Source organism: Streptomyces glaucosporus, assembly GCF_039533345.1.
Taxonomy (GTDB): Bacteria; Actinomycetota; Actinomycetes; order Streptomycetales; family Streptomycetaceae; genus Streptomyces; species Streptomyces glaucosporus.
In genome coordinates this window covers 1-57411 of sequence record NZ_BAAATJ010000007.1, presented here as the reverse complement: position 1 = coordinate 57411, position 57411 = coordinate 1, and the positions used below count along the sequence as shown (strand labels likewise).

Here is a 57411-nt window from a genome sequence, read left to right as displayed (position 1 = left end):
CCGGCAAGATCGCGACGAACCCGCTGAAGAAGGGGTCGCTGCTCCAGACCGACATGGTGACCGACCAGCCCGAACTCCGTGAGGGCGAGCAGGAGATCGCCATCATGATCGACGCGGCCACCGGCGTCGCGGGCAAGATCAGGCCCGGCTCCTCGGTCAACATCTACGCGACCTTCCGGGACAGGAAGGAGAACGAGATCTCCCGTGTGATCGTCAGCAACGCCCGTGTCATCGACGTCGGGGAACTCACCCCCATCACCAAGGAGGGCGACGGCATCGACCGGGAGTCCGAGGCGGTGCCGATCACCTTCGCGCTCAACACGCTCGACGCCCAGCGCGTGGCCTTCGCCGAGTCCTTCGCCGTCAACGTCCGGCTGGCCCTCGTCGCACCCGGGAGCGACGCAGCCATTCCCGAGGAAGAACGCACCTACACCCTCGTCGGAGACAGGTGAGGCAACGGATGGTCACACGAATCCTCCCGGCCGTCGGCGACGCCGACGCGGCCCGGTCCGTCTCCACGCTGCTGAGCCAGCTCCCCGACAGCGAGCCGGCCCAGCCGGTCGGCGACTCCACCGTGCTCCTGGACACCCTCGCGGCGCTCGCCGGCGAGTCGGTGGGCGACCTCCCCGAGGTCGTGCTCGTCCACGAGCGGATCGGGCCGGTCCCCGCGCTGGAGCTGATCCGGGAGGTCGCGCTGCGCTTCCCGGCGGTCGGGGTGATCCTGATCACCGCGGACACCGGCCCCGGACTGTACTCGGCGGCCATGGACTCCGGCGCGCGCGGACTGGTCGGCCTGCCGCTGTCGTACGACGAACTCTCGGCCCGGATATCCGCCGTGTCCACGTGGGCGGCGGGCGTCCGGCGCCACCTGGGCTCCGGCGGCGACGCCCCCACCGGCCCCGGAGGGACCGTGGTGACGTTCACCGGCGCCAAGGGCGGCGTGGGCACCACCCTCGTCGCCGTACAGGTGGCGCTGGCCGCCCGCGCCTCGGGCAGGAGCGTGGCCCTGGTCGACATGGACCTCCAGGCGGGCGACGTGGCCTCGTACCTCGACGTCCAGTTCCGCCGCTCGATCGCCGACCTGGCGGGCATCAGCGACATCTCGCCGCGCGTGCTCCAGGACGCCGTCTTCACCCACCCCACCGGACTGGGACTGCTGCTCGCGCCCGGCGAGGGGGAACGCGGCGAGGAGGTCGACGACCGCACGGCCCGCCAGGTGGTCAGCGCCCTGCGGTCGCGCTACGAGGTTGTGGTGGTCGACTGCGGCACGCAGATGAACGGCGCGAACGCCGCCGTCGTCGAGATGGCCGACACGGCCGTCCTGATCACCACGCCCGACGTGGTGTCCGTCCGCGCGGCCAAACGGATGGTGCGGCTGTGGGACCGGCTGCAGATCCGCAAGGCGGAGGAGGTGGTCGCGGTCGTCAACCGCGCCACCCGCAACACCGAGATCCAGCCGCCGCTGGTCGAGCGGGTCGTGGGCACCAGGGTCGCCCGCAGCGCGATCCCGCCCAACTTCAAGGAACTGCAGGGATCCGTCGACGCCGGCCGCGTGCAGGACCTCGACAGCCGCAGCACCGTCAAACAGGCGATGTGGGGCCTGGCCGGCGAGCTCGGCCTGGTCGACGCCGCCCGGCAGCAGACGGGCAGGGGCGGCAGGGGAGGCCGGTACGGGGACCGGGGATCACTGGTCTTCCGGCGCCGCCGCGGCGACGCCGGCCAGGTCTCGGTCGAGTTCGCCGGCATCCTGCCGCTGATCCTGGTCGTCCTGGTGCTGCTGTGGCAGTGCGCACTGCTCGGCTACACCTACACCCTCGCGGGGAACGCCGCGGACGAGGCGGCCCGCGCGGGCGCGGTCGCCGACTCCGGGGAACGCGGGGCGCGGTGCGAGGAGGCGGCAAAGGAGGACCTCCCGCAGAGCTGGCGGGCCGGGGCCGCCACCGCCTGCCGCACCGAGTCGGGCCTGGTGAAGGCCGAGGTCGACCTGAAGGTCCCCGTGCTCTTCCCCGGCAGCGTCGATTTCCCGTTCACGGTCTCCGGCTCCGCCGGAGCGGCGGAGGAGGAGGACTGAGGGGCCATGCGAACACCCGGGGGAGCGGAAGGCGTCCCGCAGACGGCGGGCACCGCGGGCGGACGTCCGCGGGCACGGGACGGGGGGCAGGTCTTGGTCGAGTTCGCCGGTTTCCTGCCCGTCCTGCTCGTCCTCGCCTTCGCCGTGGTGCAGCTCGGCGTCGCCGCCTACACGGCGCAGCAGGCCGGCACGGCCGCGCGCGCCGCGGCCCGGATGGCCACACAGGACCGGCCCGGCATGTCCTACGAGCGGGCGGGCCGCGAGGCGATGAGCGACTGGCTCGCCGACGGAGCCGCCTTCCGGATCGACCGGGTGGCCGACGAGGTGACCGTCACCGCCCGGGTGACCATCCCGTCGGTGATCCCGGGCATCGACGACTTCGGCGAGGCGGAGAAGAGGACGACCATGCCCCACGACGACTGACCGGCGGCATCACCACCCGTTCCACCTGGAGGAGTCGGACATGAGCCTGAGGGCGCGCATCAACGCTCCCGAGGCGCCCCATGGGCAGCAGGAGGAGAGCCACCTCGTCGCGGTGTACCGCGCCAAGCTCCTGGAGGAGATCGACCTCGCGGAGATGTCCTCGCTGGCCGCGGCCGAACGGCGCATCCGGCTGGAGCGCGTGCTCGGGCACATCATCAGCCGCGAGGGCCCGGTCCTGTCCACGCACGAACGCGCGATGCTCATCCGCCGCGTCGTGGACGAGGCGCTGGGCCTGGGCATCCTCGAACCGCTCCTGGAGGACGCCTCCATCACCGAGATCATGGTGAACGGCCCCGACCAGGTCTTCGTGGAGCGCGCCGGCCGGGTCGAGCTGCTGCCCATCCGCTTCAGCTCGCACGAGCAGCTCATGCAGACCATCGAGCGGATCGTCTCCACGGTCAACCGCCGCGTGGACGAGTCGAACCCGATGGTCGACGCGCGCCTCCCCTCCGGCGAGCGCGTGAACGTCATCATCCCGCCGCTCTCGCTCACCGGCGCCACCCTCACGATCCGCCGCTTCCCCCGCGCCTTCACCCTCCACGAGATGATCGGCCTGGGGTCGCTCGACGAGCAGATGCTCATGCTGCTGTCGGGACTGGTGCGGGCCAAGTTCAACGTGATCGTCTCCGGAGCGACCGGCTCCGGGAAGACCACACTGCTCAACGCCCTGTCCGGGCTGATCCCGGAGGGCGAGCGCATCATCACGATCGAGGACGCCGCCGAGCTCCAGCTCCAGCAGAACCACGTCATCAGCCTGGAGAGCCGCCCCGCCAACGTCGAGGGCAAGGGCCGGATCACCATCCGCGACCTGGTCCGCAACTCCCTGCGCATGCGCCCCGACCGCATCATCGTCGGCGAGGTCCGCGGCGGGGAGACCCTCGACATGCTCCAGGCGATGTCCACGGGCCACGACGGCTCGCTCGCGACCGTGCACGCCAACAACGCCGAGGACGCGCTGATGCGCCTCCAGACGCTGGCCTCCATGTCCGAGGTCAAGGTCCCCTACGAGGCGCTCAGGGACCAGATCAACAGCGCGGTGGACTGCATCGTGCAGCTCTCCCGGTTCGCGGACGGCTCCCGCAGGATCAGCGAGATCGCCATCCTCGACTCGCACGGGCGCGAGGAGTACCGCATCGTGACCGTCTGCCGCTTCGCGGCCCGGCCCATGGGCGCGGACGGCGTCGTGCACGGCGCGTTCGAGTACCACCCGCTTCCGCGCCGGGTCGCCGATCGGCTCCGCATGGCGAACGAGCCGATCCCGCCCGCCTTCGGCGTCGCCGACTCCGAGGAACAACTGGCCGCCCGGGAAGCCAAGTAGGACGCCCGGCCCCTGCGAAGAAGGCACACGACTGACATGGACAATCTCACGCTGCTGACGACAGGCGCCACGCTGCTCGCCTGCGTGCTCGCGGTCATGGGCGTGCATGCCTACGCCTCGGGGAGGGCCCAGCGCCAGGCCCTGGTGGACCGCCTCTCGCAGACCGGCCGGACGCACGCCGCCGGCCGGCGGCGCCGGTTCCGCGGCCTGGACCGGCGGCTGCGCAGGACCGGCATCGGCAGGAGGATCGAGTCCAAGCTGGCCACCACCGGCCTCGACCTGACGCCCGGCGAGTTCTTCGTCTACATGGTCGCCGGTGTGGCGGTCCTGTGGTTCGCCGCCCAGGCGGTCTTCGCCTCGTTCTTCGGCCCCATCGCGGGTCTCCTCGGCATCTGGGCGGCCGTCGGCTTCCTCAACTGGCAGCGCAACAGGAGGATCGAGAAGTTCATCAACCAGCTCCCCGAACTCTCCCGCATCCTCGCCAACGCCACCCAGGCGGGGCTGGCGCTGCGCACCGCCCTGAGCATGGCGGCCGAGGAACTGGAGGCGCCGGCGGGCGAGGAACTGGGCCGGGTCGCCGACCGGCTGGCCGTCGGGCACTCCGTCGACGACGCCCTCGGCGAACTCGCCGACCGGCTGCCCTCCCGCGAGCTGGTCGTCCTCGTCACCACCCTGGTCCTCTCCAACCGCGCGGGCGGTACGCTCGTCGGCTCCCTCCGCAACCTCACCGAGACGCTGGAGGAGCGCAAGGAGACCCGGCGCGAGGTCAAGACCCAGCTCTCCCAGGTCAACATGACCGCCTACGCCGTTCCCGCGATGGGGCTGGGGGCGCTGCTCCTCATGGACCGGGTCATGCCCGGCGCCATCGAGCGCATGACGTCGGCGTTCCTCGGCCAGACCGCGGTCGTCGTCGCCCTGGTGCTGTACGGGGTCGGTGTGTTCGTCATCCGCCGCCTGTCCAAGATCGACGTCTGAGGAAGGTGCGCACACCGCCATGGGACTGCTGCTCGCGTTCGTGATCGGCCTCTGCGTTTACGGCGCCTTCACCGGCGTCCGGCTCTACCGCGCCGAGGCCAAGCTCCCCGGCGACCTCGCCGTGGCCCTGGAGGTCGGCGCCACCCGCACCAGCGCGGTGGGCTCGGCCGTCGACCGGCTCGGCATGCGCTACGCGCCCGCGGTGCTGCGCATGATGGGACCGAAGCGGGTCAACAAGGTCCGCCGCCGGATCGACCTCGCCGGCAACCCCGGGGGACTCACGCTCGACCGCTACGCGGCGCGCCGTGCCGTCTACGGATTCCTCGGGGCGCTCGGAGCCTTCGCGATGATCCTGCGGGGCCAGCCCTTCCTGGCCCTGTTCATGGTCGCCTTCGGCCTGTTCTGGGTCGAGGTCGGCCTCTACGCGGCCATCCGCCAGCGCAGGGACCAGATCGAACGGACCCTCCCCGACTTCCTCGACGTCCTCGCCGTCGTGGTGAGCGCGGGACTGGGCTTCCGCGAGGCACTCGACCGCGTCGCGGACAAGTACGAGGGACCCTGGGCCGACGAACTGCGCATCACCCTGCGCCAGATGGACATGGGCGTCAGCCGCCGCCAGGCGTTCGAGGAACTGCGCAGGCGGAACGACTCCGAGCAGGTCGCCCAGTTCGTCACCGCGCTCCAGCAGGGCGAGGAACTGGGTTCCCCCATCGTCGACACCCTGATCCAGATCGCCAACGACATGCGCCGCACCGACGCGCAGAACGCGCGCCGCCGCGCGGCGAAGGCCGTGCCGAAGGCCACCCTCGCCATCACCTCGATCATGGTCCCGGCCACGATGATCCTTCTCGTGGCGACCTTCGTCTACGGAGCCAACGCCGACTTCAGCTCGATCGGAGGCTGACGTGTGCACGGGAATGTCAGGCCCATGATCCCCCGACCCGGCATCCTCCGAGGCGGTCCGGCCGGAGATCCGCGCACCGGACCGGGAACGGGCGCCGCCCCCGGGGGCGTGCCCGCACTCGCCCTCCAGGTCAACGCCCTGCAGGCACTCGGCCGCCAGGTCTTCGGGTTCCGGATGGCGATGATCGCCATCGCCTCGCCGATCGCTCTCGCCGCCACCGCGCCCGGCACGCCCACCTACCTGGTCGGCGCGGCCGTCCTGGTCACCTTCATGGGCTCCTACGTCCTCTTCCGCGACTGGGAGCGCTTCGGTCCGCTGCTCCTGAGACACCCCACCCTGCTCGCCGTCGACATGCTCTTCGGCGCCCTGCTGCTGGTCACCGCCTCGCCCGAATCGACGCTCGCCTACGTCACCATCTGCACCCCGCTGCTGGCGGGGCTGGCGTACGGCGGCCGCGGCGCGGGCGTCTTCGCGTCCCTCCAGTCCCTGATCGTCGTCGTCGTCCACGTGGCCGACGCCGGACCGGAGACCGCGGCCGGCGACGCCCTGCTGCTCCCCGGCTTCTGCGTCCTGGCGGGGGCGATGGGCATCACCCTCCGCAACCTCATGCTCCGGTTCGGCGCGGCCAGCCAGGCCCTCACCGAGACACGCGCCCGGCTGGCCGTCACCGAGGCGGTCGAGGACGAGCGGGCACGGCTGGCACGCGAGATGCACGACTCCGTCGCCAAGACCCTCCACGGCCTCGCCCTGGCGGCGGACGGCCTGGCCGCGTCCGCCGACCGCCTGGACCCCGAAACCCTCAGACGGCAGGCCGGGCTCGTCGCCCGTTCGGCACGGCGCGCCGCGGTGGAGTCCCGCGAGCTGCTGTCCGACCTCCGCCGCGAGTCGGGCCTGGACGGCGGGGTGGACATCGTCGGCGAACTCTCCGCCCGGACGGCGGACTTCGCACGCCGGTCAGGGGTGAAGGCCGCCTTCCGCCTGCTGGACGGTGTGCCCGTACCGCCGATTCCGCAGGCCGTGGCCAGGCAGGCGCTCACCATCGTCTCCGAGGCGATGGAGAACGCCCGCCGGCACGCCGAGCCCACCCGTGTCGACGTCTCGGCCGGGGTCGTCGACGACGCGCTGCGGATCAGCGTCTACGACGACGGCCGCGGCCTGCCCTCGGGCACCGACCTGGAACAGCTGAGACAGGCGGGGCACTTCGGCCTCGTCGGAATGGTGGAGCGCGCCGCGGGAATCGGCGCGCGCATCCGCATCGGCAGGGGGCGGGCGCCCACCGGCACCGAGGTGCGCCTCGACCTGCCACTGGCCGCCCTGCTGCCGGAGGGCCTGGCGGCCATCGCACAGCAATACCGGTACATCCGCTCCTGACGCACGCTTTCCGCCCCACACCCGAGAGGAGGCCGCACGATGCCGGACGACGTCTCCCGCGCTCCGGGACGGCACCACTCCGCGTCCCAGTACAGCGCGGACCCCCGACAGGGGCACGCACCGGACCGTGTCCCCCCACCTCCGCCGCCGACCGACCCCCTGCCGCCGATGCCCCCGCCGGCGGCGGCCGCACCCCTGCGCGTCGTCGTGGCCGACGACAACCCGGTCGTGCGGGCGGGACTGACCGTCCTGCTCCAGGGGCGCGACGACATCCGGGTGGTCGCCGAGGCGGCCGACGGCCGCGAGGCCTGCGAGGCCACCTGGCGGCACCGGCCCGACGTGGTGCTCCTGGACGTCCGGATGCCGGGCGTCGACGGCATCTCGGCGCTGCCCCACCTGGTCCGTATGGCGCCCGTGCTGATGCTGACCTACAGCCGCGAGAGCGAGGTCGTCCACGAGGCGCTGAGGCTGGGGGCGGGGGGCTACCTGGTCCACGGCGAGTTCACCGCCGACCAGCTGGTCTCGGCGGTCCGCGACACCAGGGAGGGCCGGGCCCATTTCACGTCCACGGCCTCCACCGCGCTCCTGGCCAGCCTGCGCGGCACGGCGGCCGCTCCGGGGCGGCCGCTGCCCGACGGTCTCGGTACGGCGCCCACGGGTGCGGGCCACCTGTCCACGGGGCCGGGGCAACAGAGTGCACTCGCACATGGCGGCCCGGAGCAAAGTGCCCATCTGTGGCCAAGCCGCCGGTATACGAGGGGGGAAGACGTGGTTTCGAATGCGTCATATTCCTCTCCAGATGCTTCGCAGGAGCAATCTCTTGTGGCACAGTCTGATGCTGTCCCGGGCATGTCCAGGGCGGAGCGGTTCGGGCTGAGCGCCAGGGAGGCGGAGGTGATGGAGCTGATCGCGTCCGGCATGGCCAATCCGCAGATCGCCGCCGCCTGCTTCATCAGCGAGAAGACGGTCAAGAACCACATCAACCGGATCTTCGCCAAGCTGCATGCCGCCAGCCGCAGCGAGGCCATCGCGGTCTGGTTGGGCACGGCACGCACCGGTATCGGAAGGGGGAGGACCGGTCATGGCTGACGAGGAGACGGCACCGGGGGCCCGCCGGGGAGCGGAGGGGGCCCAGAGGCGCCTTTGGGCCCGCCGTTGGGCCCTGGGACCCTCCACCCCCACCCCTCCCGCGGCATACGTTCCCGGTGTCGTGAGCGGGACCGGCGGGGACGGAGCCGGAAGCGCGGGCGACCACACGGAGACCTGTGCGCCGGCCGACGGGCGGTCGGCCGAATTCGGAGGGGACCGAGATGAACGACAGGATGCTGCAGGCCTACGCCGCCACCCGGGTCCACGCCGGCCACTGGGCGAAGACCGGCATCGAGAAGTTCCGGAAGCGTTACGCCCACCCGTTCGACCGCGGTCAGACCGCGCTGGAGTACCTGGGCATCATCATGGTGGTCGTCGTGATCATCGGTGCGATCGTCGGTACCGGCATCGGTGGCAAGATCACGCAGAAGATCAACGAGCAGGTCGACAAGATCAAGGCCGGCTGACCGCATTGCGGCACCGCTCGTCGGAGGACCGAGGGCAGGCTTTCCCCATCTACATCGTGGTGGTGGCGAGCCTGCTCTTCCTCGCGTTCGCCTTCTTCGCCGTGGGCCAGGCGGCGGCCACCCGCAACGGCGCCCAGGGCGCCGCGGACGCCGCGGCCCTCGCGGCGGCGCAGGACGCCCGGGACCAGCTCGGCCGTGGTCTGCTCGCCGCCCTCCTCGACCCCGACCAGTGGGAGGACCTGCTCAGCGGCAGCCGGTTCGGCACCGCCGGCGGCTGTGAGGAGGCGGAGCGGTTCGCGGACCGGAACCGGTCGGACGTGGTGAGCTGCGACCGGGCCTCCTTTCCCCACAACGGCTTCACCGTGAAGGTCAGGACGCGCTACACCGTCGGCGCGTCGGTGATCCCCGGTACCGACGAGGAGCACGGGGAGGCGACCGCGACGGCGGTCGTCGAGCCCCGCTGCGAGCTCGGGCCCGAAGAGCCGGGCGAGGAGCCGGAAGTCCCCGAGGAACCCGGTGATCCGGGTGAGGACGAGGACGAGGGCGGGAAAGTGGCGCCCATCGAGCTGACGTGTGACGGCCTGGACCTGACCATCGACCCGTCCGATCCCGACCCGCTGCCCGGGCTGGAAAGGCTCTTCACCGTCCGTCTTGCGGACTGACAGCGAACGACGAGTAAAGGAAGAACTTCCATGAGCATTCGGCGCACCGTGAAGGCCCGCAGGGGGGCGGCCGCAGCACTGATGGCTGTGACGCTCGCCCTTGCCGCGACGGCCTGCGGCGGCGGTGACGAGGACAAGACGAGCTCCGGCTCGTCGTCGCAGCCCAGCCCGGAGAACAAGGAGGGCGGGGACAAGCCGGACACCGGTCCCGACACCAACCAGAAGATCGCCGAGGTCGAGGGCAGGGACGGCATGGTGCTCACCCTCTACAGCGCCAAGCGGGACTCGGGCGGCTTCGTCACCGTCAACGGCCAGGTGAAGAACACCGGAGACAAGGCCTACTACGCGACGACGGAGTGGCGGGGCACCGAAACGGAACTGCAGGGGGGCGGCCAGTCCGTCGGCGGTGCAACGCTGATCGACAAGGCGGACAAGAAGCGGTACTACGTGTTGCGGGACACCGAGGGCCGTTGCCTTTGCACCTCGGGGTTCACCCAGGTGGACGCGGGCAAGGAAATGGCCATCTTCATGCAGTTCCCGGCACCGCCCGAGGACAGCAACGAGGTCGACTTCCAGTTGCCGTCCTTTCCGTCCGTGACGATTCAGATCACCCAGTGAGCGAGTGGCGATGAACGACAACCGAACGCGTATCGTGCCCTCGCGCCTCGCCGTCACCACACTCGCCGTCGCCGTACTCGTCGGCGGTGCCCACACCCTGTCGGTCACCAGTGCCCGTGCCGAAGACGGGCCGAGTCGGCCCCCCGGCACCGAAACCACGCCGGAGCCGCCCGAGATCGACGGCAACGACCCCGACCTGAAGATGGTCGACGGGGCCACCCTCGCCGAGCCCAAGGTCCTCGACATCAAGTTCGTCGTCGAGGACCAGGGAGGCGAGGAACGCCGCGAGGACACCAACTCGCAGGTGAAGTTCGCCCTCCAGGCCGAGGTGCTCTTCGGCAAGGACAGCGCCAAGCTCAACGCCGAGGCGAACGGCCGCATCAAGGCCATCGCCGAGGAGATCGGAAAGCAGGGCGCCACGGAGGTGAACGTCTTCGGCTTCACCGACAACCTCGGCTCGTACGAGCACGGCCAGGTCCTGTCCAAGCGGCGCGCCGAGGCCGTCCACAGGCAGTTGCTGAAGGACCTCGACGCCGGTATCACCTTCAACATCCGCGGTTACAGCGAGGACTACCCGATCGCGGACAACTCCACGGAGGAGGGCCGCAGGAAGAACCGCCGGGTGGAGGTCTCCTTCCCCCGGGGAGAGGAGTAGGCCGCCGGCGGCCTGCGGGACTCTCCGGCGGGCCGGCCGGCGGGAAGCGCCGGCCGGCCCGCCGTCCGACGACACCACACCACGGGCGCGGCAGACGCCCATGCGCACAGGAGCACCGCCACCATGAAGACTCGTGCAACCCGCCTCCTCCCCGCGGCCGCCGCCGTTCTGGCGCTGGGCTTCGCCTCGGCCTGCGGCGGCTCCGGACCGGCGGACGGGGAAGGGGCGAGGGAAGCGGAGAAGGGCGGGACCTCCTCGGCGCCCGCGGACCGGTCCGCCGCCCCCTCCCCGGTCCGTACGGAACCGGCCGCGCCCGCGAACCTCCTGTCCCGGGCGGAACTGGAGAAGGCGGCGCTGAAGACGGCGGACGTCTCCGGGTACACCGTCAAGACGCCGTCGGAGGAGGAGCTGTCGGGGGCGGGGCAGGAGAAGGCCGAGCGGGCCGAGTGCCGGCCGATCGCCTCGGTGATCGGGGGCGCACCGCGGCCCGAGCCGGCCGAGATGATCCACCGGCAGTTCATCAGCACCTCCGACGACGAGGAGGACGGCGGGCTGATCCTCTTCGAGATGCTCGCCGCGTACGAGCAGGAGGACGCGAACAGCCTGATGGAGGGGCTGCGCAAGGCGGTCAAGGCGTGTGCGGGCGGCTTCACCACCAAGACCGGCGATGGCACCGGCAAGTACTCCGCCGTCAGGGAGCTCGCCGCTCCCACCGGCGCCGACGACGCCCTGGCCTACCAGGTGGTCGGCGACATGGAGGGCGACGAGGTGCCGCTGCTGTTCAAGGTGGTCCGCTCGGGCTCCACCGTGGCGTTCTTCTACTCGATGAACCTGACGGACTTCGCCGCGCCCGAGATTCCGCAGTCGGTGGTCGCGGCCCAGATCGAGAAGCTGGAGCGGTAGGGAACCGGAGGCGGGGAGCCGGCCGGCGCGGCCCGGGGGCGGCGGGGGAGTTGGGTCCGGAAGTGGGCCCACGGGCCCATGCGGTCCGGGCGGCCGCTCCATAGCCTCGCCGGCATGTCCGGACTCATACCCGCGGTGGGCCGCATCCGCCGGCACGACGGCCGTGTGCCGATGCCGAGCGCCGTCGTCGCGGCCAGACTCGTGCTCTTCGCGCTCCTCGGCCTGTCGGCCGCCGACGCGCTGGACGGCGCGCCCGGCCGCTGGGCGGCGGTGTGCGCCCTGGCCCCGGGGGTGATCGGGGCGCTGCTGGCCGGGGGGATGCGGGTGGCCGGTCGCCGGGCGTGGGCGAGCGCGTACCCCGTCCAGGGCTGGGTGCTGGTCCAGGCGTTGCAGAACACGCGGGACGGCGTGTGGTGGGGGTCCGTCCACCTCGTCCTGCCGCTGCTGGCGGTGGTGCTGCTCTCGGCGCCGAGCGCCAGGGCGTGGTTCGCCCTGGCCCGGGAGCGCAGGGCCCCGCGGGAGCCGGTCTCCCCGGTCCGCGTGCTCGGGCTGCGGCATCCGGAGGCCGGGCAGACGGCGGCGGAGTACGTCGGGCTGGTCGCGGTGGTGGTCGTGATCGTCGGCGCCCTGGTGGCGACGGGGATCGGCACCGAGATCACCGGGAAGATCAACGAGCAGATCTGCAGGGTGACCGGCGGCGGGGACTGCGGCGGGGAGGAGACGGTCGCCGACGGCCCCACCGGCCCCGACGGCCCCGGTGACGACCCGGGCGGCGGACCCGGCCCCGACGGCACCGGCGGTGGCGACGACTACCCCGGTGACGATCCCGACGCGGACCAGGCCGCCGCGGACGAGCCCTACCCGGAGGGCGAGCAGACCGAGTCCCCGGAGGAGAGGGAGTACCAGGACGCCCTGAAGGAGGTCCAGGACCTCGAGAAGGCGCTCCAGGGTGACAAGGACAAGGCGAGGGAGGCGGCGGAGGAGCTGGCCAAGATCCTCGCCGAGGAGCTGGGCATCACCGACGCGCTGGACTGCATCACCGAGGGCGACGGGGCGGCGTGCACGGAGACGCTGATCAACGTGCTGACGTCGCTGATCGGCGGTGCGGTGGGGAAGCTGGCGGCGAAGTACGGGGCGCCGTGGAAGTGGAAGAGGGCCGTCGAGCTCGTCAAGAAGATCAAGAAGCACGGCGGCGACCTCTACGACGGCCTCACGGGCATGGTCGACAAGTCGGGGAAGCTCCGGAAGGCCCGGGAGCGGCTCGGGAAGGCCGAGGACGCCTGCGAGCACAGCTTCCTGCCGGGCACCCCCGTCCTGCTGGCGGACGGCCGGCGGACCGCGATCGAGGACGTGCGGGCGGGCGACCTGGTCACGGTCACCGACCCGTACCGCGGGCTGACCACGGCCCGGCCCGTCGCCGGCACCATCACCACCGAGAACGACAAGCACTTCACCCGGCTGACGGTGCTGGTGGACGGCCGCCCGGTGACGGTGACGGCCACCGACACCCACCCGTTCTGGCTGGCGGACGAGGCGCGTTGGGCCGACGCCGGCGACATCCGTCCGGGCGACGAGCTCCGGACCCCCGAGGGCGCCTCCCTGCGGGTGACGGACGTCGACCGCTACGAGCGGCGGCAGCGCACCCACGACCTGTCCGTCGAGGGCATCCACACCTACTACGTGGAGGTGGGCGGTTCCGCGGTCCTCGTCCACAACTGCCCGGCCAAGAAGCCCGAGGCCAAGAAGCCCGACGACTTCAAGAAGTGGCCGAAGCCCTCCTGGTACAAGGACCTGAAGAACCCCAGGCTCGGCTCCAAGGACAAGGGCGACGGCAAGTGGGGCTCCAGGAAGCGCCCCGCGAACTCCGCGGCCGCGGAGCGGTGGATCCGGTACCAGGAGCAGGTCTCCAAGGTGAAGCGGGGCAAGGAGTACCTCGTCAGGAACCCCAAGGGCGGCCGGGACATCGAGTTCGACGGCTGGGACTCCGATCGCCGGACGTACCTGGAGGCCAAGTTCGGTTACGGGAAGCACGTGACGGACGGCGAGCTGTCCCAGGACGTCGCGGACCGGTGGGTCAAGCAGGCGACCGCCCAGGTCGACGCCGCCGGCGGGAAGCCCGTGGAGTGGCACTTCTCCAACAAGAACGTGGCCGACGCCGCGAGGGAGGCGTTCGAGGACGCGGGCGTTAACGTGAAGGTCGTCCACACGCCCGTGCAGAAATAGGACCGGGAATCATGATCAATCTCACGGTACGGGGCTTCTGGGGGCCGCGGGAGGAGACTCCGCGCGAGCTGGCCGACCGCTGGCTCGACTTCCTCGGACGGCTGCGGGAGCTCGACGGGGAGGTCTTCTCGGACTGGCGGGAGGTCGCGGAGGCCGGCGCCGAGGCCCCGCCGGTCGCGCTCGACCCGGAGGGGTTCGCGGAGTACATCGTCCGCCACGACCCGGATCCCGGCGCCTACCCGGTCGGCTACCGGACCGGCCTGTGGACGCGGCGGGCCGGAGGACCGAAGGTCGAGATCGGGGCCACGGCGGGCGGAGTCGCCGGCGGCGTCCCGCAGAGCGTGGTGCTGAAGATGCGCTCCAAGGAGGCGGACGCGGACGACCCGCTGGTCGGCCGGCTGCCGCACGCGCTGACCGCCCTCGCCGGGGCCTGGGACGTCGACTGGGGCGACTTCGCCGACCGTGCCCTGATGTCCGCCGTCAGGGAGGCGTTCGACCTGGACAACTCCAGCCCCCGGTGCGGCCGGGCCGTCCACCTCTCCGCCGGCCGCGCGGCGCTCGTCCCCGACGACCTGCCGGGCAGACGGCTGCCGGTGGCGCACGGCGGCGTGGTCATCGACCTCTCCGGCCCGGAGGGCGAGGCCCCCGGGACGGAACTGGTGCTCGCGGTGAACGAGGCCCTGCGGAAGACCGGGGCGCTGGCCCCCCTGCCCACTCCCATGGACCGGGCGAAGCTCTGAGAAGCCCCCGGGCCCCGGGCCCCCGGGCCCCGGCGGCGGACTCCCGGGCCGGGCGCACAGGGGCGCGGGCGGCGCTCACGCCTCCAGCGTGATCCGCGCACCCGGCCGCAGCCCCCAGCGCGCCATGGCGCCCGCCTCGGCCTCCAGCACGTGGCGGGCGCGCGGCCGCGGGAGGCCGAGACGTCCGGGCCTCATCGTCCGCACGGCCAGGACGGTCAGCCGGCGGTCGAGGTAGGCGACGTCGATCGGGAACCGCATCCGGAAGGTGTGCACACCGCTCGCAGGGGTCAGCAGGATCGCCCCGTCGATGCCGTCGCGCCCCAGCAGGCCGCGGGTGCGGGCCCGGTAGGACGCGGCGATCTCCACCGGGACACCCGCCGGGGCGCCCGCGACGCGGAGCGTTCCCCTGCCGTCCTGCCAGCGACCCATGCCCGGCCCCCCGTGTCGCGCCGTCCGTCGGTGTGGTTGCGCAGCGCCGTTCTACCAGACGGACCGGAAGGAGCGGGCGCGGAACGGGAGATGGGCCCCGCCGTGGGCCCTGGGGCCCATGCCCGGCCCGGCCGTCCGCCCTACGCTCGCGGCGTGCTCCTCACGCTGACCGCACTCGCCGCCGTCTACGGTGCCGCCGCCGGGCTGCTCCTGCCGCGCGCCGCCTACCGGCTCGCCGTCGAGCCGGGAGCGCGGTGGCGCGCGCACTGCCCCGCCGGACACGTCCTGCCGGGATGGCTGGGACCCGCCCGGTGCGGCGCGTGCGGAAGCGGCCGGGACGGGCGGTACGGGCCGGGCGCCGCGCCGGCGGCCACGGCCACGGCGGTGGCGTGCGCGCTCGTGGCGGCGGCCGTCGGAGTGCGGCCGGAGCTGGCGGTGTGGCTGCTGCTGGTGCCCTGCGCGGTGCTGCTGGCGGTCGTGGACCGCCGGGTCCACCGGCTGCCGGACGTGGTGACGCTCCCGCTCGCCGCGGGCAGCGCCGCCCTGCTCGGGGTCGCCGCGCTGCTGCCCGGGGCGGGCGGCAGCTGGGTGCGGGCCCTGCTGGGCGGGGCGGCGCTGGGCGGGGCGTACCTGGTGCTGTTCCTGATCAATCCGCGCGGCATGGGCTTCGGGGACGTCAAGCTGGCGATCCCGGTGGGGGTAGCCCTTGGGTGGTACGGCTGGGACGTGCTCCTGGGCGGGGCGTTCGCGGGCTTCCTGTTCGGCGCGGTCTACGGGATGTCGCTGGTCGTGGCGCGGCGGGCGAGCCGCAAGGCGGCCATGCCGTTCGGTCCGTTCATGGTGGCGGGCGCCCTCGTGGGGCTGCTGCTGGGGGGACTGACCGTGTGAACCGGCCTGTCGGTGCGCGGGGCACACCGCGGCAGGGGCTATGGTGGAATCCCCCCCCTCGGGCCGGTCCGTATCCCCCCCACGGACCGGCCCGCTTCCTTTCCGGCGCCCGGACCCGCCCCGCGCCCGCCCGGCTCAGCCCTCGCTGCTGAGGGCCCAGATGTTCACCCCGGGCGCCGAGACCGCGTAGGAGTCGATCTCCGCCAGCTCCTCGTCGGTCAGCTCCGGGCCGTCGAGCGCGGCCACGTTCGCCTCCAGCTGGGCGACGCTGCTGGCGCCGATCAGCGCCGACGTCATCCGCGGGTCCCGCAGCACCCAGGTCAGCGCGAGCTGGGCCAGGGACTGGCCGCGGCGTTCGGCGACGGCGTTCAGTCCGCGCAGCCTCCCGACCAGTTCGTCGGTGAGCAGGCCCGGGTCCAGGGAGGAGCCCCGGGCGGCGCGGGATCCCTCCGGGATGCCGCTCAGGTACTTGTCGGTGAGCAGGCCCTGGGCGAGGGGGGCGAAGCAGATGCAGCCCATGCCCTCCTCCTCCAGCGTGTCCAGGAGCCCGTCCTCCTCCGTCCAGCGGTTGATCATGGAGTAGGACGGCTGGTGGATCAGCGGCCGGACGCCCATGTCGCGCAGGATGCGCGCGGCCTCGCGGGTGCGCCGCGCGCTGTAGGAGGAGACGCCGGCGTAGAGGGCCTTGCCCTGGTGGACGGCGGACGCCAGCGCGCCCATCGTCTCCTCCAGCGGGGTCTCGGGGTCGAAGCGGTGCGAGTAGAAGACGTCGACGTACTCCAGTCCCATCCGCCGCAGCGAGGCGTCCAGGGACGACAGCAGGTACTTCCGCGACCCCCACTCGCCGTAGGGGCCGGGGCGCATGAGGTAGCCCGCCTTGGTGGAGACGACGATCTCGTCGCGGTAGGGACGGAAGTCCTCCGCGAGGATCCGGCCGAAGTTGGCCTCGGCCGCCCCGGGCGGCGGGCCGTAGTTGTTGGCCAGGTCGAAGTGGGTGATCCCCAGGTCGAAGGCGCGGCGCAGGATCGCCCGCTGGGTCTCCAGGGGCCGGTCGTCGCCGAAGTTGTGCCACAGGCCCAGGGAGATCTCCGGGAGCCTCAGGCCGCTGCGGCCGGTGCGCCGGTACCGCATGGCGCCGTAGCGGGAGGCGGCGGCGGGGCGGGGGTGTGAGGGGTTCATGGCGTTCATGGGGTGCGTGCGCTCCTGCCTACTACCGTTCTGTGACGTTCCCGGTTCGTGCGGCCGTACGAAAGCGCAGTAAGGTGCTAAACGCTCGGGACCGGCATGGAGGGGCTGAACGAACCGATGCTGCAATCTTCCCGGGGACGGACCCGGTGGTACCCCCGGTGGCTGCGCCGGCTGGTCTACAGGCTCTACGCCCACCGGGTCGAGGGCCGGCTGGACCATGAGCAGGTGCCCAAGCACATCGGCGTCATCCTCGACGGCAACCGCCGCTGGGCGCGCGCCGCGGGCGGCACGACGGAGCAGGGCCACCAGGCGGGCGCGGAGAAGATCCGGGAGCTGCTGGGCTGGTGCGCCGAGACGGACGTCGAGGTGGTCACGCTGTGGCTGCTGTCCACGGACAACCTCAGCCGGCCCGCCGAGGAGCTCGGCCCGCTGCTGGGCATCATCGAGGACGCGGTGCGGGACCTGGCCGCCGACGGCCGCTGGCGGGTGCACCACGTCGGCACCCTGGACCTGCTGCCCGACCGCACCCAGCGGGTCCTGAAGGAGGCCGAGGAGTCCACCCGGGACAACACGGGGATACTCGTCAACGTCGCCGTCGGCTACGGCGGCCGGCAGGAGATCGTCGACGCCGTGCGTTCCCTGCTCGCCGAGCGGGCCGCGCGGGGCACGACGCTGGAGGAGCTGGCGGAGACCCTCGACCTGGAGGACATCGCCGAGCACCTGTACACGCGCGGCCAGCCCGACCCTGACCTGGTGATCCGCACCAGCGGCGAGCAGCGCCTGTCGGGCTTCATGCTCTGGCAGAGCGCGCACTCGGAGTACTACTTCTGCGACGTGTTCTGGCCCGCCTTCCGGAAGGTGGACTTCCTGCGCGCGCTGCGGGACTACGCGGCGCGCCACCGCCGCTACGGAACCTGAGGCGCTCCGGACCCCCTCCCGCGCTCTTCCGCGCCCCCGGTTCCCTCCCGGTCGCCGTCTGTTCATCCGACCTACGGCATATGCCATTGCATGGTGGCGGTGCGGGAAGGGAATACCCCCAGCAGGCCGGCTCCCGGTCCAGGGAGGCGGCCCCGGGAGGCCCTTTGCACACCACGGACGACCGTGCGCAGCCGCACGGAGTACGCGGAGGGCCGGTGCCCGGCCCGTGCACGGGGCCGGAGCCCGGCCGCATCCCCCGCGACGCCGTCGCACCCCGATCTCTTCCGAGGGGGTAGGTCCATCCGTGGTGACCAGCACCAAGCGCCGAGACCACGACCGGCGCACCTACGTCATCGACACCAGCGTCCTGCTCGCCGACCCGGCGGCCATGACCCGCTTCGACGAGCACGAGGTCGTGCTTCCGGTGGTCGTGGTCACGGAGTTGGAGGCCAAGCGCCACCACCCGGAACTGGGCTACTTCGCCCGCCAGGCCCTGAGGCGGCTGGACGAGTACCGCGTCCTGCACGGACGGCTGGACGCGCCGATCCCGATCGGAGACCTGGGCGGCACGCTCAGGGTCGAGCTGAACCACTCCGACCCGGCCGTCCTGCCCTCCACCATGCGCGGGGACCACGGCAGGCCGATCGACAACGACTCGCGCATCCTGGCGGTGGCCAGGAACCTCCAGGCCGAGGGGTACGACGTCACGGTCGTCTCCAAGGACCTGCCGCTGCGCATCAAGGCGTCGTCCGTGGGGCTCCTGGCCGAGGAGTACCGGGCCGAGCTGGCCGTCACCGAGTCCGGCTGGACGGGCATGGCCGAACTGACGCTCGCCGCCGAGGACGTGGACGAGCTGTACGCGGCGGAGAGCGTGTACGTGCCCGAGGCCGCGGAACTGCCCGTGCACACCGGACTCGTCCTGCACTCCGAGAGAGGCAGAGCCCTCGGGAGAGTGACGCCCGAGGGCCGGATCGGACTGGTGCGCGGGGACCGCGAGGCGTTCGGCGTCCACGGACGCAGCGCCGAACAGCGCATCGCGCTGGACCTGCTGCTCGACCCGGAGGTCGGCATCGTCTCGATGGGCGGCCGGGCCGGGACGGGCAAGTCGGCGCTGGCGCTCTGCGCCGGCCTGGAGGCGGTGCTGGAGAGGCGGCAGCACAGCAAGGTGATGGTGTTCCGGCCGCTGTACGCGGTCGGCGGCCAGGACCTGGGCTACCTGCCGGGCACCGCCGACGAGAAGATGAACCCCTGGGCGCAGGCCGTCTTCGACACCCTCTCGGCGGTGACGACGCGTGAGGTCGTCGAGGAGATCGTGGCCCGCGGCATGCTGGAGGTCCTGCCGCTCACCCACATCCGCGGCCGCTCGCTCCACGACGCGTTCGTGATCGTCGACGAGGCCCAGTCGCTGGAGCGGAACGTCCTGCTGACGGTGCTGTCGCGCATCGGGCAGAACTCCCGGGTCGTCCTCACCCACGACGTGGCCCAGCGCGACAACCTGCGCGTCGGGCGGTACGACGGGGTGGCCGCCGTGGTCGAACGGCTCAAGGGGCACCCGCTCTTCGCGCACATCACCCTCACCCGGTCCGAGCGGTCGCCGATCGCGGCACTGGTGACCGAGATGCTGGAGGACGGGCCGGCCTAGAGCGCGCCCGGGCCGTATTCGCCCCGGTTCGGGGCTGATTGGGAAGGGCCCCGCGCGGCGGAACGCAGAAGCGTAGCCGTGCGGGGCCCTTCCGCGCGCGGTTTTCCGGGGAATCGGAGGGCCGGAGGAGGTGTGAGGTTTCCCACGTGTCACGGAATTGCATCTGTCGTTTCTTTTCCGGCAGGGTGTGGGTCCTGTCAGGCCCCGCGTACGGCACAGCCGCGCCACCCGGTGCGGACCCACAAGTCAACAGCAGCGAGCCGTACGCCGCCCGAAGCACCACGCGGGATCCCTCCCCCCGGAGGGACCCGGCCGGGCCAGCGCCTCCCGTGACCAGCACGTGGGGAGGCCCGTGTCAGGGGCACGAGCGCGCCCGCGAGGTCACCTGAGCGGGCAGTGTGGAAGGAAACCGTGTGACTCGGATCTCGGTCCGGGGATTCGCCGTGGCGTCTGCCACCGCGGTCACCACCGTCGGCGCCGTCGTCGGTGTGGCCTCGGGCAACGAGCAGGGCACGACCGAGCCGGTCGAGGCCACTGCCGCGGACGCGACGCTCCTCGCAGACATACCCGCCGGCCAGCAGGCCCAGGTACAGACCGCTTCCCTCACACAGCAGGCGGACAACGCCGCAGTCGCCGCGGACGCGGCGGCGAAGAAGGCCGCGGCGGAAGCCGCGCGCATCCAGGCCGCCAAGGACGCGCAGGACAAGAGGGAGGCGGCGGAGAAGGCCGCCAAGGATGCCGCGAAGAAGCGCCAGCAGGCGCAGCAGGCCGCCAGCCGCTCGGCCGAGCGCACCGACATCGCGGTGCAGAGCTCGTACACGGTCGCCCAGATCAAGGCGATGGCCCAGCAGATCGTGGGCGCGGGCCAGTTCCAGTGCTTCTCCAACATCGTCGAGCGCGAGAGCGGCTGGAACTACCGGGCGCAGAACCCGTCCTCGGGCGCTTACGGCCTCGTCCAGGCGCTTCCGGGGTCGAAGATGGCCTCCGCCGGGGCCGACTGGCGGACCAACCCCGCCACCCAGATCAAGTGGGGCCTGAACTACATGAACGACCGCTACGGCAGCCCGTGCGGCGCCTGGCAGTTCTGGCAGGCCAACCACTGGTACTGAGTCCGGGCCCACCCGCTCCGGAACGAAACCCCCCGTCCGGCGGACGGGGGGTTTGGCATGCCGGGAAAGAAGCAACCCTTTACCCGGGCGGAGTCGTCCCACGACAGGGCGGACGGTGCGGCATATGCGCCGATCGGTCCGGGCCGGACGCCATACTGGGACCGGCCGAGCGGAAACGGGGGGCGGAGGAAGCGGCATGTCGAGACTTCAGAGGCTGAGGGTGAGCGTGTCGCGCCTCGCCGAGCAGGTCACCGAACGCCGGGAGCGGGCCGGGAGAGGGGCGGAGGACGCCGCACCGCCGTCCCCGCCCGCCGCGCCGGTCGTGGTGAGCCCGCCGGACGGACCGCCCCCGCCCGCGTCCATGGTGCCGTGGGGGGTCAGGGTGGCCGCCGAGGTGGGGTGGCGGCTGCTGATCCTGGCGGGGGTCATATACGTACTGGTCAAGGTGATCAGCGCCTTCAGCCTGCTCGTCCTGGCCTTCGCCATCGGCCTGCTGATCACCGCGCTGCTCCAGCCGACGGTCGCCCGCCTGCGCAGGCTGGGGATAGGGCGCGGACTGGCCACGATGATCACCTTCGTCACCGGCGTGGCGGCGATCGGGCTGGTCGGCTGGTTCGTGGTCTGGCAGGTGATGGAGAACCTCGACGACCTCACCAAGCAGGTCCAGGGCGGCATCGAGGAGCTGAAGACCTGGCTGCTCAACAGCCCCTTCCACGTCACCGAGGAGCAGATCAACAACGTCGCCGACAGCCTGAACGACTGGATCGGCAGCAACAGCCAGGAGATCACCAGCGCCGGCTGGCAGGGCGTGACCGTCGTGGTGGAGTTCTTCTCCGGCGCGCTCCTGGCGCTGTTCGTGTCGATCTTCCTGCTCTACGACGGCCGGCGCGTGTGGAACTGGACGCTCAACTTCGTGCCGCAGGTGGCGCGCGGCGGTGTCGCGGGCGCCGGTCCGATGGCCTGGGCGACGCTCACCAGCTATGTGCGCGGCACGGTGATCGTGGCCTTCATCGACGCGTTCTTCATCGGCATCGGCATCTACTTCCTCGACGTGCCGATGGCGGTGCCGCTGGCCGTCTTCATCTTCCTGTTCTCCTTCATCCCGATCGTCGGCGCCTTCGCCTCCGGGACGCTGGCCGTCCTCGTGGCGTTCGTCGCCCAGGGCATGGTCACCGCGCTGCTCGTGCTCGCGGTGGTGCTGGCCGTGCAGCAGCTGGAGGGCCATGTGCTCCAGCCGCTCATCCTCGGCAGGCTGGTGAGCGTCCACCCCCTGGGCGTGGTGCTGGCGGTGACCGGCGGAAGTCTCATCGCGGGCATCCCCGGCGCGGTCACGGCGGTCCCGGTGGTGGCGGTGCTCAACACCGTGGTCACCTACCTGCGGAAGTACGCGGCGGAGAACGCGCTGCACGGCGGCGCCGTCCCGCACGGCGCCACCGCGGAGGCGGCCGCGGGGCCGTCCGGGACGGGCGCCCCGAAGGCCGGACCGGACGGCCCCGCGCGGGGCGCCGCGGACGGCCCGGGGCAGTAGGGCGCTCCGCGGCCGCCCGCCGGACGACGGCACGCCAGACCCCGCCATCGGCGGGGTCCCCGCCGTTTCGGGGCGTCCCGTCCCCGCAGGAGGGACCACACCGGTTCCGCGCCGGTTCCTCTCCGGTGGGGGGCTTCCGCGGCCGTCCTCCGTCACGTTAAAGTGATATCACTTTGCTAGACTCTCGACAGAACGGGGGACTGTCATGTCCGTTGAGACCAAGTCCGTCGCCGGGGACCTGCCCGAGATGCCGGCGCCCCGGGTGCGCGAGGTGCCCGCGCACTCCGTCCCGGGCGGACTCGCCCTGCTGCTCGGCCTGCTGGGGACGCTGGCCGGGATCGGCGGCACCGTCGCCGGGGCGGGGCTCGCCTCCGGGGGAGCGGGCGCCGGCGGAGCGGCGCTGATAGTCCTCGGAGTGCTGCTGGTGATCGGCTCGGTCTTCGCGATGGCCGGGCTCAACATGGTCGCGCCCGGCGAGGCCCGGGTCGTCCAGCTCTTCGGGCGCTACACCGGCACCGTGCGCAAGGACGGCCTGCGCTGGGTCAACCCGCTGACCACCCGCAAGAAGATCTCCACGCGGGTGCGCAACCACGAGACGGCCGTGCTCAAGGTCAACGACGCCTACGGCAACCCGGTGGAACTGGCGGCCGTCGTCGTCTGGCAGGTGGAGGACACCGCCCAGGCCGTCTTCGAGGTGGACGACTTCGTGGAGTTCGTCTCCACGCAGACCGAGGCCGCCGTGCGGCACATCGCCATCGAGTACCCCTACGACGCCCACGACGAGGACGGCCTGTCGCTGCGGGGCAACGCCGAGGAGATCACCGAGAAGCTCGCCGCCGAGCTGACCGCCCGGGTGCGGGCGGCGGGCGTGCGGATCATCGAGTCGCGCTTCACGCACCTGGCCTACGCCCCCGAGATCGCCGCCGCGATGCTCCAGCGCCAGCAGGCGGGCGCGGTGGTCGCCGCGCGCCGGGCGATCGTGGAGGGCGCCTGCGGCATGGTCGAGGACGCCGTCGCCCGGATCGCCGCGCAGGACTTCGTCGAGCTGGACGAGGAGCGCAAGGCCGCCATGGTCAGCAATCTGCTGGTGGTGCTCTGCGGCGACCGCTCCCCGCAGCCGGTTCTCAACGCGGGGTCGCTGTACCAGTGACCGAGCAGCCCCAGCGGCCCCCCGGGGAGGAGGGCCCCGAACGGGAACGGCGGCAGCGGCGCCCGCGCGAGCGCAAGCAGGTGCTGCTGCGGCTGGACCCCGCCGTCCACGACGCCCTCGCCAGGTGGGCCGCGGACGAACTGCGCAGCACCAACGCCCAGATCGACTACCTGCTGCGCAGGGCGCTGACCGAGGCCGGACGCATGCCGGGGGACGCCCGTCCCCACCCCCGCCGGGGCCGCCCGCCGCGCACGGGGGACTGACCCCGGCGGGCCCGGCCGGCCCGGCGGAACGGCGGCGCGGCAGGGAGCGGACGAGCGGGGCGGATGCGCGCACCACGTGTATACATCGCGTGTATACACGTGGTGTACAGTCGTCGGCATGTCCATCGGCCACACCCTGCTGGGACTCCTGGAGACCGGCCCCCGCCACGGCTACGACCTCAAGCGCGCCTTCGACGAGCGCTTCGGCCACGACCGCCCGCTGCACTACGGGCAGGTCTACTCGACGATGTCCAGACTGCTGAAGAACGGCCTGGTGGAGGTCGAGGGGATCGAACCCGGGGAGGGGCCCGAGCGCAAGCGCTACGCCATCACCGACGCCGGGATCACCGACGTCGCCTCCTGGCTCGGCCGCCCTGAGAAGCCCGAGCCGTACCTGCAGTCCACCCTCTACACCAAGGTCGTCCTCGCCCTGCTGACCGGGCGCGACGCGGCGGAACTGCTGGACGTCCAGCGCTCCGAACACCTGCGGCTGATGCGCGAACTGACCCGGCGCAAGCAGAGCGGCGACCTCGCCGACCAGCTCATCTGCGACCACGCCCTGTTCCACCTCGAAGCCGACCTGCGCTGGCTGGAACTGACCGCCGCGCGCCTCGACCAACTCGCCCGGGAGGTACGCGGATGACCACCGCCGAACCGTTCCTGCACGCCGCCGGCCTGCGCAAGTCCTACGGACCCACCCCCGCCCTGGACGACGCGTCCTTCTCCGTCCACCCCGGCGAGGTCGTCGCCGTGATGGGCCCCTCCGGCTCCGGCAAGTCCACCCTGCTGCACTGCCTGGCCGGAATCGTCCGCCCCGACTCCGGCACGGTCCGCTACCGCGGCCGCGAACTGTCGGCGATGCCGGACGCCGAGCGCAGCGCCCTGCGGCGCTCGGAGTTCGGCTTCGTCTTCCAGTTCGGCCAGCTCGTCCCCGAGCTGACCTGCGCCGAGAACGTCGCCCTGCCGCTGCGCCTGACCGGTGTGTCCCGCAAGGAGGCCGAGGCCAGGGCCGCGGAGTGGCTGGAGCGGCTGGAGGTCGAGGACGTGCGGCACCACCGGCCCGGCCAGGTCTCCGGCGGCCAGGGCCAGCGCGTCGCCGTCGCCCGCGCCCTGGTGACCACGCCGCGCGTGGTCTTCGCCGACGAGCCCACCGGCGCGCTGGACTCCCTCAACGGCGAGCGGGTCATGCAGCTCCTCACCGACGCCGCCCGCGACACCCGGGCCGCCGTGGTGCTGGTGACCCACGAGGCCCGGGTCGCCGCCTACTCCGACCGCGAGATCGTCGTCCGCGACGGCAGGGTGCGGGACATGGCGGGCGCGGCATGAGCGCACTGGACTCCAGGGCGCCCCAGGCGCCCCCCGCCCCGCCGCCCGCACCGGCCCGGCAGCCCGCCGGTGCGGTCCGCTGGGCCGCCGACCTGCTGATGGGAGCCCGCTTCGCGCTCACCGGGGGCCGGGAGGGCTGGATCCGCACCGCGCTCACGGCGGTCGGCGTCGGCCTCGGCGTGGCGGTGCTGATGGTGGCCGCCTCCGTGCCCGCCATGCTCGACGCCCGCGATGCCCGCGGCGCGGCCCGGGCGGTCTCCGTCTTCGGCCCGGAGGCCGAGCGCTCCGAGCGCAGCGTGCTCGTCCTGGAGGACGGCACCGAGTTCCGCGACAAGGGCATCCACGGCCGGATCGTCCAGCGGGAGGGCAGCAGGCCGCCGGTGCCGCCGGGCCTGGACGAGTTCCCCGCCCCCGGCGAGATGGCGGTCTCGCCGGCGCTGCGCGAGCTGCTCTCGTCGCCCGAGGGCGAGCTGCTGAAGAAGCGGCTGCCCCACCGCATCGTCGGCACCATCGGCGAGGAGGGCCTGGTGGGGCCGCGGGAACTCTCCTACGTCCTGGGCTCCGACGAGCTCGACGGGACCGGCTTGGCCCACCGCACCGACCGCTTCGGCACCGACCACGAACCCGAATCGCTGGACGCCGTCCTGCTGCTGCTGGTGGTCGTCGTGTGCGTGGTGCTGCTGCTCCCGGTCGCGGTGTTCGTCGCCACCGCCGTCCGCTTCGGCGGCGAGCGCCGCGACCGCAGGCTCGCCGCGCTGCGGCTGGTCGGCGCCGACAGCCGGATGGTCCGGCGCATCGCCGCCGGCGAGTCGCTGGTGGGGGCCCTCCTCGGACTGGCCGTGGGCGCCGCGCTGTTCTGGCCCATCAGGCTCCTCATCGGCGAGGCCGAACTGTTCGGCATCAGCGTCTTCCCGTCGGACGTCCGGCCCAGCGCCCCGATCCTCGCGCTGATCCTGCTGGCCGTGCCCGCCTGCGCCGTGGCCGTCACCCTGTTCGCGCTGCGCGGGGTGGCCATCGAACCGCTCGGCGTCGTGCGCCAGGCCGGAGCGCGCGGGCGCAGGCTGTGGTGGCGGATGGCGCTGCCCGCGGCCGGACTGCTGCTGCTGGCCCCCTCGTTCGGGGGGATCAGCTCCGACGAGGAGACGATCGACACCTACCGCATCACCGCCGGCATCGTGCTGCTGCTGGCCGGTGTCACGGTCGTGCTGCCCTGGGTGGTGGAGAAGGCCGTGGGACGGCTGCGCGGCGGCCCCCTGTCCCTCCAGCTCGCCATCCGCCGCCTCCAGCTCGACAGCGGCCCGGCCGCCCGCGCGGTCGGCGGCATCACCGTCGCGGTCGCCGGGGCGATAGCCATCCAGATGTTCTTCAGCGGAGTGAGCGGCGCCTACACCAAGGACACCGGCCAGGACCCCCGGCGCGCCCAGATCCAGATCGGCAGCGCCGTCGAGGACGGCGGGGGGACCCGCGAGCTGGTCGAGCGGCTGGAGGCCGCCCGAGGCGTCCGGGAGGTGCTGGGGACGACCACCGGCCACTACCTGACGGTGGGGGCGGACCCCAACGGCGACGTCCCCTACACCCGGGTCAGCGTGGCCGACTGCGCCACGCTGAGGGAACTGGCGCGGATCACCGCGTGCGCGGAGGGCGACGTCTTCATCGTGCGCTCGGAGGACTCCGGGGACGGCGAGGACGGGCTCGGCGAGCGCCCCGGCGCGCGGCTCGACCTCAACCCCCCGAGGTACGACGAGGACGAGGGCGCCTACGAGCAGGCGGGCGACCGCGTGCCGTGGACCGTCCCCGGCGACGCCCGCGAGGTGGAGGCGCGCACCAGCCCCCAGGGCGAGATGATCTACGGCATCCTCGCCACCCCGCAGGCGATCGACGCCTCCGCGATGCGGGAGGCCCGTGCCGAGATCATGGTGAGGATCGACCGGGAGGTGCCGGACGCGGTGGAGCACGTCCGCAACGCCGCCGAGACCGGCCGCCCCGCCACCGATGTGATGGTGCTGGCGGCCACCCGGGAGGTCGAGGAGTTCGCCGCGATCCGGAAGGCCCTCCACATCGGGGCGGCCGGGGTGCTGCTGCTGATCGGCGCCGGCATGGTCGTCTCGACGCTGGAGCAGTTGCGCGAGCGCAGGAGGCTGCTGTCGGTGCTGGTCGCCTTCGGCACCCGGCGCTCCACGCTGGGCTGGTCGGTGCTGTGGCAGACCGCGCTGCCGGTGGTGCTCGGCCTGGCGCTGGCGGTCGCCGGCGGCATCGGGCTGGGCGCCGCCCTGCTGGCGACGGTCTCCACGCCGGTCGCGGTCGACTGGGCGGGCATCGCCGCCGTGACGGGCCTGGGCGCCGCGGTGATCCTGCTGGTGACCGCTCTCAGCCTTCCGCCCCTGTGGCGGATGATGCGCCCGGACGGGCTGCGCACGGAGTGACCGGCCCGCGCCGCGGCCGGCCGGGAGCCGCCGTCCACACGGCCCGCACCGGGGGCGGGCCGTGCGGACGGCCCGCCCCTTCCGGCGGGCGTCAGCGTCCGCGCAGGTCGCGCAGGCGCTTGCCGCGCCGGGGCCTGGCCTCGACGCCGCCGAAGACCGCCGCGCCGCGCACCACGACCACCGGCGCCTCCGGGTCGTCGGACTCCTGCGGCCGCACGTCGTAGCGGCCCATGACGCCGGTGCCGCCGCCGCGCAGGGTCACGTTCTCCGGGACCCTGATCTCTATCCCGCCGAAGAGCGCCGTGGCGCTGACGACGACCTCCCGCTGGTCGAACAGCGCCTCGGTCAGGTCGAGTTCGACGCCGCCGAAGAGGGCGAAGGCCCTGACCCCGGGGCCGATGCGCCGGCGCCCCCTGCGCGAGGCGCCGCCGAAGACCGCGAACAGGCGCTCGCCGCGCTCCCCGTGCGGGGGCCGGGGGGAGGCGGGAAGCGGCGGCGCGAAGGTCCGGGGTCCGGAGGCGTCCTGACGTCCCGCCGGCAGGTCGCGCACCAGCGGCGCCAGTTCGCCGACGGTCCTGGCCCGGTAGACCGAGTCGATCCGCTCGGCGTGCTCCTCGGTGTCCAGCCGCCCCTCCGCGAGCGCCTCGCGCAGGATCTCCGCGACCCCGTCGCGGTCGGCGTCCGACGCGCGTACGTCCGCCTCGGCCACGGTCCGTTCGGGCCGGTGCCCGGGCTGCTTCCCCGGGGAGCTCTTCTCGTCCACGGAGCCAGACTATCGAACGCGATACATCGCGACCAGGGGACGCGGGGGGCGAGCCGGGGGCGGACTGAGCCGGACCTCACACGCCCGGCCCCCGGTACGGGGTCTTACCCTGTGAGGCGCCGTCGTCGAGAGGAAGAGACCGTCCATGCCTGCCGATCCCCGCCCGCACCACCCGGCGTTCTCCTACACGGACCTGCTCCCCCTGGGCGAGGACACCACGTCCTACCGCCTGGTCACCGCCGAAGGCGTCAGCACCTTCGAGGCGGGCGGACGCACCTTCCTGAAGGTCGAGCCGGAGGCGCTGCGCCTGCTCGCGGCCGAGGCGATGCGCGACATCTCGCACTTCCTGCGCCCGGCGCACCTGGCCCAGCTCCGCCGCATCCTGGACGATCCCGAGGCGTCCCCCAACGACCGCTTCGTCGCCCTGGACCTGCTGAAGAACGCCAACATCGCCGCCGCCGGCGTCCTCCCGATGTGCCAGGACACCGGCACCGCGATCGTGATGGGCAAGCGCGGCCAGAACGTGCTCACCGAGGGCGGCGACGAGGAGGCCCTCTCCCGCGGCGTCTACGACGCGTACACCCAGCTCAACCTGCGCTACTCCCAGATGGCCCCGCTGACCATGTGGGAGGAGAGGAACACTGGCAACAACCTCCCGGCGCAGATCGAGCTGTACGCCACCGACGGCGACGCCTACAAGTTCCTGTTCATGGCCAAGGGCGGCGGCAGCGCCAACAAGTCCTTCCTCTACCAGGAGACCAAGGCCGTCCTGAACGAGGCGTCCATGATGCGCTTCCTGGAGGAGAAGATCCGCTCCCTGGGCACGGCCGCCTGCCCCCCGTACCACCTGGCGATCGTGGTCGGCGGCACCTCGGCGGAGTACGCGCTCAAGACCGCCAAGTACGCCTCCGCGCACTACCTGGACTCCCTGCCCGTCTCCGGCTCCCCGTCCGGCCACGGCTTCCGCGACCTGGAGCTGGAGGAGAAGGTCTTCGAGCTGACCCAGAAGCTCGGCATCGGCGCCCAGTTCGGCGGCAAGTACTTCTGCCACGACGTGCGCGTCGTCCGGCTGCCCCGCCACGGCGCGTCCTGCCCGGTGGCCATCGCCGTCTCCTGCTCCGCCGACCGCCAGGCGCTGGCGAAGATCACCGCCGAGGGCGTCTTCCTGGAGCAGCTCGAGAGGGACCCGGCACGCTTCCTGCCCGACACCACCGACGCCGACCTCGACTCGGACGTCGTGCGGATCGACCTCAACCGCCCGATGGACGAGATCCGCGCCGAGCTGTCCAAGTACCCGGTCAAGACCCGGCTGTCGCTGAGCGGCCCGCTGGTCGTCGCCCGCGACATCGCCCACGCCAAGATCAAGGAGCGGCTGGACGCCGGCGAGGAGATGCCGCGGTACCTGCGCGACCACGCCGTGTACTACGCGGGCCCGGCCAAGACCCCGGAAGGGTACGCCTCCGGCTCCTTCGGCCCGACGACCGCCGGCCGGATGGACGCCTACGTCGAGCAGTTCCAGGCGGCGGGCGGCTCCTTCGTGATGCTGGCCAAGGGCAACCGCAGTCGGCAGGTCACCGAGGCGTGCGCCAGGCACGGCGGCTTCTACCTCGGCTCCATCGGCGGACCGGCCGCCCGCCTCGCCCAGGACTGCATCAAGAAGGTCGAGGTCCTGGAGTACGAGGAGCTGGGCATGGAAGCGGTGTGGAAGATCGAGGTGGAGGACTTCCCGGCGTTCATCGTCGTCGACGACAAGGGCAACGACTTCTTCACCGACCCCGGCCCGGCGAAGCCCTTCGTCACCTCCATTCCGGTCCGTTCCGGGAACTGACGTCCCGGAGAAGTAGATTTGTCCCATGACCGGGACGAACGAGGAACACAGCAGGGCGAGCGGCGAGTACCGGACCGAGCGCGACTCCATGGGCGAGGTGCGGGTCCCCGCGCACGCCAGGTGGCGGGCGCAGACCCAGCGCGCCGTGGAGAACTTCCCGATCTCGGGCCTGCGCCTGGAGCGCGCGCACATCCAGGCGCTGGCCCGGATCAAGGAGGCGGCGGCCAGGGTCAACGCCGACCTCGGCGTCCTGGAACCGGAGATGGCCCGGGCCATCTCCGGGGCCGCCGCCGAGGTCGCCGAGGGACGCTGGGACGACCACTTCCCCGTGGACGTCTTCCAGACCGGCTCCGGCACCTCCTCCAACATGAACATGAACGAGGTCGTCGCCACCCTCGCGAGCGAGCGGCTGGGCGCGCCGGTGCACCCCAACGACCACGTCAACGCCAGCCAGTCCTCCAACGACGTCTTCCCCTCCTCCATCCACATCGCGGCGACCGCGGCCGTCACCGGGGACCTGATCCCCGCGCTGGAGCACCTGGCCGGGGCGCTGGAGCGGAAGGCGGAGGAGTTCGCCGGCGTGGTCAAGTCGGGCCGCACCCACCTGATGGACGCCACGCCCGTCACGCTCGGCCAGGAGTTCGGCGGCTACGCGGCGCAGATGCGGTACGGGGTGGAGCGGCTGCGCGCCTGCCTGCCGCGGCTGGCCGAGCTGCCGCTGGGCGGCACCGCGGTGGGCACCGGCATCAACACCCCGCCCGGCTTCTCGGCGGCCGTGATCGCCGAGGTCGCCCGCGCCACCGGGCTGCCGCTGACCGAGGCCCGCGACCACTTCGAGGCCCAGGGCGCCCGCGACGCCCTGGTGGAGACCTCCGGCCAGCTCCGCACGGTCGCCGTCGGCCTGACCAAGATCTGCAACGACCTGCGCTGGATGTCGTCGGGCCCGCGCACCGGCCTGGCCGAGATCCGGCTGCCCGACCTCCAGCCCGGCTCCTCGATCATGCCGGGCAAGGTCAACCCGGTGATCCCCGAGGCGGTCCTGATGGTCGCCGCCCAGGTGACGGGGAACGACACGGCGGTCGCGGTGGCCGGGGCGTCGGGCAACTTCGAGCTGAACGTGATGCTCCCGGTGATCGCGAAGAACCTCCTGGAGTCCATCCGGCTGCTGGCCAACGCCTCCCGCCTGCTGGCCGACCGCACGGTCGACGGCATCGAGGCGGACGTCGAGCGCGCCCGCGAGTACGCGGAGTCCTCGCCGTCCGTGGTGACCCCGCTGAACAGGTACATCGGGTACGAGGAGGCCGCGAAGGTCGCCAAGAGGTCCCTGGCGGAACGGAAGACGATCCGCGAGGTGGTCCTGGAGTCCGGTTACGTCGAGCGCGGCCTGATCACGCCGGAGCAGCTGGACGAGGCCCTGGACGTGCTGCGCATGACCCGCCCCTGACCCCGCGGCGGCTCCCGCCGCCCGCCCGCGGCGGCGGGAGCCGCCGCGCGGACCGCGGACCGTCCCCGCCCCCCGAATAGGATCCGCTCATGACAGCGCAGACGGAGGACAACACGGGGACGGCGGGCGGCCCGCGCTGGAGCGCGGGGGAGCACATCCTGTGGCGGTACCGGGCCAACGGCGGCGACCACGTCCACATCTGCCGGCCCGTGACCGTCGTCCGCGACACCCCGGAGCTGCTCGCCGTGTGGATGGCGCCCGGGACCACGTGCGTCAGACCCGAACTGGCGGACGGCACGCCCCTGCACCGCGAACCGCTCGCCACCCGCTACACCAAGCCGCGCAGGACCGTGCGCTCGCGGTGGTTCGGCACCGGCGTGCTCAAGCTCGCGCGGGCCGGCGAGCCCTGGTCGGTGTGGCTGTTCTGGGACCGCGGCTGGCGCTTCAGGAACTGGTACGTGAACCTGGAGGAGCCGCTGCGCCGCTGGGCGGGCGGGGTGGACTCCGAGGACCACTTCCTGGACATCGCCGTCTACCCCGACCGCACCTGGGAGTGGAAGGACGAGGACGAGTTCGCCCAGGCCCGGCGCGCCGGCCTGATGGACGAGGACCAGGCCGAGCGGGTACGGGCGGCGGGACGGCGGGCCGTGGAGACGATCCGCGCCTGGGCCAGCCCGTTCCGCGACGGCTGGGAGCACTGGCGCCCCGACCCCGCCTGGGCGGTCCCCGCGCTGCCGGAGGACTGGGACCGGGAGCCGGCCCGGGCCGAATGAGGGACTGGTGGGGGTGGCCCGCTTCTCGCATGATGGCCACGGAAGACGCCGCGACCCCTTGCTGCGTCCCCGCACCGCGACCGTAGGATCGACCCGGACTTCCGGGAAGCCCCACACTGTACGAACTCCCCGTCCCGGGAAGGGAATTGACGCACGTCCGCGAGAGGAGCCCCAGACGTGAGCAGCACGGACGGCCATCAGGCGTACGCGGACTACGACCGGACGGCGATCGACCGCACCGGCCAGGCCGAGGCGTTCGACGTCATCGGCGACCGCTACGACGAGGTGTTCCCGCACAAGGAGGGGCAGACGGCGGCCGGCGCCTGGCTGGCCGGGCAGCTGCCCGCCGGATCGCGCGTGCTCGACGTCGGCTGCGGCACCGGAGTGCCCACGGCCCGTCAGCTCACGGAGGCCGGGCACCGGGTCGTCGGCATCGACTTCTCCGCCGCCATGGTCAAGAGCAGCCGGGAGAACGTCCCCGGCGCCGAGTTCCACCAGATGGACATCGCGGACCTGGAGAGCAGCGGCCTGGGGCCCTTCGACGGCGCCGCGGCCTTCTTCTCGCTGCTGATGCTGCCGAGGGCGGAGATCCCCGTCGCGCTGCGCATGCTGCACGGGCAGCTCGTCCCCGGCGCGCCGCTGGCCCTGGGCATGGTCGAGGCGGACGTGGACGACTTCGGCATCCCGTTCCTGGGCAACACGATCCGGGTATCGGGGTATCTGCGGGACGAACTGCGCCAGGTGGTGCGGGACGCGGGCTTCGAGATCGCCGGGGAGGAGTCGTTCGCCTACGCGCCGGCCAGCACGGACGTGTCCCCCGAGATACAGATCTTCCTGAACTGCCGACGACGCCCCTAGTCCCCAAGCGCTGGGCACGCCCGATGCGCGGCCCCGGACGGATGGAATCCTACGCGTGACGGAGTACCCCACCCCCCAGCAGCCCGCTGCCCGGCCGATGGGCGGCGGCGCCCGCACGGCCATGCCCGTGGCGGGCCGCGCGGACGCCGCGGCCGCAGCGCTTCCCGACCCCCGCGGCGGCCGGCGCGCCCCAGGACGTCCCCCGCGGCGTCCCCTCCCAGCCGCCGGATGCGTCGGCGCAGGCCTCCGTGACGGAGACGGGTCATGCCCGGCCCGCGGGCGGCGAGGAGTCCGCCGGACGGCGCCGCCCCGGCGCGCTGGACGGGACCGGCGGGGACGCCGCGCCCGGCGCGGCCGAGCACCCCAGCGGGGACGAGCGGGCCGAGCGGGAGCGGCGCGGGGGAGACCGGCTGCGCTTCGTGGGGGCCGCCACCCGGCGGATCGCCCGCGGGGTGGACCTGGACGAGACCGTGCTCGGCCTGTGCCGGGCCAGCGTGCCCGCGTTCAGCGACGCGATTCTGGTGTACCTGCGCGATCCGCTGCCGGTGGGGGACGAGCGGCCCGCCGGCCCCTTCGTCCTGCGGCTGCGCCGCACCGACCGGCTGCCGGACCACGCGCTGGAGACGCCCGCCGACCAGGACCTCTCCGACACCGGCGAGTTCCCGCTGCCCCTGCTGGTCGGCCCGCCGGAGGGCACGGCGGGCGGGGCGCCGGAACTGATCGAGGTGCGCGGCGGCGGCCCGCTGGCCGAGGTGCTGCGCGGGGTGCGTCCGGTGTTCGGCGACTCCTCCACCGCCCGGGAGGCGCTGCCCGAGCTGCTCGGCCCCGGACGGGACGTCCCGGTCGGGCGCCGGGCGATCCTCGCCCCGCTGCGCGGGCGCCGCCGGGTCATCGGCGCGGCCGTCTTCCTGCGCCGCCCCGACCGGGCCGCCTTCGAGTCCGACGACCTGCTGGTGGCCGCGCAGCTCGCCACGCACACCGCGCTGGGCGTGGACAAGGCGGTGCTCTACGGCCGCGAGGCGTACATCGCCGACGAGTTGCAGCGCACCATGCTCCCCGACGAGCTGCCCCAGCCCACCGGCGTGACGCTGGCCAGCCGCTACCTCCCGGCCGCCGAGACCGCCCGGGTCGGCGGCGACTGGTACGACGCGATACCGCTGCCCGGGGGCCGGGTGGCGCTGGTGGTGGGGGACGTCATGGGGCACTCCATGACCTCCGCCGCGATCATGGGCCAGCTCCGCACCACCGCGCAGACCCTGGCCGGGCTGGACCTGCCGCCCCAGGAGGTGCTCCACCACCTCGACGAGCAGGCCCAGCGGCTCGGCAGCGACCGCATGGCCACCTGCCTGTACGCCGTCTACGACCCCGTCGCGCACCGGATCGTGGTGGCCAACGCCGGGCACCCGCCGCCGGTGATGCTCTACCGCGACGGCCGGGCGGAGGTGCTGCGCATCCCGGCGGGCGCGCCCATCGGGGTGGGCGGCGTGGACTTCGAGGCGGTGGAGCTGGACGCCCCGTCGGGCGCGACGCTGCTGCTCTACACCGACGGCCTGGTGGAGTCCCGGCACCGCGACGTGTGGACCGGGATCGAGCACCTGCGCGAGAAGCTGGCGGAGACGGCCGGGCTGACCCGCCCCGACACCGCGCCGCCGCTGGAGCCGCTCTGCGACGAGGTGCTGGACATCCTGGGACCGGGCGACCGGGACGACGACATCGCGCTGCTGGCGGCCCGGTTCGACGGGATACCGCCCAGCGACGTCGCCTACTGGTACCTCGACCCGCGCGCCCAGACCGCGCGGCAGGCCCGCCGGCTGGCGCGGCGCGCGCTGGAGCGCTGGAACCTGGAGGAGCTGACGGACTCCGTCGAACTGCTGGTCAGCGAGGTGGTGACCAACGCCGTCCGGTACGCCGAGCGCCCCATCACGCTGCGGCTGCTCCGCACCGACGTGCTGCGCTGCGAGGTGGGGGACGACGTCCCGCAGCTTCCCAGGCTGCGGCAGGCGAGGGCCACGGACGAGGGCGGCCGGGGCCTGTACCTGGTCAACCGGCTCGCCCGGCGCTGGGGCGCGACGCGGCTGAGCACCGGCAAGGTGGTGTGGTTCGAGATCCCGTTCCCGTGAGCGGGCGCGCCCGCGGCCTCGGGGCGGCGGGCGACACGCGGGACGGCCCCGGACCGGTGACGGGTCCGGGGCCGTTCGGCCGTGTGCGCGGCGGTGCGCCGGGCCGGCGGGGGTCAGGACAGGGCCGGGGCCGGGTCGGCCAGGGCCGCCTCGGCGTCCAGGACCGTGCCGACCGCCTGGACGACGGACGCGATCTTGAAGGCCTCCTGGATCGTCTCGCGGTCCACACCGGCCTTGCGCAGCACCTGCTCGTGGGAGTCGAGGCACTGCCCGCAGCCGTTGATCGCGGAGACGGCCAGCGACCACAGCTCGAAGTCGGTCTTCTCCACGCCGGGGTTGCCGATGACGTTCATCCGCAGGCCCGCGCGCAGGTTGCCGTACTCCGGGTCCGACAGCAGGTGCCGGGTCCGGTAGAAGACGTTGTTCATCGCCATGACGGCGGCGGCGGCCTTGGCCGCGGTGTACGCCTCGGGGGAGAGGTTGGCCTTCGCCTCGGGCTCCAGCGCGGTCAGCACCTTCGGCGAGCGGGAGGCGATCGCGCAGGCCAGCACCGTGCCCCACAGCTGCTGCGCGGGCAGGTCGGAGTTGCCTATCACCGAGCCGAGGTTGAGCTTGAGGTCCTTGGCGTAGTCGGGCAGGGCCGACTTCAGGTCGTCGAGAGCCATGGCGCCTTCCTCACTCGCCCGCGAGCAGCTTGACCGGGTCGAGGGTCTCCTCGCCCTTCTTCCAGTTGCAGGGGCACAGCTCGTCGGTCTGCAGGGCGTCCAGCACCCGCAGGACCTCCTTGGGGTTACGGCCGACGGAGCCGGCGGTCACCATGGTGAACTGGATCTCGTTGTTCTGGTCCACGATGAAGACCGCGCGCTGGGCGTAGCCGTCCTCGCCCTCGACGCCGCAGGCCCGCATCAGCTCGTGCTTGGGGTCGGCCAGCATCGGGAAGGGCAGGTCGCGCAGGTCGGGGTGGTCCTTGCGCCAGGCGTGGTGGACGTACTCGGAGTCACCGGAGACGCCCAGGATCTGGGCGTCGCGGTCGGCGAACTCCTCGTTCAGCTTGCCGAACGCGGCGATCTCGGTCGGGCAGACGAAGGTGAAGTCCTTCGGCCAGAAGAAGACGACCTTCCACTTGCCCTCGTAGGTCTTGTGGTTGATCTGCTCGAACGCCTTGTCGGCCTCGATGTCCACGCAGGCGGTCAGGTCGAACTCGGGGAACTTGTCTCCGACAGTGAGCACACGCTCTCCTTGTTGCGCGGAAATGCCCCAGGCCGGGGTTTTCCTGAGGGTTGGACATGATCCACACTGCCATAGACGACATTGATCACAGAAATAACTAGACTCGTCCGCATTGATCGAGGGAGGTTATCGTTGGCTCCGCCGACCCGACGTCCTCGCCGGGGACGCCCGCCCACCCTGTCCCAGCTGAGGGCGTTCACGGCGGTGGCCGAACACCTGCACTTCCGGGAGGCCGCCGCGGAGATCGGCATGAGCCAGCCCGCCCTGTCGGGCGCCGTCGCGGCGCTGGAGGAGTCGCTGGGCGTGCAACTGGTCGAGCGTACGACGCGCAGGGTGCTCCTCTCGCCGGCGGGGGAACGGCTGGCGGCCCGCGCCCGCACGGTCCTGGACGCGGTCGGCGAGCTGCTGGAGGAGGCGGAGGCGGTACGGGGGCCGTTCACGGGACCGCTGCGGCTCGGGGTGATCCCCACCTGCGCGCCGTACCTGCTGCCCACGGTGCTGCGGCTCGTTCACGAACGCTATCCCGACCTGGACCTCCAGGTGTACGAGGAGCAGACGGCCTCGCTGCTGGAGGGCCTCCTGAACGGGCGGCTCGACCTGCTGCTGCTCGCCGTGCCGCTGGGCACGCCCGAGTCCGCGGCGGCCGCCGGCGTGGCGGAGGTGCCGCTGTTCGACGAGGACTTCGTCCTGGTGACACCCCGGGACCATGAGCTGGCGGGCCGGGACGGCCTGCCGCGCGAGGCCCTGCGCGACCTGGAGCTGCTCCTCCTGGACGAGGGGCACTGTCTGCGCCAGCAGGCCCTGGAGGTGTGCCGGGAGGCCGGCCGCTCCGAGGGCGTCCCGGCCGGCACGAGCGCGGCCGGGCTCTCCACCCTGGTCCAGCTCGTCGCCGGCGGGCTCGGGGTGACGCTGCTGCCGCGCACCTCGCTGCGGGTGGAGACGGCGCGGAACGAGATGCTGGCGACCGCCCGGTTCGCCGACCCGGCGCCCTCGCGGCGGATCGGTCTGGCGATGCGGGCGGGTGCGGTCCGGCGGCACGAGTTCGAGGTGCTCGCCAAGGATTTGCGGGAGGCAATGCGTCCGCTTCCGGTGCGGATCGTGGAGTGACGGTGCGGCGGCCCGGCGCCGCACCGTCCGCAGCGCCGCGCGCATGCTGCGCACACGCCGCCACGCGTCCCGTGCGCACCGGGAGTTGAACCACCGCGCCAGGCTTCCCGGCGATACGCCACCGTATGCATAAGCGCGCACACAGTGGGTAGGCCGCATGCATCGTCTCTCGTACGGCCGCAGTGCGAACCGCCGTGCGCAGCAAGGCGGACCAGGGTGACTCAATCGACAGATCGAACAGCCGTAGCCGTCGTCAGGAGTAGACCGTGCTGCCAACGCCGCATCAGTCTCCGCAGGCCGCCGTCGTCCCCGTCCAGCGCGCCTCCTCGCGGGAGCACGCAGGACCGTGGCACTCCGAGGCGGTCTGCCGCAGGGACGAGGCCGGGTTGTTCTTCGCCCCCTCCAAGGAGCCCACCGCCGCCCGGCTCTCCCGCGAGCAGGCGGCCAAACGGGTCTGTGCGCGCTGCCCGGTGCTCGTCGAGTGCCGCGAGCACGCCCTCCTCCAGCCCGAACCGTACGGCGTGTGGGGCGGGTTGACCGCCGCCGAGCGCAGAGTGGTGCTCGCCCGCCGGCGCCGCCGCGACGCCGATCTGGGGCAGTCCGCGCAGGTGTCCCGCATCGCCTGAGCACCGCCCGGACACCCCCGGCACCCGGACGCCCCGGCACCCGGACACCCCCGGGCGTGCTCCGGGCGCCCCTGAGCACCGCCCCGGCGCGGCCCGGCCGGCCGGTGCCTCCGTGCGGCGGCGGGCCGTCCGCCCGCCGCCGGGGCGGCCGGACCGGGCTCAGCGGGCCCGGTCGAAGTCGACGGCGCTGTAGGCGCGCAGCTTCGACAGCTTGTGGGTGGAGTCGATGAGGCGGATCGTGCCGGACTTCGACCGCATCACCAGCGACTGGGTGGTGGCCGTCTCCGCGCGGTAGCGCACCCCGCGCAGCAGCTCGCCGTCCGTGACACCGGTGGCGACGAAGAACACGTTGTCGCCGCCGACCAGGTCGTCGGTGGTCAGGACCCGGTCCAGGTCGTGGCCCGCGTCGACGGCCTTCTGCCGCTCCTCGTCGTCCTTCGGCCACAGCCTGCCCTGGATGACGCCGCCCAGGCACTTGATCGCGCAGGCGGCGATGACCCCCTCCGGCGTACCGCCGATGCCCAGCAGCAGGTCGACGCCGGTGCCCTCGCGCGCGGCCATGATCGCACCCGCGACGTCGCCGTCCGAGATGAACTTGATCCGGGCGCCCGACTCCCGGACCTCCTTCACGATGTCCGCGTGGCGGGGCCGGTCGAGGATCACCACGGTGACGTCCTCGGGGCTGCCGCCCTTGGCCTTGGCCACCCGGCGGATGTTGACCGAGGGCGGGGCCGTGATGTCGACGAACTCCGCCGCCTCCGGCCCGGTGACCAGCTTGTCCATGTAGAACACGGCGCTCGGGTCGAACATCGAGCCGCGCTCGGCCACCGCCAGCACCGACACCGCGTTGCCCATGCCCTTGGCCGTCAGCGTCGTGCCGTCCACCGGGTCCACGGCCACGTCGCACTCCGGGCCGGTCCCGTCGCCCACCCGCTCGCCGTTGAAGAGCATCGGGGCCTCGTCCTTCTCCCCCTCGCCGATGACGACGACGCCGTTCATCGAGACGGTGGAGACCAGGGTGCGCATGGCCTTGACGGCGGCGCCGTCCGCGCCGTTCTTGTCGCCACGCCCGACCCAGCGGCCCGATGCCATGGCACCCGCCTCGGTGACGCGGACGAGCTCCAGGGCGAGGTTGCGGTCGGGGGCTTCGGGACTGACTTCGAGCTGGGAGGGGAGGTGGTTGTGATCGGTCATCGTGACGCACCTTTCTGCACGTCTGTACGGCCTCCGAACGCGACGGCCGAAGCTTGAGGGTGCTTCGACCCTATCCGGGAGAACGGCAGAGTGAGCAGAGCGCCCCACGGATGAGCGCTTTGGCGGTCGGCCGGGGGTGGTGGTCCAGGCGGAACCGGGCATGGGGGACGATGGGTGCGTGGCAAGCAAGCGCGGCACGCAGACAGCGCGGGACATGGTGCTGTCGATGCTGGTGATCCTCCTCGGCGCCGGCCTCGTCTACCTGTTCATCCCGCACGACGACTCGCTGGACCCGGTCCGTCCGATCACCTACGACACCGAACTGGCCACGGCCCGCAGAGCGGCGCCGTACCCGCTGGCCGCCCCGGTCGGCCTGCCCGAGACCTGGCGCGCCACCTCGGTGAGGTACGACGGGCAGAGCGACCACGGGGCCGTCTGGCACCTGGGCTTCATGGACCCGGACAACGAGTACGCGGCCGTCGAGCAGGGCGACGGGAAGCCCGACGCCTTCATCGCCGAGGTCACCCACGGCGCGGAGCCGACCGGCGAGAACCGGACGGTGGACGGCGAGGAGTGGGAGCGCTACGAGGGCCCCAAGTACGACGCCCTGGTGCACCGTGAGGACGGGGTGACCACGGTCGTCACGGGCACGGCGCCGTTCGACAGCCTCGCACGGCTGGCCGCCGCGCTCGAGGCCGGGGAGAACTGAGCGGCCGCGAGCCGGAAGCCGGGCCGCGCGGAGGCGCCGGACGGTGGTGACGGCGTCCCCCGCCCCGGGCACGCCGACCGGGGCGGCGCCGCCCGGGGCCGGGGCCGTGGAGGGCGCCTCCTTGAGCGGACGGTCCGGCTCCGCGCCGTCCACCGCGGACAGGGCGTCCAGGGGCCCGAACGCGGGACCGGCCGGGCGGAGCCGTCACACCCCGTTCTCGCCCTCCTCGCCCTCCTGGCCGTCCACACCGCCGGGGCCGTCGTCCTCCGCGAACCCCCCGTCCTCCCCGTCCCCCTCGCCGCCGGCCTCCTCCGCCAGCGCCGCGTCCAGCCGGGCGCGGGCGCCGTCCAGCCAGCGGCGGCAGACCGCGGCCAGCTCCTCGCCGCGCTCCCACAGGGCGAGCGACTCCTCCAGGGTGGAACCGCCCGCCTCCAGACGCCGGACCACGGCGATCAGCTCGTCGCGCGCCTGCTCGTAACCCATCTCCCCGGCCGGCGGCGGGGTGCTCGCATCCGTCATGGGCCCAGCCTAGGGCCGGGGTCGGACAGCCCCGCGGCTCACCCGGCCCCGCCCGGCCGCCGGGCCGTCACCGTCAGCTCGCCCTCGGCGAGGCGGGCCCGCAGCTCCTCGCCGTCCGCCACCTCCCCGGGGGCCCGCACCGCCGTCCCGTCGGCCCGCTGGAGCACCGCGTAGCCGCGCCGGAGCGTCGCCGCGGGCGACAGCGCGACGACCCGGGCGAGGGTGTGCTCCAGCTCCGTCCCGGCCCGGTCCAGCAGGTGCCCGAACGTCCTGCGGCTCCGGTCGAGCAGCGCCCCGACCTGCTCCTCGCGCTCCTCCACCATCGTGTACGGGCGGGCCATCACCGGACGGCTCATGGTGTCCGCCAGGCCGCGCTCCTGGCGCTCCAGCATCGCCTCGACCGCCCGCAGCGCCCGCTCGCGCAGCTGCCGCACCCGCTCCAGCTCCTCGGCCACGTCCGGCACCACGTCCTTGGCGGCGTGCGTCGGCGTCCGGGAGCGCAGGTCGGCCACCAGGTCCAGCAGCGGGGTGTCCGGCTCGTGCCCGATGGCCGAGACGACGGGCGTGACGCACGCGGCCACGGCCCGCACGAGCTGCTCGTCGGAGAAGGGCAGCAGGTCTTCGACGCTGCCGCCGCCCCGGGCCACGATGATCACGTCCACGTCCGGGTCGGCGTCCAGCTCCCTGACCGCGGCGATCACCTGCGGCACCGCGTGCACCCCCTGCACGGCCACGTTGCGCACCGCGAAGCGGACGGCGGGCCAGCGCTGCCGGGCCGTCTCCAGCACGTCCCGCTCGGCCGCCGAGGCACGGCCGGTGACCAGTCCGACCAGCCGCGGCAGGAAGGGCAGCGGCTTCTTCCGCTCGGCCGCGAACAGGCCCTCGGCGGCCAGGGACCTCTTCAGCCGCTCCAGCCGCGCCAGCAGCTCGCCGACCCCCACCGGCCGGATGTCCGCCACCCGCAGGGAGAGCTGGCCGCGCGGCGCGTACCACTCCGGCTTGCCGTGCACCACCACCCGGGCGCCCTCGGAGACCACGTCCGCGACCCGGTCGAAGACGGCGCGGTAGCAGGTCACGGTCAGGGAGACGTCCTGGGAGGGGTCGCGCAGGGTCATGAACACCACCCCCGCGCCGGGGCGCCGGGAGAGCTGGGTGATCTGCCCCTCGACCCAGACGGCGCCGAGCCGGTCGATCCATCCGCCGATCAGCCGCGACACCTCGCCGACGGGAACCGGCGCCTCGGGCGACGTGTTGAGAGCCATGCGAGGAGGCTAGCCGCCCGCGCCGACAGCGGCCCCAGGCCGGCGCCGACTCCCCGGTCCGCCCCGGCCCGCCCCGGGTCCGGTCTCCTCGCCGACGGGGCCCGCCGGCCCGGCCCGTACGATGGGCCCATGACTGCTACGACCGCACGCCGGGTCCTCCTCGCCGCACCCCGCGGCTACTGCGCGGGGGTCGACCGCGCCGTGATCGCCGTCGAGAAGGCCCTGGAGCAGTACGGCGCGCCGATCTACGTCCGCCACGAGATCGTCCACAACAAGTACGTCGTACAGACGCTGGAGAAGAAGGGCGCGATCTTCGTCGACGAGACGGACGAGGTCCCCGAGGGGTCCATCGTCATGTTCTCGGCCCACGGCGTGGCGCCGATCGTGCACGAGGAGGCCGAGCGGCGGAAGCTGGCGACCATCGACGCGACCTGCCCGCTGGTCACCAAGGTCCACAAGGAGGCGGTCCGGTTCGCCAAGGAGGACTACGACATCCTCCTGATCGGCCACGAGGGCCACGAGGAGGTCATCGGCACCTCCGGCGAAGCCCCCGACCACATCACCCTCGTCGACGGCCCGGACGACGTGGACAACGTCACCGTGCGCGACGAGTCCAAGGTGGTCTGGCTCTCCCAGACCACCCTCTCCGTCGACGAGACCATGGAGACCGTCGACAGGCTCAAGCAGCGGTTCCCCCAGCTCGTCTCCCCGCCCAGCGACGACATCTGCTACGCCACGCAGAACCGGCAGAACGCGGTCAAGCTGATGGGGGCCGAGGCCGATCTGGTCATCGTGGTCGGCTCGCAGAACTCCTCGAACTCCAAGCGGCTCGTCGAGGTCGCCCTCGGCGCCGGGGCCAAGGACGCCCACCTGGTGGACTTCGCCTCCGAGATCGACGAGAGCTGGCTGGAGGGCGTCGCCACCGTCGGCGTCACCTCCGGCGCCTCCGTGCCCGAGGTGCTGGTGGACGAGGTCCTGGAGTGGCTGGCGCGGCGGGGCTTCGAGAACGTGGAGATCGTCAAGGCGGCCGAGGAGTCCATCACCTTCTCCCTGCCCAAGGAGCTGCGCCGGGACCTGCGGGCCGAGGCCGCGCGGAAGGCCGCCGGCTAACCCGGCCGGCCCCCGCCGACGGCGGGCCCGCCGGACCTCCCCGGCCCGCGGCGGCCGGCGCCCGCCCGGGCGAGGACGACCAGTACGGCGGCCAGGGTGCCGCCGTACACCCACCCGGCGTTGACGGCCAGCGCGGTCACCAGCTCCACGAGCCACCCGGCCGAACCGTCCGAGTCGCCGCTGAGGAACAGCAGCCCGGCCATGAAGGCGATCGGCGCCGCGATCGGCGCCGCGGCCAGGTCCGCCGGCCTCACCCACAGCGCGCACACGGCGCTGACCAGGACGAAGCAGATCCCGTACGCGGTGGTGTGCCCGTCCAGCAGCAGCACGTCCAGTCCGCCGGCCGCCGCCGTCGCCCCGGTGGCCAGCAGTCCGCAGCCCAGCCCGGTGAGGCGTGCGCCGGGCGGCCACGTGCGCCGGGCGGCGGCGGGACCGGGTGCGGCGGGGACCGGACGGGACCGGCGGGGGACGGCCCGCGCGGGACCGGTTCCGCGTGCGCCCGCCCGGGCGCCGGGGGAGGGGGGCTTCGCCGTCCGTCCCCGGCGAAGGGGGAACCGGCGGTCACGGGGGATGCGCGCGCTGTCTTGTTCCACCGGACCAACGTAGGACGGCCACCGGCCCGGAGGCGGGCACGGACACGCCCCGGACCGCCCTTCGGGTGCCCGTAGACTGGGGGATCGGCCCCGCCCGGGCCGGTTCACCCAAGATCCTCTCGCTACGGGAAGTCGCCACGTGTCGCTCACGATCGGAATCGTCGGCCTGCCCAACGTCGGCAAGTCGACCCTGTTCAACGCCCTGACCAAGAACGACGTCCTGGCGGCCAACTACCCGTTCGCCACCATCGAGCCGAACATCGGCGTCGTCGGCGTCCCCGACACCCGGCTGACCAGGCTCGCCGAGATCTTCGGCTCGGAGCGGGTCGTCCCGGCGACCGTGGACTTCGTGGACATCGCGGGCATCGTGCGCGGCGCGAGCGAGGGCGAGGGGCTGGGCAACAAGTTCCTGGCGAACATCCGCGAGTCCGACGCGATCTGCCAGGTCATCCGCGCCTTCAAGGACGAGAACGTCGTCCACGTCGACGGCAAGGTCTCGCCCAAGGACGACATCGAGACGATCAACACCGAGCTGATCCTCGCCGACCTCCAGACGATCGAGAAGGTCCTGCCCCGGCTCCAGAAGGAGGCCCGGGTCAAGAAGGACGTCCAGCCCAAGGTGAAGGCCGTCGAGGAGGCCAAGGCCATCCTGGACGAGGGCCGCACCCTGTTCTCCGCGGGCATCGCCCAGGGCACCGAGCAGGCCGCGCTCCTCCACGACCTCCACCTGCTCACCACCAAGCCCTTCCTCTACGTCTTCAACGTGGACGAGGAGGAGCTGACCGACGAGGCGTTCAAGGACGAGCAGCGCGCGCTGGTCGCCCCCGCCGAGGCGATCTTCCTCAACGCCAAGCTGGAGTCCGAGCTGGCCGAGCTGGACGAGGCCGACGCCCTCGAACTCCTCCGGTCGGTCGGCCAGGAGGAGCCCGGTCTGGCCACCCTCGCCCGCGTCGGCTTCGACACGCTGGGCCTGCAGACCTACCTCACGGCCGGGCCGAAGGAGGCCCGCGCCTGGACGATCAAGAAGGGCGCCACGGCCCCCGAGGCGGCCGGCGTGATCCACACCGACTTCCAGAGGGGCTTCATCAAGGCCGAGGTCGTCTCCTTCGACGACCTGGTCGAAGCGGGCTCGGTCGCCGAGGCCCGCGCCCGCGGCAAGGCCCGCATGGAGGGCAAGGACTACGTGATGCAGGACGGCGACGTGGTGGAGTTCCGCTTCAACGTCTGACGCCGCACCGAAGCGTCCCGCACCGTCCGGCGCCTCCGGCGGCGGACGCGGACCACGGCTTCCGGGAGGGGCCGGGCCCTCGGGCCCGGCCCCTCGCCGTTCCCGCCGGCTGCCGTTTCCGCGCAGGGTGGTTCCGCGGTTGTTTCTGGGGGCGAAACCTGCTCTGAGCAGCACTTCATCACATCGGGTGAAACCGTGGCCGATTGTTGCGGGTCCAAACACTCTGTTGCCAAGCTGTTGCTCACCGTCAAGCCGTTGGAGGACACGTGCCTTTCGGTGAGCAGCCCGCATACCTGCGTGTGGCCGGGGATCTCCGTCGGAAGATCGCCGACGGCACGCTTCCGCCGCGCACCCGGCTGCCGTCGCAGGCGCGCATCCGCGCCGAGTACGGGGTCTCGGACACCGTCGCGCTGGAGGCCCGCAAGGTGCTGATGGCCGAGGGGCTGGTCGAGGGGCGTTCGGGGTCGGGCACCTACGTGCGCGAGCGGCCCGTGCCGCGGAGGGTGATCCGCACCGGCTACCGGCCGTCCGGCGGTTCCGGTCCGTTCCGGCAGGAGCAGGCGGACGAGTCGGTGAACGGCACCTGGGAGGCCCGCAGCGAGCAGGAGGACGCGAGTCCTGCGATCGCGGAGCGGCTGGGGATCAAGGCCGGTGAGCGGGTGATGCGCACCCGCTACCTGTTCCGGGTCGACGGGGAGCCGTCGATGCTCTCCACCTCGTGGGAGCCGCTGGCCATCACCGGGCGCACCCCGGTGATGCTGCCGGAGGAGGGGCCGCTCGGCGGTCGCGGGGTGGTCGAGAGGATGGCGGGCGTCGACCTGGTCGTGGACAACGTCGTGGAGGAGGTCGGGGCCCGCCCCGGGCTGGCGGAGGAGATGATCGAGCTCGGCGGGGTGCCGGGGCACACCGTGCTGGTGATCGAGCGGACGTACCGGGCGGGCAGGCGTCCGGTGGAGACGGCGGACGTGGTCGTCCCGGCGGACCGGTATCGCATGGTGTACCACCTCCCGGTGCGCTGAAAGGCTCCGTGCGCCCCCTCCCGTACTCGTACACATGGCCGAAATCATGCCGCATTGTGCCAAGGCGAATGCGGTGAGTGAGGCCCGGGCGTAGGCTCAGGCATATGCGGATCGGTGGACCGTCAGGGGACGGCGCACGGCACGGAACGCGGGGCAGGGGGAGCCGGGAATGACCGAGAACGGGATCGCGCTCCCCTGGATGGTGATCAGGCAGGACGCGAACGGCAACCGTTACTGCGTCGGCCGGTACGCCACCCGCGCCGAGGCGCACAGCATGGCCGAGCGGCTGGGGGGAGCCGTGCCGGGGGGCGCCTCCGGCGCGGAGAGGGTGAACGGGGGAGCGGACGAGCGGCGCTATCTCGTCGAGCGCCTGCGGCTCGGAAGCGGTGATCAAGCCTGACCCCAGGCACAATCGGGTATATGGGCATTTAGTCCTCATTGTCCGGACGTGGTGATCCGGTGATGACCCGAGCGTGGACGGGGACGGCGTGAGCGACACCCCCAAGTCATTCCAGGGCGCGGTCGAACGAGTGGCCACCTCGCTGCTCGACACCCTCCGCGTCGGTGTCGTCATGTTCGACACCGGCGGATACGTGCTGCTGTGGAGCCCGATGGTCGAGGAGATCCTCGGCTGGCCCGCCGAGCACATGACCGGGCGCCACTACGCCGGCTACCTCGTCCACGACGCCCCGTCCGGCACCGCCCCCGTGGAGGAGGGCGACATCTACACCGCCCTCCGGGAGGAGAGGTACTGGCGCGGCATCCTCCGCGTGCGCCACCTCGACGGCCGCACCGTGGAGGTCGAGGCCAGGGCCTCGCTGCTCACCCCGTCGAACGGCAAACCGTTCATTCTGGCCAACATCGTCGAGACCTCCCGGCTGCGCGCCGTCGAGCACGACCTCGCCGCCCTCGACGCCCTCTTCGTCTCCTCCCCGCTGGGCATCGCCGTCTTCGACCCCGAGCAGCGGTACGTCCGGGTCAACGAGTCGCTGGCCCGGCTCGTCGGGAAGCCGGTCGCCGACATCCTCGGCAGGACCCTCCACGAGGTCCTGCCGAGCCGCATGGCCGACGACCTCGCCCAGATCCAGAAACTGGTGCTGGACACCGGCCGGCCCGTGGTGGACACGGTCCTCCTGGGGCCCGACGGGCACAGCTGGCGCTCGGTGTCGTACGGCAGACTCACCGGCCGGGACGGACGCGTCCTGGGCATCAGCTCCACGATCATGGACGTCACCGAGCGGCGGGACGCGCTGGAGAAGATCGAGCGCGCCCGCCAGCGGCTGAAGCTCCTCGACGACATCGGCGTGACCCTCGGCGACCTGCTCGACGTCCGCAGGATCTCCGAGGAGCTCGCCCGCACCCTGGTGCCGCGCTTCGCCGACTACTCCAGCGTGATGCTGCACGGAGGCGTCGCGCACGGCGGGGAGCTGCCCCGCCCCGGACACCCGCCCCGGACCCCGCTGCTCCAGCTCGGCGCCGAGGCCAGGGACCGCGGCCCGGCCGTCGAGCACCTGCTGCGGGCCGGCCAGGCCGTCGCCTTCGACGCGGGGTCGGTCTTCGGGGAGGTGCTCACCTCCGCCGCGTCCCATCTGATGGTGTCCCGGGACGAACTGCTCTCCGCCGCCCGCGCCGGCGACTCCGGGGCCCGGGTCGCGGCGGACCTGGACATCCACTCCCTGATGGCCGTCCCCCTCCGGGCCCGCGGCACCGTCCTCGGACTGCTGGTGCTCGGCCGGGCCGGGGGCCGCGCCCCCTTCGACCGCGACGACCTCGCGCTCGCCGCGGAACTGGCCGGGCGCGCCGGGATCAGCCTGGACAACGCCCGCCTCTACACCCGCGAGCGCGAGAGCGCCCTGATGCTCCAGCGCAGCCTGCTGCCCCAGCGGGTCCCCTCCCCGCCCGGCGTGCGGGTGGCCTACCGGTACGTCCCCGGTGGCAGCGCCACCGAGGCCGAGGCCGAGGCCGGCGGGGACTGGTTCGACGTGATCCCCCTGGCGGGCGGCCGGGTCGCGTTCGTCGTCGGCGACGTGATGGGCCACGGACTGCGCGCCGCGGCCACCATGGGCCGGCTGCGCACGGCGGTGCGGACCCTGGCCGGGCTGGACCTGCCGCCCGGCGAGCTGCTGCGCCGGGTCAACGACCTCGCCGACGACCTCGCCCCGGGGCCGGACGAGCCCCTGATGGCCACCTGCGTCTACACCGTCTACGACCCCTCGACCCGCCACTGCACCCTCTCCACGGCCGGGCACGTGCCGCCGCTGCTGCTCACCGGCTCGCCCGCCGGCGTCTGGGACGCCGCCCCCGTGCAGGGGCCCGTCGGTCCCCCGCTCGGCGTGGACGACGTGCCGTTCGAGTCCGTGACCCTGACCGTGGACGAGGGGGCGGTCCTCGTCCTCTACACCGACGGGCTGATCGAGCACCGGGGCGAGGACATCACCGAGGGACTGGACCGCCTGGTGTCCCTGCTCGGCGGCCTTCCGGCCCGAACCTGCCTGGAGGACGTCTGCGACCGCGTCCTCGCCGGCCTGGACCCGGGCGACGAGTCCGGCACCCCCGGCGTCCCCGGCACCGTCGACGACGTGGCCCTGCTCCTCGCCCGGCTCGGCGGCCTGCCGGAGGGCAGCATCGCCTCCTGGGTCTTCCCCGCCGAGACCACCGCCGCCCGCCGGGCCCGGGACGCCGTCCGCAAGAACCTGCACGACTGGGGCCTGGGCGCGCTCGCCGACGACACGGTGCTGCTCGTCAGCGAGCTGGTCACCAACTCCCTGCGCCACGCCCACGGCCCCATCGGCGTGCGGATGGTGCGCGGCTCCTCCCTCCTGGTGGAGGTCTCCGACCCGCTGCCCGCACCGCCCCGCGAGCGCAGCGCCGGCGTGGACGACGAGGGCGGGCGGGGCATCCAGCTCGTGGCCCGCGGCGCGCGGCGCTGGGGAACGCGGCACGGGCCGATCGGCAAGACCGTCTGGTTCGAACTCCCGATCCCCTGAGGGCGTTTCGCAGGGGCTTCGGGAGCATTGGGCTCGCTCCCACCGCCAATGACCGGAATCATGGCTTCACCTGCGCCTTGACGCTGTGTCGAGAACACCGGAAAAATGCGGCACGCCACGTGTCCCCGCCTCCGGCAGCGGTTCTGCCGCCGGGCCCGGTCCGCACGGCCGCGCCACCGCGGCCTGTGGTTCGAGCCGACGCCGTCTGGTTAGGAGAGAGGGGAACGGGACTGACTCGGAACCCCGCCGAAAGGTGGCGGGGGCCGTGCGGTGAACGGGGCCGGTGCGCCGGGGCGGTTCGAGCCCGGGGTACCGGACCGGGACAGGGAGGGGCGGCGTTGAACGACATTCCAGCCGAGGCGGGAAAGCCGGACGACGTACGCCGGGCCCTGGCCCTGCTGAACGCCGCGGGCGCCCGGATAGGCAACTCCCTCGACCTGGACACCACCGCCCGCGAACTGCTCGACGTCGCCGTGCCGCAGTTCTGCGACCTGGCCTCCGTGGACCTGTTCCCCGAGGTGTTCTCCGGGGAGGACCCCCGGGCGGGGGAGGGCCTGGACGGCACCCGCCCGCTGCGGCGCGTGGCCTTCGCCAGCGCGGTCTCCGACGGGCCCATCACACTCGGGCACCACACCACCGGCGACCCCGACCCCGAGCCCGTCGAGCTGGGCAGCATCCACCGCTATCCCGCCGGCTCCCCCTACGCCGACGCCCTGCGCACCGCCCGCGTCCAGCGCGCCACGGGCACCCTGGTGCAGTCCACCCTCGCCGTGCCGATGGTCGCGCGCGGCCGGGTACTGGGACTGGTCCAGTTCTCCCGCACCAAGGGCAGCGAGCCCTTCGCCGAGCGCGACGCCGCCCTCGGCGCGGAACTGGCCGCCCGCGCCGCCGTGTGCATCGACAACGCGCGGCTGTACCGCAGGGAGCACGAACGCGCGCTCATACTCCAGCGCAGTCTGCTGCCGCCGGACGACCCGGAGGCCGCCGGACTCGACATCGCCTGCCGCTACCTGCCGGGCAGTACGGCGACCGAGGTGGGCGGCGACTGGTTCGACGTCATTGAACTGCCCGGCCACCGCACCGCCCTGGTGGTGGGCGACGTGATGGGCCGCGGACTGCGCGCGGCGGTGGCCATGGGCGAACTGCGCACGGCGGTGCGGACGCTGGCCATGCTGGACCTGGAGCCCGCCGAGGTGCTGGGCGCCCTCGACGAGATCGCCCGGGGCCTGGGCGCCCCCCGCGGAGGACGCGGCGAGCGGTCCGGCAGGGCCGCCGACCTCTCCTCGGGCCCCCGGTCCACCGACCTCTCCGAGGTCTACCTGGCCACCTGCATCTACGCCGTCTACGACCCCGTCACCCGCCGCTGCACCTTCGCCAACGCCGGGCACCTGCCGCCCGCGCTCGTCGACCCCGGCGGGGAACGGCCCGCGATGCTGCTGGACGTCCCCAGGGGCGTACCGCTGGGCGTGGGCGGCGAGCCCTTCGAGGAGAAGCAGGTCGAACTGCCGGACGGCGCCCTGCTCGCCCTCTACACCGACGGCCTCGTGGAGTCCCGCCACCAGCCGCTGGACGAGGGGCTCCAGGCCCTGCGCACCACTCTGGCGGGCCCCGAGCGCCCCCTCGAGGACGTCTGCGACGAGGTGCTGGGCGCCCTGGAGACCCACCACGGCGAGGACGACATAGCCCTGCTGCTGGCGCGGATCCACGGCCTTCCCGGGGGATCGGTGGGGGACTGGAGACTCCCCGCCGAGCCCCGCTCGGTCGCCCGCGCCCGCGAACTGGCGTGCCGCCAGCTCGCCGACTGGAAGCTGGACGACCTCGCCGACACCGCGGAACTGCTCGTCAGCGAACTGGTCACCAACGCCCTGCGCCACGGCGAGGGGGACATACGGCTGCGGCTGCTGCTGGACCGCACCCTGGTCTGCGAGGTGTGGGACGCCGGCCTGGTCCAGCCGCGCCGCCGCCGGGCCCGGGACACCGACGAGGGCGGGCGCGGCCTGCAGCTCGTCGACCTGCTCTCCGCGGGCTGGGGCAGCCGCCGCACCCCCCGCGGCAAGATCGTCTGGTTCGAGCTCGACCTTCCCGGGGGCGGGGACACCAAGCCCCCGGACATGGCGGAGGCTCTGCTGAGCCTGTTCTGATGTTCTGAGTCCGTTCCGATCCGCCCGCTCCGGGCCGCCCGGCCCGCCCCCCCGGACGGCCCGCGGGAGCCCGGAACGGCCCGGAGGGGTGCCGCATGTCACACCTTCCCGACGGGGGTGCCGAGGCGGAGGCCCCGCGGCGGAGAAGCCCCGGCCACGGGGGCGCCGCGGGCGCCCGCGGGACGGAACGGCCGCCGCCGGCGGGGCTTCGGGCCCCCGCCCACCGGCCCCGGGCCCGTACCATGGGACAGAGAGAAGTGCCGTGGCGATGATCAGCCCGGCGAGCGCGCGGCCGCACCGGCCGCGTCGCCATCCACAGATGCGGGAGAAGCCCCCCCAGTATGCCCACGCGCCACGACATCCGTAACGTCGCCATCGTCGCCCACGTAGACCACGGCAAGACCACCCTGGTCGACGCCATGCTCAAGCAGGCGGGCGCCTTCGCCGCCCACCAGCTCGGTCAGGTGGACGACCGCGTGATGGACTCCAACGACCTGGAACGCGAGAAGGGCATCACCATTCTCGCCAAGAACACCGCGGTCAAGTACCACCCCAAGGACGGGGGCGATCCCGTCACCATCAACATCATCGACACCCCCGGCCACGCCGACTTCGGCGGCGAGGTCGAGCGCGGTCTGTCCATGGTGGACGCGGTGGTCCTGCTGGTGGACGCCTCCGAGGGGCCGCTGCCGCAGACCCGCTTCGTGCTGCGCAAGGCGCTCCAGGCCCGGCTGCCGGTCATCCTGTGCATCAACAAGACCGACCGCCCCGACGCCCGGATCGACGAGGTCGTCGACGAGACCTACGACCTCTTCCTGGACCTGGACGCGGACGAGGAGCAGATCGAGTTCCCGATCGTCTACGCCTGCGCCCGTGACGGCGTCGCCTCGCTGACCAAGCCCGAGGACGGCACCGTCCCGGCCGACAGCGACAGCATGGAGCCGTTCTTCGCCACCCTGCTGGAGCACGTCCCGGCCCCGTCGTACGACGAGGACGCCCCGCTCCAGGCGCACGTCACCAACCTCGACGCCGACAACTTCCTGGGCCGCATCGCCCTGCTCCGCGTCGTCCAGGGTGAGCTGCGCAAGGGCCAGACGGTGGCGTGGATGAAGCGTGACGGCTCGGTCCAGAACGTCCGCATCACCGAGCTGCTGATGACCGAGGCGCTCGTCCGCAAGCCCGCCGAGAAGGCGGGCCCCGGCGACATCTGCGCGGTCGCCGGCATCCCGGACATCATGATCGGCGAGACGCTGGCCGACCCGGAGAACCCGGTCGCGCTGCCGCTGATCACCGTCGACGAGCCGGCGATCTCCATGACCATCGGCACCAACACCTCGCCGCTGGTCGGCCGCGGCGGCAGCGGCAAGGGCGCGGACGCCAAGGCGGCCGTCAAGGACCGCAAGGTCACCGCCCGGCAGGTCAAGGACCGCCTCGACCGCGAGCTGATCGGCAACGTCTCGCTGCGGGTCCTGGACACCGACCGCCCCGACGCCTGGGAGGTGCAGGGCCGCGGCGAGCTGGCGCTGGCCATCCTGGTGGAGACGATGCGCCGGGAGGGCTACGAGCTGACCGTCGGCAAGCCGCAGGTGGTCACCAGGGAGATCGACGGCAAGGTCCACGAGCCGGTCGAGCGCATGACCATCGACGTGCCGGAGGAGCACATGGGCGCGGTCACGCAGCTCATGGGCACCCGCAAGGGCCGGATGGAGAGCATGACCAACCACGGCTCCGGCTGGGTCCGCATGGAGTTCGTGGTGCCCTCCCGCGGTCTGATCGGCTTCCGCACGGAGTTCCTGACCAACACCCGGGGCACGGGCATCGCCCACTCGATCCACGAGGGCTTCGAGCCGTGGGCCGGCGAGCTGAAGACCCGCAACAACGGCTCGCTCGTGGCGGACCGCGCCGGGGCGGTCACCGCCTTCGCGATGACCAACCTCCAGGAGCGCGGCGTGCTGTTCGTGGAGCCGGGCACCGAGGTGTACGAGGGCATGATCGTCGGGGAGAACTCGCGCTCCGACGACATGGACGTGAACATCACCAAGGAGAAGAAGCTCACCAACATGCGGTCCTCGACGGCCGACGTGGCGGAGTCCATCGTGCCGCCGCGGAAGCTGTCGCTGGAGCAGTGCCTGGAGTTCTGCCGCGACGACGAGTGCGTCGAGGTGACCCCCGAGGCCGTGCGCATCCGCAAGGTCGTCCTGGACCAGAGGGAGCGCGCCCGCGCCGCCTCCCGGGCCAAGCACGCCTGATCCCGGAGCCGAACCACCCCCCGGGTGTCCGAATACCGGACATCCGGGGGGTGGTCTTGCTCACAACCGGGAACGGGACGGGCGCGCCCTCCGTTTCCCGTCCCGACGGTGTACGGACGGGACGGTGTCAAACACTTTCCGGCGGAAGAACGTCCTGTATCCGGACGTGAATCACCGAAAGAAGTGTTAACAGTCCGTTTCGCGACCGTCTGTATGGGATTATTTTGTCCGCATTTCGGGCCATCGGTTGAACGTTATGTGACCAAACCGAGACCCGTCACGTGTGGTCTACGCGCCTCACGTACCCAATAGTTGGGTCCATTGAGCTCGGGTCGGCGAGTCGTGCGCGGGGAGCGCCGGTTCGTGACGCGGAGTCACTGCCGACGGTGGAACGCCGGCGGACGCAGGGGCTCCCTCCCGTATTGACAGTGGACTCTGAGGAGGCAAACCCATGCGCGGTGCCATGAGCGCCAAGTGGGTCGCGGGTGCGATAGTCGTGGCGCTGGCCGCGACCGCCTGTGGCGGCGGCAACGGCGGCGACGACAACTCGGCCAAGGACAAGGGCGCCCTGGCGGGCTACGTGTCCATCGACGTCGGCGAGCCGCAGAAGCCGCTGATCCCGGCCGACACCAACGAGACCAACGGCTCGTACGTCATCCGGTCCCTGTTCACCCAGCTCCTGGACTTCGATGCCAAGGGCGAGATCGTCTACACCAACGCCGAGTCGGTCACGACCGAGGACTCGAAGACCTGGACGGTCAAGCTCAAGAGCGGCTGGAAGTTCCACAACGGCGAGGACGTGACCGCCCAGTCGTACGTCGACGCCTGGAACTGGTACGCGAACATCAAGAACAACCAGCAGAACTCCTTCTGGTTCTCGGACATCAAGGGCTACGAGGACGTCCACCCGGAGAAGGGTGAGCCGAAGTCCGACAAGATGTCCGGCCTGAAGGTCGTGGACGACACCACCTTCACCATCGAGCTGAAGGACCGCGTCCCCTACTTCAACTACAAGCTCGGGTACTCCACCTTCGCCCCGCTGCCGAAGGTCTTCTACGACGACCCGAAGGCGTTCGGCCAGAAGCCGGTCGGCAACGGCCCGTACAAGTTCGAGAAGTGGACCCACAAGAAGCTGATCCAGGTCAAGGCCTGGGACGACTACAAGGGTCCGAACAAGGCCCAGAACAAGGGCATCCAGTTCAAGAACTACTCGACCCTCGAGGCCGCCTACCAGGACGTCGTCTCCGGCAACCTGGACATCATCCGCCAGGTCGGCCCGACGGACCTGCCCAAGTACAAGCAGGACCTGGGCGACGGCGCCATCGAGCAGCCGTACGCGGCCATCCAGACGCTGGTGCCGGCGTTCTACTCCAAGACCTTCAAGGACATCGACCCGAAGGTCCTCCAGGGCCTGTCCATGGCGATCGACCGCGAGACGATCACCAAGACCGTCCTGAACAACACCCGCACCCCGGCCGACAGCTTCACCCCGCCGCAGGTCAAGGGCTACCAGAAGCTGGACACGGACGTCTTCACCTACAACCCGGAGAAGGCGAAGAAGCTCATCAAGGACGGCGGCGGCGTCCCGGGCAACAAGATCTGGATCCAGTACAACACCGACGGCGGCCACAAGGAGTGGGTGACCGCGGTCTGCGAGTCGATCCGCAACGCCACGGGCGTGGACTGCGTGGGCGACGCCAAGCCGGACTTCGCCACGGACCTGGAGGCCCGTGACAAGGACGAGGTCAAGGCGATGTACCGCGGTGGCTGGGTCGCCGACTACCCGGTCAACGTCAACTTCCTCAAGGAGCTGTACCACACCAACGCCGAGTCCAACAACGGCCGTTTCTCCAACAAGGAGATCGACGGGCTGATGGCGAAGGGTGACAACGCGAAGTCCCTGGAGGAGTCCGTCAAGATCTACCAGGAGGTCGAGCGGAAGCTCCTGGAGGAGATGCCGGCCATCCCGCTGTGGTACTACCGCATCAACGGTGGTCACGGTAAGGGCGTCGACAACGTCACCGTGGACTTCCACGGCGACATCGAGCTGACCGAGGTCACCGCCAAGTAAGCGAGTCCGCGGGCCACTTTCCCACTCGGCCGTCACTCCGCCGCCGCCGATCCGTTCGGTGGCGGCGGAGGGCCGACCGGGACCGTCACCCCTCATGGCCCCGGCGTCCCACCGGGGCGATGAGGGGTCTGGCGACGGTACCGGCGGCCGCAGTCCACCCCACACGGAGGCACCCATGGGGCGCTATGTCGCACGACGACTGCTCCAGATGATCCCGGTGTTCATCGGGTCAACCTTGCTGATCTTCCTCATGATGTACGCCCTGCCCGGCGACCCCGTCAGAGCGCTCATGGGTGATCAGGCGTACGATCCGGCCGTCGTCGAGAGCATCAAGCGCGACCTCGGTCTCGACCTGCCGGTCTGGCAGCAGTACCTGAACTACCTGGGCGGCCTGCTCCAGGGCGACTTCGGCACCGAGATCGCGAGCAAGCGTCCCGTCGCCGAGATCATCGCCCAGGCCTTCCCGGTCACCATCCGCCTGACGCTGTTCGCGTTCGCCTTCACGGTGTTCGTCGGCATCGGGCTGGGCGTGATCGCCGGCCTCCGTCCGGACTCCGTCCGGGACCGCGGCCTCCTCACCCTGACGCTCGTGCTGATCTCCATGCCCTCCTTCGTGCTGGGCTACCTGATGCAGTTCTTCTTCGCCTTCCAGCTCGGGATCACGACGCCGACCGTGCAGGACTCCGAGAGCTTCGGGGACCTCCTGCTGCCGGCCATCGTGCTCGGCTCCCTCTCCCTGGCGTACGTGGCCCGGCTGACCCGGACCTCGATGGCGGAGAACCTCCGGGCGGACTACATGCGCACCGCCATCGCCAAGGGACTGCCGAAGCACCGGATCGTCGGCGTCCACCTGATGCGCAACTCGCTCATCCCGGTGGTCACCTTCCTCGGCACCGACATCGGAAACCTGATGACCGGCGCCATCGTGACCGAGGGCATCTTCAACGTCCAGGGTGTGGGTGACGCCATCTACGAGGCCCTGTTCCGCCGGGAGGGCGCCACGGTCGTGGGCATCGCCTCGCTGATCGTCATCGTGTACCTGATCACCAGCCTGCTCGTCGACCTGCTCTACGCGGTCCTGGACCCGAGGATCCGGTATGCCTGAGAAAACCGCCGACACGGTCCGGAAGACCGCTGTGATCGACAACCCGGCCCCCGAGACCACCGCCCTGGTGACCGAGGGGCCCTCGGCGGCCAAGGCGCGCAGCCTGTGGTCGGACGCCTGGCACGACCTGCGCCGCAACCCGCTCTTCCTGGTCTCGGCCGTGCTGATCCTGCTGCTGCTCACCATGGCGGCGGTGCCCGGCCTGTTCACCAGCGCCTCGCCCCGCCACGCGGACCTGGCCAACCACTACCTGCAGCACCCGAACTGGGGCAACTTCTTCGCCCCGGACTGGCTCGGCTACGACGGGCAGGGCCGCTCCATCTACGCCCGGATCGTCTACGGCGCCCGCGCCTCCATCCTGGTCGGTGTGGGCGTGACCTTGCTGGTCGCGATCCTGGGCACCACGATCGGCATGCTCGCCGGCTACTTCGGCGGCTGGCTCGACAGCGTGCTGTCCCGGATCACCGACGTCTTCATGGGCATCCCGTACCTGCTCGGCGCGCTGGTCATCCTGACCTCCTTCGAGGTGCGCAGCGTCTGGGTGGTGATGCTGGCGATGGCCTTCCTGGGCTGGACCCAGATCGCCCGTGTCGCCCGCGGCTCGGTGATCACCATCAAGCAGGCGGACTACGTCGTCGCGGCGAAGGCGCTCGGCGCCTCCACCAGCCGCATCCTGCTCAAGCACATCCTGCCCAACGCCCTGGCGCCGATCATCGTCGTCGCCACGATCGCGCTCGGCGGCTACATCGCGGCCGAGGCGACGCTGTCCTTCCTCGGCGTGGGCCTCGCCGAGCCGACGGTGTCGTGGGGTGTGGACGTCTCCGCGGGGCGTGAGCAGCTCCGCAACGCGCCCTACGTCCTGATCATCCCCTCCGTGATGGTCTCGATCACGGTGCTCTCGTTCCTGATGTTCGGCGATGCGGTGCGCAACGCCCTCGATCCCAAGATGCGCTGAGGGAGGCGTACGTGATCACCATCGACAAAACGGCGGACGCTCCCGCGCCGCGCGACGGAGACGGCTCCGACGGGCCGCTCCTGGAGGTTCGTGACCTCCATGTGGAGTTCAAGACCCGGGACGGGGTGGCCAAGGCCGTCAACGGTGTCAACTACACCGTCAGTGCCGGTGAGACGT

51 protein-coding genes and 2 pseudogenes (1 of these 53 only partly in view) are annotated in these 57411 nt (G+C 72.4%); 44 read left to right on the top strand and 9 right to left on the bottom strand.

Annotated features, from left to right (window positions below):
* The 15 genes from cpaB to ABD358_RS10410 all read left to right on the top strand — a co-directional run.
* A protein-coding gene (cpaB, locus tag ABD358_RS10480) for a Flp pilus assembly protein CpaB (RefSeq protein WP_344630636.1) crosses the window boundary here: on the top strand, positions 1-452 show its 3' portion. Its footprint begins 247 nt before the window's first position; 452 of the gene's 699 nt are visible here — the last part of the coding sequence; its start codon lies off the left edge, out of view; it ends in the stop codon at positions 450-452.
* Positions 453-460: 8 nt separating this feature from the next.
* Entirely contained in the window at positions 461-2071 is a 1611-nt protein-coding gene (locus ABD358_RS10475) for a CpaE/TadZ family protein (protein ID WP_344630635.1), read from the top strand.
* 6 nt (positions 2072-2077) lie between these two features.
* Positions 2078-2494: a TadE family protein gene (locus ABD358_RS10470; protein WP_344630634.1), complete on the top strand. Its 417-nt coding sequence runs from the start codon at positions 2078-2080 to the stop codon at positions 2492-2494.
* Positions 2495-2534: 40 nt separating this feature from the next.
* A complete protein-coding gene (locus tag ABD358_RS10465) occupies positions 2535-3872 on the top strand; it encodes a TadA family conjugal transfer-associated ATPase (RefSeq protein ID WP_344630633.1) in 1338 nt (445 codons plus the stop codon).
* 36 nt (positions 3873-3908) lie between these two features.
* Positions 3909-4847 (top strand): type II secretion system F family protein, encoded by a 939-nt coding sequence (locus ABD358_RS10460; RefSeq protein WP_344630632.1) that lies wholly within the window; start codon positions 3909-3911, stop codon positions 4845-4847.
* A gap of 19 nt (positions 4848-4866) precedes the next feature.
* A complete protein-coding gene (locus ABD358_RS10455; protein ID WP_344630631.1) occupies positions 4867-5751 on the top strand; it encodes a DUF5936 domain-containing protein in 885 nt (294 codons plus the stop codon).
* Between the two features lie 24 nt (positions 5752-5775).
* On the top strand, positions 5776-7122 hold the full coding sequence (locus ABD358_RS10450; protein ID WP_344630630.1) for a sensor histidine kinase: 1347 nt from the start codon (positions 5776-5778) through the stop codon (positions 7120-7122).
* A gap of 39 nt (positions 7123-7161) precedes the next feature.
* A complete protein-coding gene (locus tag ABD358_RS10445; RefSeq protein ID WP_344630629.1) occupies positions 7162-8211 on the top strand; it encodes a response regulator in 1050 nt (349 codons plus the stop codon).
* 221 nt (positions 8212-8432) lie between these two features.
* The gene (locus ABD358_RS10440; protein WP_344630628.1) at positions 8433-8678 is read left to right on the top strand and encodes a hypothetical protein; all 246 of its coding nucleotides are present in this window, start codon (positions 8433-8435) and stop codon (positions 8676-8678) included.
* A 5-nt stretch (positions 8679-8683) separates the two neighbouring features.
* Entirely contained in the window at positions 8684-9340 is a 657-nt protein-coding gene (locus ABD358_RS10435; protein ID WP_344630627.1) for a pilus assembly protein TadG-related protein, read from the top strand.
* A gap of 30 nt (positions 9341-9370) precedes the next feature.
* Positions 9371-9958 carry a hypothetical protein gene (locus ABD358_RS10430; RefSeq protein WP_344630626.1) on the top strand — a complete coding sequence of 196 codons (588 nt, stop codon included), beginning with the start codon at positions 9371-9373 and terminating at the stop codon, positions 9956-9958.
* Between the two features lie 10 nt (positions 9959-9968).
* On the top strand, positions 9969-10613 hold the full coding sequence (locus tag ABD358_RS10425) for an OmpA family protein (protein WP_344630625.1): 645 nt from the start codon (positions 9969-9971) through the stop codon (positions 10611-10613).
* A gap of 123 nt (positions 10614-10736) precedes the next feature.
* On the top strand, positions 10737-11516 hold the full coding sequence (locus ABD358_RS10420) for a hypothetical protein (RefSeq protein WP_344630624.1): 780 nt from the start codon (positions 10737-10739) through the stop codon (positions 11514-11516).
* Between the two features lie 114 nt (positions 11517-11630).
* Entirely contained in the window at positions 11631-13739 is a 2109-nt protein-coding gene (locus ABD358_RS10415; protein ID WP_344630623.1) for a Tox-REase-5 domain-containing protein, read from the top strand.
* 11 nt (positions 13740-13750) lie between these two features.
* Complete coding sequence (locus ABD358_RS10410) at positions 13751-14479, top strand: hypothetical protein (protein ID WP_344630622.1); 729 nt, start codon at positions 13751-13753, stop codon at positions 14477-14479.
* A gap of 75 nt (positions 14480-14554) precedes the next feature.
* Here the strand turns inward: ABD358_RS10410 and ABD358_RS10405 are convergent, their stop codons facing one another.
* Positions 14555-14908, bottom strand: a complete 354-nt coding sequence (locus tag ABD358_RS10405; protein WP_344630621.1) for a DUF192 domain-containing protein — start codon at positions 14906-14908, stop codon at positions 14555-14557.
* A 153-nt stretch (positions 14909-15061) separates the two neighbouring features.
* Here ABD358_RS10405 and ABD358_RS10400 point away from each other — a divergent pair, with 153 nt between their 5' ends.
* Positions 15062-15796 (top strand): prepilin peptidase, encoded by a 735-nt coding sequence (locus ABD358_RS10400; RefSeq protein WP_344630620.1) that lies wholly within the window; start codon positions 15062-15064, stop codon positions 15794-15796.
* 135 nt (positions 15797-15931) lie between these two features.
* Here the strand turns inward: ABD358_RS10400 and mgrA are convergent, their stop codons facing one another.
* Positions 15932-16975 (bottom strand): L-glyceraldehyde 3-phosphate reductase, encoded by a 1044-nt coding sequence (gene mgrA / locus ABD358_RS10395; protein ID WP_344630761.1) that lies wholly within the window; start codon positions 16973-16975, stop codon positions 15932-15934.
* Between the two features lie 126 nt (positions 16976-17101).
* Between mgrA and ABD358_RS10390 the strand changes: the two genes are divergently transcribed.
* From ABD358_RS10390 to ABD358_RS10350, 9 genes are all read left to right on the top strand, one after another.
* Positions 17102-17902 carry an isoprenyl transferase gene (locus ABD358_RS10390; RefSeq protein WP_344630760.1) on the top strand — a complete coding sequence of 267 codons (801 nt, stop codon included), beginning with the start codon at positions 17102-17104 and terminating at the stop codon, positions 17900-17902.
* A gap of 304 nt (positions 17903-18206) precedes the next feature.
* The gene (gene phoH2 / locus ABD358_RS10385) at positions 18207-19544 is read left to right on the top strand and encodes an RNA 5'-3' helicase PhoH2 (RefSeq protein ID WP_344630619.1); all 1338 of its coding nucleotides are present in this window, start codon (positions 18207-18209) and stop codon (positions 19542-19544) included.
* Between the two features lie 413 nt (positions 19545-19957).
* Positions 19958-20653 (top strand): aggregation-promoting factor C-terminal-like domain-containing protein, encoded by a 696-nt coding sequence (locus tag ABD358_RS10380; protein ID WP_344630618.1) that lies wholly within the window; start codon positions 19958-19960, stop codon positions 20651-20653.
* Positions 20654-20849: 196 nt separating this feature from the next.
* On the top strand, positions 20850-22181 hold the full coding sequence (locus ABD358_RS10375; RefSeq protein WP_344630617.1) for an AI-2E family transporter: 1332 nt from the start codon (positions 20850-20852) through the stop codon (positions 22179-22181).
* A 205-nt stretch (positions 22182-22386) separates the two neighbouring features.
* Entirely contained in the window at positions 22387-23331 is a 945-nt protein-coding gene (locus ABD358_RS10370; RefSeq protein ID WP_344630616.1) for an SPFH domain-containing protein, read from the top strand.
* Positions 23328-23594, top strand: coding sequence for a type II toxin-antitoxin system antitoxin (locus ABD358_RS10365; protein WP_425576291.1), 267 nt, complete (start codon positions 23328-23330; stop codon positions 23592-23594). The genes ABD358_RS10370 and ABD358_RS10365 overlap by 4 nt, the downstream gene beginning before the upstream one ends.
* A gap of 118 nt (positions 23595-23712) precedes the next feature.
* Complete coding sequence (locus tag ABD358_RS10360; RefSeq protein WP_344630615.1) at positions 23713-24237, top strand: PadR family transcriptional regulator; 525 nt, start codon at positions 23713-23715, stop codon at positions 24235-24237.
* Positions 24234-24920: an ABC transporter ATP-binding protein gene (locus ABD358_RS10355; protein WP_344630614.1), complete on the top strand. Its 687-nt coding sequence runs from the start codon at positions 24234-24236 to the stop codon at positions 24918-24920. Before ABD358_RS10360 ends, ABD358_RS10355 begins: the two co-directional genes overlap by 4 nt.
* Positions 24917-27343 (top strand): ABC transporter permease, encoded by a 2427-nt coding sequence (locus ABD358_RS10350; RefSeq protein ID WP_344630613.1) that lies wholly within the window; start codon positions 24917-24919, stop codon positions 27341-27343. The genes ABD358_RS10355 and ABD358_RS10350 overlap by 4 nt, the downstream gene beginning before the upstream one ends.
* A 91-nt stretch (positions 27344-27434) precedes the next feature.
* Here the strand turns inward: ABD358_RS10350 and ABD358_RS10345 are convergent, their stop codons facing one another.
* Positions 27435-28106 carry a DUF1707 SHOCT-like domain-containing protein gene (locus ABD358_RS10345; protein WP_344630612.1) on the bottom strand — a complete coding sequence of 224 codons (672 nt, stop codon included), beginning with the start codon at positions 28104-28106 and terminating at the stop codon, positions 27435-27437.
* A gap of 145 nt (positions 28107-28251) precedes the next feature.
* Here ABD358_RS10345 and ABD358_RS10340 point away from each other — a divergent pair, with 145 nt between their 5' ends.
* From ABD358_RS10340 to ABD358_RS10320, 5 genes are all read left to right on the top strand, one after another.
* Positions 28252-29934, top strand: a complete 1683-nt coding sequence (locus tag ABD358_RS10340) for a fumarate hydratase (RefSeq protein ID WP_344630611.1) — start codon at positions 28252-28254, stop codon at positions 29932-29934.
* Positions 29935-29959: 25 nt separating this feature from the next.
* Positions 29960-31378, top strand: coding sequence for a class II fumarate hydratase (locus ABD358_RS10335; protein ID WP_344630610.1), 1419 nt, complete (start codon positions 29960-29962; stop codon positions 31376-31378).
* An 89-nt stretch (positions 31379-31467) separates the two neighbouring features.
* On the top strand, positions 31468-32151 hold the full coding sequence (gene fomD, locus ABD358_RS10330; protein WP_344630609.1) for a cytidylyl-2-hydroxypropylphosphonate hydrolase: 684 nt from the start codon (positions 31468-31470) through the stop codon (positions 32149-32151).
* A gap of 177 nt (positions 32152-32328) precedes the next feature.
* Positions 32329-33009, top strand: coding sequence for a class I SAM-dependent methyltransferase (locus ABD358_RS10325; RefSeq protein ID WP_344630608.1), 681 nt, complete (start codon positions 32329-32331; stop codon positions 33007-33009).
* Positions 33010-33095: 86 nt separating this feature from the next.
* On the top strand, positions 33096-35129 hold the full coding sequence (locus ABD358_RS10320; RefSeq protein WP_425576295.1) for a SpoIIE family protein phosphatase: 2034 nt from the start codon (positions 33096-33098) through the stop codon (positions 35127-35129).
* A gap of 113 nt (positions 35130-35242) precedes the next feature.
* On the opposite strand, the gene ABD358_RS10315 is transcribed toward ABD358_RS10320, so the two are convergent.
* Together ABD358_RS10315 and ABD358_RS10310 are read right to left on the bottom strand one after the other, a co-directional pair.
* Positions 35243-35794 (bottom strand): alkyl hydroperoxide reductase, encoded by a 552-nt coding sequence (locus ABD358_RS10315; protein WP_344630606.1) that lies wholly within the window; start codon positions 35792-35794, stop codon positions 35243-35245.
* Positions 35795-35804: 10 nt separating this feature from the next.
* Entirely contained in the window at positions 35805-36359 is a 555-nt protein-coding gene (locus ABD358_RS10310; RefSeq protein WP_344630605.1) for a peroxiredoxin, read from the bottom strand.
* A 132-nt stretch (positions 36360-36491) separates the two neighbouring features.
* Here ABD358_RS10310 and ABD358_RS10305 point away from each other — a divergent pair, with 132 nt between their 5' ends.
* Positions 36492-37466, top strand: a complete 975-nt coding sequence (locus tag ABD358_RS10305) for a LysR substrate-binding domain-containing protein (RefSeq protein ID WP_344630604.1) — start codon at positions 36492-36494, stop codon at positions 37464-37466.
* Between the two features lie 266 nt (positions 37467-37732).
* Complete coding sequence (locus ABD358_RS10300) at positions 37733-38092, top strand: WhiB family transcriptional regulator (protein WP_344630603.1); 360 nt, start codon at positions 37733-37735, stop codon at positions 38090-38092.
* A gap of 159 nt (positions 38093-38251) precedes the next feature.
* Here the strand turns inward: ABD358_RS10300 and glpX are convergent, their stop codons facing one another.
* Entirely contained in the window at positions 38252-39286 is a 1035-nt protein-coding gene (gene glpX / locus ABD358_RS10295; protein WP_344630602.1) for a class II fructose-bisphosphatase, read from the bottom strand.
* Between the two features lie 178 nt (positions 39287-39464).
* Here glpX and ABD358_RS10290 point away from each other — a divergent pair, with 178 nt between their 5' ends.
* Complete coding sequence (locus tag ABD358_RS10290; protein WP_344630601.1) at positions 39465-39995, top strand: DUF4245 domain-containing protein; 531 nt, start codon at positions 39465-39467, stop codon at positions 39993-39995.
* A 204-nt stretch (positions 39996-40199) separates the two neighbouring features.
* Here ABD358_RS10290 and ABD358_RS10285 read toward each other — a convergent pair whose 3' ends face one another.
* Together ABD358_RS10285 and xseA are read right to left on the bottom strand one after the other, a co-directional pair.
* Positions 40200-40514, bottom strand: coding sequence for an exodeoxyribonuclease VII small subunit (locus ABD358_RS10285; RefSeq protein ID WP_344630600.1), 315 nt, complete (start codon positions 40512-40514; stop codon positions 40200-40202).
* 38 nt (positions 40515-40552) lie between these two features.
* Entirely contained in the window at positions 40553-41776 is a 1224-nt protein-coding gene (gene xseA, locus ABD358_RS10280; protein ID WP_344630599.1) for an exodeoxyribonuclease VII large subunit, read from the bottom strand.
* A 129-nt stretch (positions 41777-41905) separates the two neighbouring features.
* On the opposite strand from xseA, the gene ABD358_RS10275 reads away from it, so the two are divergent.
* Positions 41906-42886 carry a 4-hydroxy-3-methylbut-2-enyl diphosphate reductase gene (locus tag ABD358_RS10275; RefSeq protein ID WP_344630598.1) on the top strand — a complete coding sequence of 327 codons (981 nt, stop codon included), beginning with the start codon at positions 41906-41908 and terminating at the stop codon, positions 42884-42886.
* Here the strand turns inward: ABD358_RS10275 and ABD358_RS10270 are convergent.
* Complete coding sequence (locus ABD358_RS10270; protein ID WP_344630597.1) at positions 42883-43479, bottom strand: DUF6542 domain-containing protein; 597 nt, start codon at positions 43477-43479, stop codon at positions 42883-42885. The two genes, ABD358_RS10275 and ABD358_RS10270, sit on opposite strands and share 4 nt — an antisense overlap.
* Before the next feature lie 139 nt (positions 43480-43618).
* Here ABD358_RS10270 and ychF point away from each other — a divergent pair, with 139 nt between their 5' ends.
* From ychF to ABD358_RS10220, 10 genes and pseudogenes are all read left to right on the top strand, one after another.
* On the top strand, positions 43619-44707 hold the full coding sequence (gene ychF / locus ABD358_RS10265) for a redox-regulated ATPase YchF (protein WP_344630596.1): 1089 nt from the start codon (positions 43619-43621) through the stop codon (positions 44705-44707).
* A 266-nt stretch (positions 44708-44973) separates the two neighbouring features.
* Positions 44974-45726, top strand: a complete 753-nt coding sequence (locus ABD358_RS10260; RefSeq protein WP_344630595.1) for a GntR family transcriptional regulator — start codon at positions 44974-44976, stop codon at positions 45724-45726.
* Between the two features lie 169 nt (positions 45727-45895).
* Positions 45896-46126, top strand: a complete 231-nt coding sequence (locus tag ABD358_RS10255; protein WP_344630594.1) for an SPOR domain-containing protein — start codon at positions 45896-45898, stop codon at positions 46124-46126.
* Between the two features lie 88 nt (positions 46127-46214).
* Positions 46215-48713, top strand: a complete 2499-nt coding sequence (locus ABD358_RS10250; RefSeq protein ID WP_344630593.1) for a SpoIIE family protein phosphatase — start codon at positions 46215-46217, stop codon at positions 48711-48713.
* 308 nt (positions 48714-49021) lie between these two features.
* Positions 49022-50854: pseudogene (locus tag ABD358_RS10245) on the top strand (ATP-binding SpoIIE family protein phosphatase); the annotation flags it as partial.
* A 341-nt stretch (positions 50855-51195) separates the two neighbouring features.
* Positions 51196-53103, top strand: coding sequence for a translational GTPase TypA (gene typA, locus ABD358_RS10240; RefSeq protein WP_344630592.1), 1908 nt, complete (start codon positions 51196-51198; stop codon positions 53101-53103).
* A gap of 451 nt (positions 53104-53554) precedes the next feature.
* On the top strand, positions 53555-55174 hold the full coding sequence (locus ABD358_RS10235) for a peptide ABC transporter substrate-binding protein (protein ID WP_344630591.1): 1620 nt from the start codon (positions 53555-53557) through the stop codon (positions 55172-55174).
* Positions 55175-55349: 175 nt separating this feature from the next.
* A complete protein-coding gene (locus tag ABD358_RS10230) occupies positions 55350-56279 on the top strand; it encodes an ABC transporter permease (protein WP_344630590.1) in 930 nt (309 codons plus the stop codon).
* On the top strand, positions 56272-57234 hold the full coding sequence (locus ABD358_RS10225) for an ABC transporter permease (RefSeq protein WP_344630589.1): 963 nt from the start codon (positions 56272-56274) through the stop codon (positions 57232-57234). The genes ABD358_RS10230 and ABD358_RS10225 overlap by 8 nt, the downstream gene beginning before the upstream one ends.
* Positions 57235-57245: 11 nt before the next feature.
* Positions 57246-57411, top strand: a pseudogene (locus tag ABD358_RS10220) (methionine ABC transporter ATP-binding protein); the annotation flags it as partial.

What these genes read in the sequence shown, in the direction of transcription:
- ABD358_RS10425 (WP_344630625.1), top strand. Translation starts at nt 9,969, where the DNA reads ATGAACGACAACCGAACGCGTATCGTGCCCTCGCGCCTCGCCGTCACC.
- ABD358_RS10225 (WP_344630589.1), top strand. Translation starts at nt 56,272, where the DNA reads ATGCCTGAGAAAACCGCCGACACGGTCCGGAAGACCGCTGTGATCGAC.
- xseA (WP_344630599.1), bottom strand. Translation starts at nt 41,776, where the DNA reads ATGGCTCTCAACACGTCGCCCGAGGCGCCGGTTCCCGTCGGCGAGGTG.
- ABD358_RS10275 (WP_344630598.1), top strand. Translation starts at nt 41,906, where the DNA reads ATGACTGCTACGACCGCACGCCGGGTCCTCCTCGCCGCACCCCGCGGC.
- ABD358_RS10230 (WP_344630590.1), top strand. Translation starts at nt 55,350, where the DNA reads ATGGGGCGCTATGTCGCACGACGACTGCTCCAGATGATCCCGGTGTTC.
- ABD358_RS10450 (WP_344630630.1), top strand. Translation starts at nt 5,776, where the DNA reads ATGATCCCCCGACCCGGCATCCTCCGAGGCGGTCCGGCCGGAGATCCG.
- mgrA (WP_344630761.1), bottom strand. Translation starts at nt 16,975, where the DNA reads ATGAACCCCTCACACCCCCGCCCCGCCGCCGCCTCCCGCTACGGCGCC.
- ABD358_RS10350 (WP_344630613.1), top strand. Translation starts at nt 24,917, where the DNA reads ATGAGCGCACTGGACTCCAGGGCGCCCCAGGCGCCCCCCGCCCCGCCG.
- ABD358_RS10410 (WP_344630622.1), top strand. Translation starts at nt 13,751, where the DNA reads ATGATCAATCTCACGGTACGGGGCTTCTGGGGGCCGCGGGAGGAGACT.
- ABD358_RS10355 (WP_344630614.1), top strand. Translation starts at nt 24,234, where the DNA reads ATGACCACCGCCGAACCGTTCCTGCACGCCGCCGGCCTGCGCAAGTCC.
- ABD358_RS10470 (WP_344630634.1), top strand. Translation starts at nt 2,078, where the DNA reads ATGCGAACACCCGGGGGAGCGGAAGGCGTCCCGCAGACGGCGGGCACC.
- ABD358_RS10315 (WP_344630606.1), bottom strand. Translation starts at nt 35,794, where the DNA reads ATGGCTCTCGACGACCTGAAGTCGGCCCTGCCCGACTACGCCAAGGAC.
- ABD358_RS10370 (WP_344630616.1), top strand. Translation starts at nt 22,387, where the DNA reads ATGTCCGTTGAGACCAAGTCCGTCGCCGGGGACCTGCCCGAGATGCCG.
- ABD358_RS10440 (WP_344630628.1), top strand. Translation starts at nt 8,433, where the DNA reads ATGAACGACAGGATGCTGCAGGCCTACGCCGCCACCCGGGTCCACGCC.
- ABD358_RS10235 (WP_344630591.1), top strand. Translation starts at nt 53,555, where the DNA reads ATGCGCGGTGCCATGAGCGCCAAGTGGGTCGCGGGTGCGATAGTCGTG.
- ABD358_RS10445 (WP_344630629.1), top strand. Translation starts at nt 7,162, where the DNA reads ATGCCGGACGACGTCTCCCGCGCTCCGGGACGGCACCACTCCGCGTCC.
- ABD358_RS10255 (WP_344630594.1), top strand. Translation starts at nt 45,896, where the DNA reads ATGACCGAGAACGGGATCGCGCTCCCCTGGATGGTGATCAGGCAGGAC.
- fomD (WP_344630609.1), top strand. Translation starts at nt 31,468, where the DNA reads ATGACAGCGCAGACGGAGGACAACACGGGGACGGCGGGCGGCCCGCGC.
- typA (WP_344630592.1), top strand. Translation starts at nt 51,196, where the DNA reads ATGCCCACGCGCCACGACATCCGTAACGTCGCCATCGTCGCCCACGTA.
- ABD358_RS10375 (WP_344630617.1), top strand. Translation starts at nt 20,850, where the DNA reads ATGTCGAGACTTCAGAGGCTGAGGGTGAGCGTGTCGCGCCTCGCCGAG.
- ABD358_RS10455 (WP_344630631.1), top strand. Translation starts at nt 4,867, where the DNA reads ATGGGACTGCTGCTCGCGTTCGTGATCGGCCTCTGCGTTTACGGCGCC.
- ABD358_RS10430 (WP_344630626.1), top strand. Translation starts at nt 9,371, where the DNA reads ATGAGCATTCGGCGCACCGTGAAGGCCCGCAGGGGGGCGGCCGCAGCA.
- ABD358_RS10420 (WP_344630624.1), top strand. Translation starts at nt 10,737, where the DNA reads ATGAAGACTCGTGCAACCCGCCTCCTCCCCGCGGCCGCCGCCGTTCTG.
- ABD358_RS10340 (WP_344630611.1), top strand. Translation starts at nt 28,252, where the DNA reads ATGCCTGCCGATCCCCGCCCGCACCACCCGGCGTTCTCCTACACGGAC.
- ABD358_RS10475 (WP_344630635.1), top strand. Translation starts at nt 461, where the DNA reads ATGGTCACACGAATCCTCCCGGCCGTCGGCGACGCCGACGCGGCCCGG.
- ABD358_RS10335 (WP_344630610.1), top strand. Translation starts at nt 29,960, where the DNA reads ATGACCGGGACGAACGAGGAACACAGCAGGGCGAGCGGCGAGTACCGG.
- ABD358_RS10465 (WP_344630633.1), top strand. Translation starts at nt 2,535, where the DNA reads ATGAGCCTGAGGGCGCGCATCAACGCTCCCGAGGCGCCCCATGGGCAG.
- ABD358_RS10360 (WP_344630615.1), top strand. Translation starts at nt 23,713, where the DNA reads ATGTCCATCGGCCACACCCTGCTGGGACTCCTGGAGACCGGCCCCCGC.
- ABD358_RS10405 (WP_344630621.1), bottom strand. Translation starts at nt 14,908, where the DNA reads ATGGGTCGCTGGCAGGACGGCAGGGGAACGCTCCGCGTCGCGGGCGCC.
- ABD358_RS10415 (WP_344630623.1), top strand. Translation starts at nt 11,631, where the DNA reads ATGTCCGGACTCATACCCGCGGTGGGCCGCATCCGCCGGCACGACGGC.
- ABD358_RS10460 (WP_344630632.1), top strand. Translation starts at nt 3,909, where the DNA reads ATGGACAATCTCACGCTGCTGACGACAGGCGCCACGCTGCTCGCCTGC.
- glpX (WP_344630602.1), bottom strand. Translation starts at nt 39,286, where the DNA reads ATGACCGATCACAACCACCTCCCCTCCCAGCTCGAAGTCAGTCCCGAA.
- ABD358_RS10285 (WP_344630600.1), bottom strand. Translation starts at nt 40,514, where the DNA reads ATGACGGATGCGAGCACCCCGCCGCCGGCCGGGGAGATGGGTTACGAG.
- ABD358_RS10390 (WP_344630760.1), top strand. Translation starts at nt 17,102, where the DNA reads ATGCTGCAATCTTCCCGGGGACGGACCCGGTGGTACCCCCGGTGGCTG.